The organism is Streptomyces sp. NPDC006879, from assembly GCF_042869595.1.
GTDB lineage: Bacteria > Actinomycetota > Actinomycetes > Streptomycetales > Streptomycetaceae > Streptomyces.
This window is the reverse complement of sequence record NZ_JBIAGC010000024.1, coordinates 1-50,340: the sequence shown is the minus strand read 5'-3', so window position 1 is coordinate 50,340 and position 50,340 is coordinate 1. Positions and strand designations below refer to the sequence as shown.

Annotated in this window: 45 protein-coding genes and 2 pseudogenes; 25 read left to right on the top strand and 22 right to left on the bottom strand. The window is 70.4% G+C overall.

Translation table 11 applies throughout. From position 1 onward, the window contains the following. Positions 1-304: 304 nt before the first annotated feature. Complete coding sequence (locus tag ACFYMC_RS18880) at positions 305-1,753, top strand: hypothetical protein (protein WP_388526249.1); 1,449 nt, start codon at positions 305-307, stop codon at positions 1,751-1,753. Between the two features lie 80 nt (positions 1,754-1,833). Here ACFYMC_RS18880 and ACFYMC_RS18875 read toward each other — a convergent pair whose 3' ends face one another. Beyond that, positions 1,834-2,190 (bottom strand): iron-sulfur cluster assembly accessory protein, encoded by a 357-nt coding sequence (locus tag ACFYMC_RS18875; RefSeq protein WP_125640545.1) that lies wholly within the window; start codon positions 2,188-2,190, stop codon positions 1,834-1,836. A gap of 300 nt (positions 2,191-2,490) precedes the next feature. Between ACFYMC_RS18875 and nadA the strand changes: the two genes are divergently transcribed. After that, positions 2,491-3,687 (top strand): quinolinate synthase NadA, encoded by a 1,197-nt coding sequence (nadA, locus tag ACFYMC_RS18870; RefSeq protein ID WP_388526246.1) that lies wholly within the window; start codon positions 2,491-2,493, stop codon positions 3,685-3,687. Between the two features lie 142 nt (positions 3,688-3,829). On the opposite strand, the gene ACFYMC_RS18865 is transcribed toward nadA, so the two are convergent. The 6 genes and pseudogenes from ACFYMC_RS18865 to ACFYMC_RS18840 form a co-directional block, all read right to left on the bottom strand. Further along, complete coding sequence (locus ACFYMC_RS18865; protein ID WP_388526243.1) at positions 3,830-4,534, bottom strand: response regulator; 705 nt, start codon at positions 4,532-4,534, stop codon at positions 3,830-3,832. A 71-nt stretch (positions 4,535-4,605) separates the two neighbouring features. Continuing rightward, positions 4,606-5,791, bottom strand: a pseudogene (locus ACFYMC_RS18860) (sensor histidine kinase). Between the two features lie 71 nt (positions 5,792-5,862). Further along, positions 5,863-6,609 (bottom strand): hypothetical protein, encoded by a 747-nt coding sequence (locus ACFYMC_RS18855; protein WP_388526362.1) that lies wholly within the window; start codon positions 6,607-6,609, stop codon positions 5,863-5,865. A 5-nt stretch (positions 6,610-6,614) separates the two neighbouring features. Next, positions 6,615-8,384, bottom strand: a complete 1,770-nt coding sequence (locus ACFYMC_RS18850) for a phosphatidylglycerol lysyltransferase domain-containing protein (RefSeq protein ID WP_388526240.1) — start codon at positions 8,382-8,384, stop codon at positions 6,615-6,617. Between the two features lie 87 nt (positions 8,385-8,471). Then, positions 8,472-9,572, bottom strand: a complete 1,101-nt coding sequence (gene cobT, locus ACFYMC_RS18845) for a nicotinate-nucleotide--dimethylbenzimidazole phosphoribosyltransferase (RefSeq protein WP_388526359.1) — start codon at positions 9,570-9,572, stop codon at positions 8,472-8,474. A 165-nt stretch (positions 9,573-9,737) separates the two neighbouring features. Beyond that, complete coding sequence (locus tag ACFYMC_RS18840) at positions 9,738-10,946, bottom strand: bifunctional adenosylcobinamide kinase/adenosylcobinamide-phosphate guanylyltransferase (protein WP_388526237.1); 1,209 nt, start codon at positions 10,944-10,946, stop codon at positions 9,738-9,740. Positions 10,947-11,090: 144 nt separating this feature from the next. On the opposite strand from ACFYMC_RS18840, the gene ACFYMC_RS18835 reads away from it, so the two are divergent. Further along, positions 11,091-11,300, top strand: coding sequence for a hypothetical protein (locus ACFYMC_RS18835; protein ID WP_388526234.1), 210 nt, complete (start codon positions 11,091-11,093; stop codon positions 11,298-11,300). A gap of 114 nt (positions 11,301-11,414) precedes the next feature. Here the strand turns inward: ACFYMC_RS18835 and ACFYMC_RS18830 are convergent, their stop codons facing one another. Further along, positions 11,415-12,158 carry a class I SAM-dependent methyltransferase gene (locus ACFYMC_RS18830; RefSeq protein ID WP_388526356.1) on the bottom strand — a complete coding sequence of 248 codons (744 nt, stop codon included), beginning with the start codon at positions 12,156-12,158 and terminating at the stop codon, positions 11,415-11,417. Between the two features lie 62 nt (positions 12,159-12,220). Beyond that, on the bottom strand, positions 12,221-12,817 hold the full coding sequence (locus tag ACFYMC_RS18825) for a DUF3043 domain-containing protein (RefSeq protein ID WP_388526231.1): 597 nt from the start codon (positions 12,815-12,817) through the stop codon (positions 12,221-12,223). Positions 12,818-13,070: 253 nt separating this feature from the next. Between ACFYMC_RS18825 and ACFYMC_RS18820 the strand changes: the two genes are divergently transcribed. Together ACFYMC_RS18820 and ACFYMC_RS18815 are read left to right on the top strand one after the other, a co-directional pair. After that, entirely contained in the window at positions 13,071-13,868 is a 798-nt protein-coding gene (locus ACFYMC_RS18820; protein ID WP_388526228.1) for a PspA/IM30 family protein, read from the top strand. Between the two features lie 9 nt (positions 13,869-13,877). Further along, on the top strand, positions 13,878-14,156 hold the full coding sequence (locus ACFYMC_RS18815; protein WP_388526225.1) for a hypothetical protein: 279 nt from the start codon (positions 13,878-13,880) through the stop codon (positions 14,154-14,156). A 47-nt stretch (positions 14,157-14,203) separates the two neighbouring features. On the opposite strand, the gene ACFYMC_RS18810 is transcribed toward ACFYMC_RS18815, so the two are convergent. After that, positions 14,204-14,995 (bottom strand): hypothetical protein, encoded by a 792-nt coding sequence (locus tag ACFYMC_RS18810; RefSeq protein ID WP_388526222.1) that lies wholly within the window; start codon positions 14,993-14,995, stop codon positions 14,204-14,206. An 80-nt stretch (positions 14,996-15,075) separates the two neighbouring features. Between ACFYMC_RS18810 and ACFYMC_RS18805 the strand changes: the two genes are divergently transcribed. After that, on the top strand, positions 15,076-15,900 hold the full coding sequence (locus ACFYMC_RS18805; RefSeq protein ID WP_388526219.1) for an adenosylcobinamide-GDP ribazoletransferase: 825 nt from the start codon (positions 15,076-15,078) through the stop codon (positions 15,898-15,900). Between the two features lie 33 nt (positions 15,901-15,933). Here ACFYMC_RS18805 and ACFYMC_RS18800 read toward each other — a convergent pair whose 3' ends face one another. From ACFYMC_RS18800 to ACFYMC_RS18780, 5 genes are all read right to left on the bottom strand, one after another. After that, positions 15,934-16,764, bottom strand: coding sequence for an endo alpha-1,4 polygalactosaminidase (locus tag ACFYMC_RS18800; RefSeq protein WP_388526216.1), 831 nt, complete (start codon positions 16,762-16,764; stop codon positions 15,934-15,936). Continuing rightward, positions 16,761-17,408, bottom strand: coding sequence for a spherulation-specific family 4 protein (locus ACFYMC_RS18795; RefSeq protein ID WP_388526213.1), 648 nt, complete (start codon positions 17,406-17,408; stop codon positions 16,761-16,763). Before ACFYMC_RS18795 ends, ACFYMC_RS18800 begins: the two co-directional genes overlap by 4 nt. Before the next feature lie 31 nt (positions 17,409-17,439). Continuing rightward, positions 17,440-19,002: a hypothetical protein gene (locus ACFYMC_RS18790; RefSeq protein ID WP_388526210.1), complete on the bottom strand. Its 1,563-nt coding sequence runs from the start codon at positions 19,000-19,002 to the stop codon at positions 17,440-17,442. Beyond that, entirely contained in the window at positions 18,999-20,552 is a 1,554-nt protein-coding gene (pelF, locus tag ACFYMC_RS18785) for a GT4 family glycosyltransferase PelF (protein WP_388526207.1), read from the bottom strand. Before pelF ends, ACFYMC_RS18790 begins: the two co-directional genes overlap by 4 nt. Before the next feature lie 389 nt (positions 20,553-20,941). Beyond that, positions 20,942-22,951 carry a hypothetical protein gene (locus ACFYMC_RS18780; protein WP_388526204.1) on the bottom strand — a complete coding sequence of 670 codons (2,010 nt, stop codon included), beginning with the start codon at positions 22,949-22,951 and terminating at the stop codon, positions 20,942-20,944. A gap of 385 nt (positions 22,952-23,336) precedes the next feature. Between ACFYMC_RS18780 and ACFYMC_RS18775 the strand changes: the two genes are divergently transcribed. From ACFYMC_RS18775 to aceE, 5 genes are all read left to right on the top strand, one after another. Further along, complete coding sequence (locus tag ACFYMC_RS18775; RefSeq protein ID WP_388526201.1) at positions 23,337-24,869, top strand: leucyl aminopeptidase; 1,533 nt, start codon at positions 23,337-23,339, stop codon at positions 24,867-24,869. A 301-nt stretch (positions 24,870-25,170) separates the two neighbouring features. Further along, positions 25,171-26,559 (top strand): dihydrolipoyl dehydrogenase, encoded by a 1,389-nt coding sequence (gene lpdA, locus ACFYMC_RS18770; protein WP_388526198.1) that lies wholly within the window; start codon positions 25,171-25,173, stop codon positions 26,557-26,559. A 53-nt stretch (positions 26,560-26,612) separates the two neighbouring features. Continuing rightward, positions 26,613-28,343, top strand: coding sequence for a 2-oxoglutarate dehydrogenase, E2 component, dihydrolipoamide succinyltransferase (gene sucB / locus ACFYMC_RS18765; RefSeq protein WP_388526195.1), 1,731 nt, complete (start codon positions 26,613-26,615; stop codon positions 28,341-28,343). Positions 28,344-28,552: 209 nt separating this feature from the next. Next, positions 28,553-29,197 (top strand): GntR family transcriptional regulator, encoded by a 645-nt coding sequence (locus ACFYMC_RS18760; RefSeq protein WP_388526353.1) that lies wholly within the window; start codon positions 28,553-28,555, stop codon positions 29,195-29,197. 204 nt (positions 29,198-29,401) lie between these two features. After that, positions 29,402-32,095 (top strand): pyruvate dehydrogenase (acetyl-transferring), homodimeric type, encoded by a 2,694-nt coding sequence (gene aceE / locus ACFYMC_RS18755; RefSeq protein ID WP_388526192.1) that lies wholly within the window; start codon positions 29,402-29,404, stop codon positions 32,093-32,095. Positions 32,096-32,179: 84 nt separating this feature from the next. Here the strand turns inward: aceE and ACFYMC_RS18750 are convergent, their stop codons facing one another. Next, positions 32,180-33,097, bottom strand: coding sequence for an SDR family oxidoreductase (locus ACFYMC_RS18750; protein WP_388526189.1), 918 nt, complete (start codon positions 33,095-33,097; stop codon positions 32,180-32,182). A 151-nt stretch (positions 33,098-33,248) separates the two neighbouring features. On the opposite strand from ACFYMC_RS18750, the gene ACFYMC_RS18745 reads away from it, so the two are divergent. Further along, positions 33,249-33,770 (top strand): DUF4240 domain-containing protein, encoded by a 522-nt coding sequence (locus ACFYMC_RS18745; protein ID WP_388526350.1) that lies wholly within the window; start codon positions 33,249-33,251, stop codon positions 33,768-33,770. Between the two features lie 69 nt (positions 33,771-33,839). Here the strand turns inward: ACFYMC_RS18745 and ACFYMC_RS18740 are convergent, their stop codons facing one another. Beyond that, a complete protein-coding gene (locus tag ACFYMC_RS18740; protein WP_388526186.1) occupies positions 33,840-34,610 on the bottom strand; it encodes an SDR family NAD(P)-dependent oxidoreductase in 771 nt (256 codons plus the stop codon). A 132-nt stretch (positions 34,611-34,742) separates the two neighbouring features. Here ACFYMC_RS18740 and ACFYMC_RS18735 point away from each other — a divergent pair, with 132 nt between their 5' ends. Continuing rightward, positions 34,743-35,387 carry a TetR family transcriptional regulator gene (locus ACFYMC_RS18735; RefSeq protein ID WP_388526183.1) on the top strand — a complete coding sequence of 215 codons (645 nt, stop codon included), beginning with the start codon at positions 34,743-34,745 and terminating at the stop codon, positions 35,385-35,387. Here ACFYMC_RS18735 and ACFYMC_RS18730 read toward each other — a convergent pair. Both ACFYMC_RS18730 and ACFYMC_RS18725 read right to left on the bottom strand, forming a co-directional pair. Next, positions 35,310-35,918, bottom strand: a complete 609-nt coding sequence (locus tag ACFYMC_RS18730; protein WP_388526180.1) for a VOC family protein — start codon at positions 35,916-35,918, stop codon at positions 35,310-35,312. The genes ACFYMC_RS18735 and ACFYMC_RS18730 overlap by 78 nt on opposite strands. A gap of 144 nt (positions 35,919-36,062) precedes the next feature. Further along, positions 36,063-37,202 (bottom strand): PP2C family protein-serine/threonine phosphatase, encoded by a 1,140-nt coding sequence (locus tag ACFYMC_RS18725; protein ID WP_388526177.1) that lies wholly within the window; start codon positions 37,200-37,202, stop codon positions 36,063-36,065. A gap of 111 nt (positions 37,203-37,313) precedes the next feature. Between ACFYMC_RS18725 and ACFYMC_RS18720 the strand changes: the two genes are divergently transcribed. The 3 genes from ACFYMC_RS18720 (at position 37,314) to ACFYMC_RS18710 (ending at position 40,475) form a co-directional block, all read left to right on the top strand. Then, positions 37,314-38,042, top strand: coding sequence for a VIT family protein (locus ACFYMC_RS18720; RefSeq protein ID WP_388526175.1), 729 nt, complete (start codon positions 37,314-37,316; stop codon positions 38,040-38,042). Between the two features lie 31 nt (positions 38,043-38,073). Continuing rightward, positions 38,074-38,964 carry a TIGR01777 family oxidoreductase gene (locus tag ACFYMC_RS18715; protein ID WP_388526172.1) on the top strand — a complete coding sequence of 297 codons (891 nt, stop codon included), beginning with the start codon at positions 38,074-38,076 and terminating at the stop codon, positions 38,962-38,964. A gap of 209 nt (positions 38,965-39,173) precedes the next feature. After that, positions 39,174-40,475 (top strand): NAD(P)/FAD-dependent oxidoreductase, encoded by a 1,302-nt coding sequence (locus ACFYMC_RS18710; protein WP_388526169.1) that lies wholly within the window; start codon positions 39,174-39,176, stop codon positions 40,473-40,475. Between the two features lie 41 nt (positions 40,476-40,516). On the opposite strand, the gene ACFYMC_RS18705 is transcribed toward ACFYMC_RS18710, so the two are convergent. Then, a complete protein-coding gene (locus ACFYMC_RS18705) occupies positions 40,517-41,959 on the bottom strand; it encodes a regulator (RefSeq protein ID WP_388526166.1) in 1,443 nt (480 codons plus the stop codon). A 236-nt stretch (positions 41,960-42,195) separates the two neighbouring features. Here ACFYMC_RS18705 and ACFYMC_RS18700 point away from each other — a divergent pair, with 236 nt between their 5' ends. The 5 genes from ACFYMC_RS18700 (at position 42,196) to ACFYMC_RS18680 (ending at position 45,817) form a co-directional block, all read left to right on the top strand. Beyond that, positions 42,196-42,462 (top strand): hypothetical protein, encoded by a 267-nt coding sequence (locus ACFYMC_RS18700; protein WP_388526163.1) that lies wholly within the window; start codon positions 42,196-42,198, stop codon positions 42,460-42,462. 171 nt (positions 42,463-42,633) lie between these two features. Next, a complete protein-coding gene (gene lipB / locus ACFYMC_RS18695; RefSeq protein ID WP_388526161.1) occupies positions 42,634-43,434 on the top strand; it encodes a lipoyl(octanoyl) transferase LipB in 801 nt (266 codons plus the stop codon). 119 nt (positions 43,435-43,553) lie between these two features. Continuing rightward, complete coding sequence (gene lipA, locus ACFYMC_RS18690; protein ID WP_388526158.1) at positions 43,554-44,519, top strand: lipoyl synthase; 966 nt, start codon at positions 43,554-43,556, stop codon at positions 44,517-44,519. A 379-nt stretch (positions 44,520-44,898) separates the two neighbouring features. Beyond that, the gene (locus ACFYMC_RS18685) at positions 44,899-45,099 is read left to right on the top strand and encodes a hypothetical protein (protein WP_388526155.1); all 201 of its coding nucleotides are present in this window, start codon (positions 44,899-44,901) and stop codon (positions 45,097-45,099) included. Between the two features lie 19 nt (positions 45,100-45,118). After that, positions 45,119-45,817, top strand: coding sequence for a DUF4191 domain-containing protein (locus ACFYMC_RS18680; RefSeq protein WP_388526152.1), 699 nt, complete (start codon positions 45,119-45,121; stop codon positions 45,815-45,817). A gap of 172 nt (positions 45,818-45,989) precedes the next feature. Here ACFYMC_RS18680 and ACFYMC_RS18675 read toward each other — a convergent pair whose 3' ends face one another. After that, on the bottom strand, positions 45,990-46,457 hold the full coding sequence (locus tag ACFYMC_RS18675; RefSeq protein WP_388526150.1) for an RDD family protein: 468 nt from the start codon (positions 46,455-46,457) through the stop codon (positions 45,990-45,992). A 186-nt stretch (positions 46,458-46,643) separates the two neighbouring features. Between ACFYMC_RS18675 and glnA the strand changes: the two genes are divergently transcribed. From glnA to ACFYMC_RS18660, 3 genes are all read left to right on the top strand, one after another. Continuing rightward, on the top strand, positions 46,644-48,053 hold the full coding sequence (gene glnA / locus ACFYMC_RS18670; RefSeq protein ID WP_388526148.1) for a type I glutamate--ammonia ligase: 1,410 nt from the start codon (positions 46,644-46,646) through the stop codon (positions 48,051-48,053). A 232-nt stretch (positions 48,054-48,285) separates the two neighbouring features. Beyond that, positions 48,286-49,206 carry a restriction endonuclease gene (locus tag ACFYMC_RS18665; RefSeq protein ID WP_388526145.1) on the top strand — a complete coding sequence of 307 codons (921 nt, stop codon included), beginning with the start codon at positions 48,286-48,288 and terminating at the stop codon, positions 49,204-49,206. Between the two features lie 275 nt (positions 49,207-49,481). Continuing rightward, a complete protein-coding gene (locus ACFYMC_RS18660; RefSeq protein WP_388526143.1) occupies positions 49,482-49,730 on the top strand; it encodes a hypothetical protein in 249 nt (82 codons plus the stop codon). A gap of 170 nt (positions 49,731-49,900) precedes the next feature. On the opposite strand, the pseudogene ACFYMC_RS18655 reads toward ACFYMC_RS18660, so the two are convergent. Then, positions 49,901-49,990 (bottom strand): annotated as a pseudogene (locus ACFYMC_RS18655) (IS5/IS1182 family transposase); the annotation flags it as partial. 129 nt (positions 49,991-50,119) lie between these two features. On the opposite strand from ACFYMC_RS18655, the gene ACFYMC_RS18650 reads away from it, so the two are divergent. Next, positions 50,120-50,340 (top strand): hypothetical protein (locus tag ACFYMC_RS18650; RefSeq protein WP_388526141.1); only part of this gene is annotated, 221 nt, incomplete at its 3' end.

The window sequence follows — 50,340 nt, the reverse complement described above, 5'->3', positions numbered from 1 at the left end:
GGGGGGGTGTGGCCCCCCCCCGGGGGGGCCCCGGGGGGGGGGGGGGGGGGGCGCGCGGGGCCCCCCCCCCCCCCCCCACCCCCGGAGATTCACCCGATCGCGGTGCCCCCCGCCTCGGCGCGGATGATCGCGTCTACCGACTCATACGGGGACCGCTCGTACGGGGACTGACGCCCCGCACCCGTCCCCACCTCACGCGCCCGACCCTCCTCGGTGAACCACTCAGCTCCGGGGAGGGAACCGCTTGCGCCGGCGCTACGTCCCATGGGCACCACGGAGACGACGCAGGCGAAGGAGCGATGCCGTGAGCAGCGAGCGCACTGTCCCGGATCCGGAGGGACCCGAGCCGCCCCGCGGGGAACACCGGCAAGAACGGCGCCGGGCCGGCCTGGCGGCGGTCGCCGCCGGAGTCCTGCTGAGCGGGGTCGCCGTCGCCTACTGGTCGGCGAGCGCGTCCGGCAAGGGCGATCCGCAGACCGTCAAGACCACCAACCGCAGTGCCGCGGCGCTGCGGGACTCCGCCGCTGGCGGGTCGAGCGAAGCCACCCTGCCCACTCCCCCGGCGGAGCTTCCGCAGATCGCCCCCGGTGAGCCGGACCCGCACGGGCCGGCGGTGTACCGCGCCAAGGGCCCCCTTCCGACGGGGCCGGCAAAGGCGAGCGGCTACCGACCCACCGGCGAGGTGACCCGCCAGGATGTGGAGCGGTTGGCAGGGGCGCTCGGCGTGGACGGGCTGCCGCGGCTCTCGGGCGGGGTCTGGACGGCCGGCCAGATCCGCGACGGCCATGGGCCCAGGCTCCAGGTGGAACAAGCCGCTCCGGGCAACTGGACGTACCTCGCGTACGCGCTTGGAGGCACGGACGACTGCGCGCCCGGCAAGGACGTCTGCCAGCCGGTGAAGAAGCCCACCGACCGGTCCTCGGAGGCGGTGGACGCAGCCACGGCGAAGGCGGTGGCAGCCCCGGTGTTCAAGGCGTTGGGCCAGGACGACGCGAAGATCGACGCCAGCCAGACCATGGGTGCCAACCGGACGGTGAACGCCGACCCCGTGGTGGACGGCTTGCGGACGTACGGATGGACGACTTCGCTCCAGGTCGGGCCGGACGCCCAGCTGGTCAACGGATCGGGCCGCCTGACCTCGTTGGCCCAGAGCGCGGCCAAGCCCGTGATCAGCGCGGAGGAGGCGCTCCAACGGCTGAACGCGGGGCCGGTCGGTGAGGGCAGCGGCATCGGCGGTTGCGCCACCCCGGTGCCGTACGGCGAGGACAGCGGACCGGCCGACTCGAAGCTGCGCCCCTGCGAGCCGGGCAAGGGCGGCGAGCCGCGCACCCTGACCGTGGAACGGGCGGTACTCGGCCTGTCGGCCGAGCTGGTGGAGGGCACGGACACGTTGGCTCCGGCTTGGCTGTTCGACATCGCTCCTCAGGGCGCGACGCCCGCCCACACCGTGGCCCAGAACGCTTCGGCGGAGCAGGCGCCCAAGGCCACGGCGGTGGGTGCCGAGTCGTACTCCGTCGCGGATCGGGAGTTGACGGTGCACTTCTGGGGCGGTGTGTGCAGCGCCTATGCGCTCCAGGTGACCGAGCACCCGAAGACGGTGTCCGTGAAGATCGTCGAAACACCGCTGGACCCGGACCGCGCCTGCATCATGATCGCCAAGGAGATGTCCCTCTCGGCGACGCTGGATGAGCCGCTGGGCTCGCGCCAGGTGATCGACATGACCAACGGGAAGACGGTGCCGCGCGTCGGCTGACCCTCTGCCAGCAACGCCGGAGGGCGGTGGCTCCCCCTGGGGGAGCCGCCGCCCTCCGGCGTTGCTGGCAGAGGGCCCGACTAGCTGAAGGAGTCACCGCAGGCGCAGGAACCCGTCGCGTTCGGGTTGTCGATCGTGAAGCCCTGCTTCTCGATGGTGTCCACGAAGTCGATGGACGCGCCACCCAGGTAGGGGGCGCTCATGCGGTCGGTGACGACCTTGACGCCGTCGAAGTCCTTCACGACGTCACCGTCGAGCGAACGCTCGTCGAAGAAGAGCTGGTAGCGCAGGCCGGAGCAACCGCCGGGCTGGACGGCGACGCGCAGTGCCAGGTCATCGCGGCCTTCCTGCTCCAGCAGGGCCTTGACCTTGGCGGCGGCGGCGTCGGACAGGAGGATGCCGTCGCTCACAGTGGTCTTGTCGTCCTGAACGGACATCTGCATTCACTCCCGGGGTGGGGTCTCCCCGGCCGGTGGCAGGGGATCGTCGGACTGCTTGCCGTCGGCTGCAACCGACGGGGCCGCGGATTCATTCCGGGCCTCACGCTGGTTTTCCGTTTTCATGCTCGCATACCCGCACCGACCGGCGCACCGACCTGCGCGGCCCGGCGAATTCGTCACATCGACAATATGGACATCGTCAAACTGACGTGAAGCGGCTATCATAGATAGCGTCAAATCGACGAGAAGTGAGACCAGGCCCCGCTGCCGAGCTCACCGTTCCGCAGAACAGAAAGGGTGCGTGACGTGACCACCGCCCCGACCCGGCAGGACCTGGACGTCCAGCCGACCCCCCTCGCCCTGCTGCTGCTCGGCCGCGAGGCCGACCCCAAGAGCGAGCGCGGTGTGGAGTGCCCCGGTGACCTCCCCTCGCCCTCGGACCCCGACCTCGTGGAACGTGCGCGCGCAGCCAAGGAGCGCCTCGGGAACAAGGTGTTCCTCCTGGGACACCACTACCAGCGCGACGAGGTCATCCAGTTCGCGGACGTGACTGGCGACTCCTTCAAGCTCGCCCGGGACGCCGCCGCACGACCGGAGGCCGAGTACATCGTCTTCTGCGGTGTGCACTTCATGGCCGAATCGGCGGACATCTTGACCTCGGATGACCAGAAGGTCGTGCTGCCCGACCTGGCGGCCGGCTGCTCGATGGCCGACATGGCCACCGCCGAGCAGGTCGCGGAGTGCTGGGACGTGCTGACCGAGGCCGGCGTCGCCGAACAGGTGGTCCCCGTCTCGTACATGAACTCCTCCGCCGACATCAAGGCGTTCACCGGCAAGCACGGCGGCCTGATCTGCACCTCCTCCAATGCCAAGCGGGCGCTGGACTGGGCGTTCGAACAGGGTGAGAAGGTCCTGTTCCTCCCCGACCAGCACCTGGGCCGCAACACCGCGGTGCGCGACATGGGGATGTCCCTGGAGGACTGCGTCGTCTACAACCCGCACAAGCCGAACGGCGGCCTCAGCGTCGAGCAGCTGCGCGCGGCCAAGATGATCCTGTGGCGCGGCCACTGCTCCGTGCACGGCCGTTTCTCCCTCGAATCCGTCGAGGACGTCCGCGCGCGGATCCCCGGAGTCAACGTCCTGGTGCACCCCGAGTGCAAGCACGAGGTGGTCGCGGCAGCGGACTACGTCGGCTCGACGGAGTACATCATCAAAGCCCTGGAGGCGGCTCCGGCCGGCTCCAAGTGGGCGATCGGCACCGAACTCAACCTCGTCCGCCGCCTGGCGAACCGTTTCGCCTCGGAGGACAAGGAGATCGTCTTCCTCGACAAGACGGTCTGCTTCTGCTCGACCATGAACCGCATCGACCTCCCCCACCTGGTGTGGACCCTGGAATCGCTGGCGGACGGCAAGCTCGTCAACCAGATCCAGGTGGACAAGGAGACCGAGAGCTTCGCGAAGTTGGCCCTGGAGCGGATGCTGGCCCTGCCCTAGCCTGATCTTTAACCACTGGGCCCGACCACGAACCGCAAGGGGGTGCCCGCCAACCGCGCGGGCACCCCCTACGCCATCGGCGCCAGCAACCGGAAACAGGTCCCCGATGCGGCGGCCGGGGACGACGCCCCACCGTGCGCCGCTACTCGGCACGCGGGCGCACCAGACCCGATTCGTAGGCGATGACGACCAACTGGGCCCGGTCACGGGCACCGAGTTTGGCCATCGCACGGTTGACATGCGTCTTGATCGTCAGCGGGCTGACGACCAGCCGTTCGGCGATCGCGTCGTTGGAATGCCCCCCGGCGACCTGTACCAACACCTCGCGCTCCCGCACCGTCAACGCGGCAAGCCGTTCCCGGTGCACGTCGAGGGCCCCACCGCGAGCCGCACCGCCACTCTGCGCCAAGAACATGGCGATCAGCCCCTTGGTGGCCGCCGGGGAGAGCAGTGCGTCGCCGGCCGCGGCGATGCGGATGGCGCTGAGCAGTTCCTCCGGCTCCGCCCCCTTGCCCAGGAAACCGGCGGCGCCCGCCCGGATCGACTCCACCACGTACTCATCGACCTCGAAGGTCGTCAACATCACCACGCGCACCCCGACCAGATCGGGGTCCGCACTGATCAGACGGGTGGCGGCAAGACCGTCCGTCCCCGGCATGCGAATGTCCATCAACACCACGTCCGCCTGCCTCGACCGAGCCAACTCCACGGCCTCCGCACCGTCGGAGGCCTCCCCGACGACCTCCATATCCGCTTCGGAATCGACCAGCACCTTGAACGCGCTGCGCAGCAGCGCCTGGTCGTCGGCGAGTACCACCTTGATGCGCTCCTGCGGGCTCTGCTCCACCCTCGAAGGGTACGCACCACCCCTGACGCCGGGGGCGGACCCACGACAAGCTCTGCCCACACGGGACTTCCTCAGGGGAAGGCGGGCAGCGGAACCGAAGAGCGCGCCTGGCCGGGGGTCAGCGGGAGGATGGCGTGCACGCGGAAACCGCCCCCGTACCGGGGGGCGGCGGAACAACTGCCGCCGAGCGCCGCCGCCCGCTCCCGCATGCCCAGCAAGCCGTGACCACCACCGCCACTGAGTGGAGCCGCGGTGCCAGCGGACTCGGCCCCGCCGTCGTCGAGGACGGTGATCTCCAGCGAGGTACCGACGCGGACCAGGCTGACCTCGGCCCGAGCACCACCGCCCGCGTGTTTGCGGACATTGGTCAACGCCTCCTGGACCACCCGGTACGCAGCGAGGTCCACGGCAGCCGGCAGCGGCGCCTGGACCTCCCGGGCCACCTCCACCGGCAGGCCCGCGTTCCGGAAGGTCTCCAGCAGGTCGTCCAGGGCGGCCAGGCCAGGAGCGGGCTCGGTCGGCGCCTCGGGGTCACCGGACTGCCTGAGCAGGCCCACCGTCGCACGCAGTTCGTTCAGTGCGGACCGGCTGGCCTCCCGCACGTGGGCGAGGGCCTCCTTGGCCTGGTCCGGGCGCCGTTCCATGACGTGCGCGGCGACGCCCGCCTGCACGTTGACCAAGGCGATGTGATGGGCCACCACATCGTGCAGATCCCGGGCGATCCGCAGCCGCTCCTCCGCGACCCTGCGTCGGGCCTCCTCCTCCCGGGGTGCGCTCGGCCCGTTCGGCGCGTTCCCGGATGGCACCCACGAAGTCCCGCCGGCTGCGCACCGCATCGCCCGCGGCGGCAGCCATGCCCGTCCAAGCGAAGAGCGCGATGTTCTCCTGGGCGTACCAGGGCAACTCGCCAGAAAGCATGGCGATCCCGGTCAGCCCGGTCATGGTGAGCAGTCCCACCCGCCAGGTGGTGGGCCGGTCCGTGGACGCTGCCAGGGTGTACAGCGCGACCACCGCACACATCGACACGGGTGTCCGCGGGTCCCCGGTGAGCAGTTCCGCCACGGAGACGGCTCCGGTGGCAGCCAGCACCGCACGGGGTCGGCGGCGGCGCAGGACCAGGGCGCCGGCGCCCAGCACCATCAGCAGCAGACTGGTGAACTCGGGGGCTCGGGTGCCGAACACGGGGCGCCCGGCGGGGCCGTGGGCGTCGGCGAAGGAGCCGACGATCATCGCCACGAGCACGGCGAGCGCCAGCATCGCGTCACAGGCGAGCGGATGCTCACGCAGCCAGTGACGGGTGGGCGTGAGCCCCGGGGTGAAGGGCGTGGTCACGTTCCCACGTTACGGCCTGCCCCACCGGGGTGGACCCCGGTTGCGCCCTCGCCTTCATGGTTGACCGGGTACCGGCCACGCCGGCGGTCCAGCCACGCCCTGCCGGCGCACAGCAGCGCTATCGCTCCGATCGCCGCAAGGTGTTCCTTGCCGGCCAGGTTGTTCTTCACCAGGACCTCTACGACCATCGCGGCGATCACCAGGGCCGCGGTCAGACGGGCCCGGTACTGCCAGCAGACGAAGACCGCCAGGGCGACCACGGCCGCCGAGGGCCCGGTGTCGACGACGAAGCGGTCCGTGGCCGGCAAGCCGAGGGGGTGGTCGGGGCCGAGGAGGAGACCCACCCGCGCGTACATCGTTCCGGCCAGGGTGGCGAAGTAGGCGATGGCGAGGGTGCGCCGGCGGCCGATGGCGGCCTCGGCTATGCCGAAGACGAGCAGGATCTGCGCGAGCGCACCCCAGACGGGAAGGTCGAGGGCGGGCACGAACAGGGAGAGCGGGGTCCTCAGCAGGGCGGTCCAGAGGGGGTCCTCGGCCCGGACCGCGCCGAGGTCGTGGACGATCTGGTAGCCCCAGGGCTGGTTCTGGACGAACTGGAGGAGGGCGGTGAGGATGACGGCGGCCAAGGTGAGGGGCGCGGCCCGCCAGCGACGCCGGCGCAGCGCCTGACGCACCGCACGAAAGAGCGGTCCCCATTCGTCCGCGATGCGGTGCCGCGACTCGCTGGGCGTCCGCTCGGTCAGGTCCGTCACCGCTTGCCCGCCAGGTGTCGCCGGTGCAGCCACTTGGGCAGGCCCGGAGCTTCCAGGAAGCCTTCGGCGCGGCCGGCCGCGAGCCCGATCCGCAGTAGGTCGGAGCTCTTCTCGAACAGCATGAAGCGCGGTTCCCAGATGGGTCGGTACTTGGCGTTGGCCCGGTACAGGGACTCGATCTGCCACCAGCGGGAGAAGAAGCTCAACAGGGAACGCCAGAGCCGCAGGACGGGGCCGGCACCCAGTCGGGACCCACGCTCGAAGACGGACCGGAACATGGCGAAGTTCAAGGACACCTGGGTGACCCCGATCTCCTTCGAGCGCTCCAGGAGTTCGATGACCATGAACTCCATCAGGCCGTTCTCGCAGTCGCGGTCGCGACGCATCAGGTCGAGGGAGAGGCCCTTGGGGCCCCAGGGTACGAAGGACAGCAGCGCCCGCAGCTCACCTTCGCCATCGGTGCACTCCAACATGACGCACTGCCCGTCAGCGGGGTCACCGAGCCGGCCAAGCGCCATGGAGAACCCTCGCTCGGTGGCCCCGTCGCGCCAGTCGTCGGCGCGGCCGAGCAGACGCGCCATCTCCTCGGCCGGGATGTCCTCGTGGCGTCGGATGCGGACCTGGTAGCCGGCTCGTCTGACGCGGTTGTAGGCCTGCCGGACGGTTCGCATGGCGCGGCCCTCCAGGGTGAACTCCGCGGTCTCCACGATCGCTTCGTCGCCGAGCTCCAGCGCATCCAGGCCGTGCCGGGCGTAGACGGTACCGGCCTCCTCGCTGGCGCCCATCACGGCGGGCACCCAGCCGTGCTCGCGGGCCTCGACCAGCCAGGGGTCGATGGCGCCGGGCCAGGCCTCGGGGTCACCGATGGGGTCACCGGAGGCGAGTGAGACACCGCCGACCACCCGGTAGGTCACGGCCGCCTTGCCGGTGGGTGACCACATCACGCTCTTCTCCCGGCGGAGCGCGAAGTAGCCGAGTGAGTCGCGTTCGCCCTGGCGCCCGAGGAGTTGACGCAGTCGTTCCTCGTCCTCTTCCGTCAGCGGGTCGACGGCGCGCCGGGAGCGGAAGGCGGCGTAGAGCACGGCGAGGAGCAGCAGGGTGGACATCACGTTGATGGTGACGTTGACCCAGGAGGGCGTGGAGATGCCGTGGAAGGTCGCGTCGTCGCCGGCGAGGGTGCCCAGGCGCAGGGCTCCGTAAGCCCACCGGCTGGTGAAGGAGGCTTCGGACCCGGAAGGCGCGGTGTTGGTCCAGCCGACGAGGACGGCGGCGAGCAGCGAGGTCAGCAGGAGGCCGAGGACGGCGACGGTCGCGGCGAGCTTCGGGTTGGAGCGGTCACCCTTGGCGTAGAACTCCCGGCGCCCCAGGATCAGCGAGAGGACGAAGGCGACGGTCAGGAGCAGGGAGACCCAGTTCTGTGGGTGCTCCCGGATCTCCGCGAAGGAGAAGGCGAAGGCGAGCAGGGCCAGCAGCAGCCCGCTCAGCACCAGGTTGAGGATCCAGGCGGCCCGTTTGCGTCGACGCATGGTGATCGCCAGGAACATGGCGATCAGGCCGGAGGCGAAGCCGGCCGTCAGCAGGTAGGGGGTGAAGAGGTCCGCCGTGTTGTGTCGGCGGAGGTCCTGGCCCAGGGATACCCACACGGCGCTGAGGAAGTTGATGGCGGCGACCACTCGCAGGTACCAGACGGCGAAGGCCGCGCTGCGGCGCGTGAGGGCGGTGCCACTCCGGTGGATCTCTTCGGCAGGCAAGCGAACTTCTCCCATGAAATGCGATCATATGGGGCATTCCCTGCCATGTAGCTTCGCAGGCACGGCCATGATGGCCGCGCCCTCGAAGTACAACCGCGTTGGCTACCGACTGGATGCCGCGGCTTCGCTCGCGGCGTCTGGGTCGGTCTTCACGCCCAGCTCCTCCACCCCCCGCTCGGGCAGTTCCGCCGCCAGCGCGGCGGCGGCCCGGACGAGGGGGAGGGCCAGCAGCGCCCCAGTTCCTTCGCCGACAGTGACGCCGTGGTCGAGCAAAGGGTTGAGCGCCATCCGATCCAACGCCTTGACCTGGCCCGGCTCCCCGCTCAGCTGGCCAGCCAGCCACCAGTCCGGGGCCCGGAAGGCGGCTCGCTGGGCGACCAGCGCACAGGCCGCCGAGACCACTCCGTCCAAGATCACCGGGGTTCGGCGGACGGCGCACTGGAGCAGGAAGCCGGTCATCGCGGCGAAGTCCGCCCCACCCACCGCGGCCAACAGCTCCACCTGGTCGCCGAGGACCGGGCGGGCCCGACGCAACGCATCCCGGATCGCCGCACACTTGCGCATCCAGGTCAGATCGTCGATGACCTCACCACCACGTCCGGTGACCACCGAGGCGTCCGTGCCGCAGAGCGCGGCGACCAAGGTGGCGGCGACCGTGGTACCCCCGACGCTGAGGTCACCCAGCACCGCGAGGTCGGTACCGGAGTCCGCCTCCTGGTCCGCGATGGCCATCCCCAGGCGCAACGCCGCCTCGGCCTCCTCCACCGTCAGCGCGTCCTCGATGTCGATACGACCGCTGCCGCGGCGGATGCGGTGTCGCACGACGTCCTCGGGCAAGAGCTGCGGGTCGCAGTCCACTCCCGCATCCACGATCCGCACCGGCACCCGGAGGCTTCGGGCCAGGATCGACACCGGGCTGCGCCCCTGTAGGACCTCGCGCACCAAGGCGTGCGCCGCACCGGCCGGCCGGGCCGACACCCCGAGCTCCGCCACGCCGTGGTCTCCGGCGAAGAGGATCACGCGTGGCTTCTCCACGGCCTTGGCGGGTACCGACGCCTGGGCCGCCCCGAGCCACTCGGCGAGCTCGTCAAGCCGCCCCAGGGACCCGGTCGGTACGGCCAGCCGTTCCCGGCGTTCCTCGGCGTCACGCCGCACACCCGAGTCGGGGCGTTCGATCAGATCGGAGAAGTCGTCGAGATTCAGCCTGGTCATTCTCCGAACAGTACAGGCGGACACCCCGTCGGGGCCGCTCTGGTGCGTTGCCCGAAGTGCCCCCGCCCGCCCGGCTCCTCACGTTGCCGCGATACCGATCCGGCCCGCCAGGCAAACCCGTCCGCACCCCCTGCCCACGAGCCCCGGCCCACCGCCTCAACCCCTCAGGGGCAAGGCCTGGCCGGCCACCACCAGGAGCACCTGTTCGCACTCCCCCGCCACCGCCGCGTTGAGTCGGCCGAGCTCATCGCGAAAGCGTCGGCCCGACGCCGTGGCGGGGACGATCCCGGAACCGACCTCGTTGCTCACCAGGACCACCCTGCGCCGGGTCGCCCGGATCGCGGCGACCAACTCCGAGGTACGCTCGCGCAGTTCCTTCTCACCACCCTCGGACCAGTTCCCCTCGTCCCAGGCGCCGACGCGGTCCATGGCGTCCGTCAGCCAGAGCGCCAGGCAGTCGATGAGCAGGGCCGGCCCTTCCTCCTCCAACAACGGCGCGAGCTCGCAGGTCTCCACGGTCCGCCATGAACCGGGGCGCCGCTCACGGTGCAGGGCCACCCGCGCCGACCACTCCCGGTCACCGTCGCGGTTACCGCCGGTGGCCACGTACAGGACGGCCGGGAAGGCTCCCAGCCGCCGCTCCGCCTCATGGGACTTGCCCGAGCGGGCTCCGCCGAGCACCAGGGTGCGTCGGGGCAGATCGGGAACGGCGTGGTACTCGCCGACGCCCAGCGTGGTGCCGTCGGGCACGGCCCGGGCGCCGGCGGCGGCCAGGCGGCGGTCGAGTTCGGCCCCCGGGGGCACGTCGTGGTCGAGGTGGACGGCGATGAGGTCGGTGGTGGGGCCGATCGCGCCGGCGGCACGCAGCCGGGCCACGGCGTCGGGCCGCCCCACCACATCGCACACCACCATGTCGTACGTGAGCTGATGGTGTTCCTGGTCGACCAACCCCGCGGGTGCCCCGCCCGGCGGAAGGTACAGCAGCCGCTCGCCGCCCGGGCCGGTCACCTCGTACCCCGTGCCCGGCGCGTCCATCGGTACGGCCCGGACCCGGTGTCCGCTGATGACCGCCAGTCCGCGACCGTCCGGCACCCGGCCGGCGGCGGGCAAGCCGGGTGGTAGTTCCATCGCCGGTCCCTGGTGCGGATGGGTGAGCAGCACCTGTCGCACGCCGGCGAGGGAGTGGCCGGACCGGGCTGCCGCGAGCGCTGCCCCCGGGGTGAGGTCGAGCAGCAGCGCCCCGTCGACGAGCAGGGAGCTGGCCGCGCGGGTCCGTACTCCGACGGACAGCGCGCAGGCGGCGCACGGGCAGCCGGGTCGGGGGAGCCCGTTCGGGGCGCCGGTGCCGAGCAGTGTCAGTTCCACAATGATGATCCTCCCGCGTGGCCGCGGCTGGTGCGCGCCCGGCTACTCTGCGGGCAGGCTGTCTCGGGTACACAGGAAGTATCCCGAGCGGCTCCGGCCCGCTCGCGACCGACAGGTTGGAGCGCTCACACCTTGGAGGCGTACATGGCGTGGACATGGCGGTTCGAGAAGGCCGACGGCACCCAGACGGAGCCGGCGGTACAGCCCGAGGAGTTCACCACCCAGGGGGACGCGGAGACCTGGATCGGCGAGGTCTGGAAAGACCTCCTCGACGAAGGCGTGGAGAACGTGCGCCTCTTCGAGGACTCCGCCGAGATCTACACGATGAGCCTGCGCGCCGCAGCCGAAGCCTGACCGCGGCCCCGGGCTCTCGTCGCCGCGTCCGCTCGCCCGAGGGCGGGCGGACGCGGCGCCGGCGACCAGCGGCAGTACCGCTGCGACGGTACCCAACGGACACGGCTGCGACCTTCAGCCGCGGACCCCGCACAGATGCAACAGGGCAGCAACCCGGCGGTAGGGTTCGGTCCGTCCGGCACGGTCCTCGGCGGCCAGCAGCGCTTGAAGCTCCTCGCCCTCCGGCGCCCGCGCCTCGTCCGGCGCGGTGTCCGTGAAGACCCGCACCCCGTACCAGGTATGCAAGGGGGCGCCGATCCCGGACAAGGTGGCGGTCAGCGCCTCCAGCCGGTCCGCCCGGACGGGCAACCCCAGACGGTTGGTGTATGCAAGGCCGTCGAAAGCAGCCAACGCCGCGGACCAGTCGCCCGCCAGCCCCGGCCGCAGCGCCAACGCATCACCGTTGCGCACCAGCAGCGACAGCAGCCCCCCGGGGGCGAGCATCCTGGCGAGGCCGGCGAGCAGCGCATCAGGCTCCGCCACGTACATCAACACACCGTGGCAGAGCACCACGTCGAAGCTACCGGGCAAGAAGTGCACACCGGTCTCACGGCCGTCCCCGGCCAACAGGCGCACTCGGCTCCGGATGCCCACCGGCTCCCGCTGGAGGGCATCGTGCGCGGCCTTGAGCATCTGCGGGTCGGACTCCAGGCCGGTCACCCGGTGCCCGATGCGGGCCAGTCGTAGCGCCTGGGTACCCTGCCCCATCCCCACGTCGAGCACGCGCAGCCGCCGCCCCACCGCGAAGTGGGCCGCGAGCTGCTCGTCGACCTGACGGGCGACCAGCTCCTGGCGGACCGTATTGCGCAACCCGCCCAGTAAGTTCAGCCAGGGCCCGGAACCGCCCTCGAAGCCCCCGGCAGCGGGGGCCACGACCTCGCTCAGGGCCGCTCTCCCCGCTTGACCTGCGGCTTGGGCAGACGCAGTCGACGCATCTGGAGGGCGCGCAGCAGGCCGTACACCACGGCGCTGCGCTTGGGCTCATTCGGGAAGCGCACCGCGATCTGCTTGCGCAGGCGGATGAAGAGGCCGGCGGAGTCGACCAGGATCAGGGCGATCACACCGAGCCACAACAAGAACGCGACGTTCTGGATCTGCGGAGTGCGCACCAGGCTCAGCGCGAGGATGACCACGGCCATCGGGATGAACATCTCCGCGACGTGGAAACGCGAGTCGACGAAATCGCGGACGAACTTGCGGACCGGCCCCCGGTCACGGACCGGCAGGTAGCGCTCTTCGCCCCTGGCCATCCCCTCCCGCTGGCGGGCCATCTCCGCGCGGCGCCGCTCACGGGCGCGCTTGGCGTCCTCCTTGCGGTTGCCCGTCGAGGCCACCACAGCACGACGCTGCGTCTGGGCCTCGCTGCGCTTGGGCGTCGGGCGGCCCTTGGGGGCCTGCGGGTCACGGGGCTGATTGGAGAGGTCGGCCATCACCTGGTCGGTGGGCGCCTTCTCTTCCTTGGAACGGCTACGGAACACAAAACCCAAGGGTACGGGCTAGCGGGCCACGACCACAGCCCCCGGGGGAACGATCCGGCAACGACAGTCGTCCTTCCCTAGGAGTCCACGCGGCTCACCTACTCCTTCCGCCGGAGTGCTGAGGTGCCCGACTCCTCCTGGGGGAGGAGCCCATCGCGGTCCGAACAGTGCGGTAATGGAGACAGGGCCCGTACTGTGGGTCCTGTTGGAGTGCTGGAGCGACCAATCCGTCAGAAGGGGGCGCGCGCAGCCCATGAGCGGTGTCATGAAGCGTATGGGGATGATCTTCCGCGCGAAGGCGAACAAGGCCCTGGACCGGGCCGAGGACCCGCGCGAGACCCTTGACTACTCGTATCAGAAACAGCTGGAACTGCTGCAGAAGGTCCGCCGGGGCGTCGCCGACGTGGCGACCTCCCGCAAGCGCCTGGAGCTCCAGCTCAACCAGCTGCAGAGCCAGTCCGGCAAGCTGGAGGACCAGGGCCGCAAGGCGCTGGCACTCGGTCGGGAAGACCTGGCCAGGGAGGCGCTCTCCCGCCGCGCCTCCCTCCAGCAGCAGGTCAGCGACCTGGAAGTGCAGCACCAGACCCTGCAGGGCGAGGAGGAGAAGCTGACCCTCGCTGCGCAGCGGCTCCAGGCGAAGGTCGATGCCTTCCGCACCAAGAAGGAGACCATCAAGGCCACCTACACCGCTGCTCAGGCCCAGACCCGGATCGCGGAGTCCTTCTCCGGCATCTCCGAGGAGATGAGCGATGTCGGCCTGGCGATCCAGCGGGCCGAGGACAAGACCGCACAGCTCCAGGCGCGGGCCGGCGCGATCGACGAGCTGCTTGCCTCAGGAGCACTCGACGACCAGTCGGGGCTGGCCCGGGACGATATCCAGGCGGAGCTCGACCGGCTCTCGGGCGGCAGCGACGTGGAGCTCGAACTCCAGCGGATGAAGGCCGAACTGGCCGGGGGCTCCGGCTCCTCGCAGCAGGCCATCGAGGGCGGCGACGGGGCGGGGCAGAACACGGCCCCGCAGCAGACCCCGCACCGGTTCGACAAGCCGTAAGGACGGGTCATGATCGTTCGGATTCTGGGTGAGGGACAGGTGGAGCTGGCCGAGAGCCACCTCGGCCAGCTCAACAAGCTGGACGACGAGCTGCTGGCCGAACTGGACAACGGCGACGGCCCCGGCTTTCGCAGCACCCTGCAAGCCCTACTCGACCGCGTACGGACGCTGGGCACCCCGCTGCCGGACGACTCGCTGGAGCCGTCCGAGCTGATCCTGCCGGCGCCCGACTCCACCTTGGAAGAGGTCCGGGCGATGCTCAGTGACGACGGGCTCATCCCGGGCTGAGCGGCCCGGCCCGCACCACCTCCAACACGACGAGGCCCCACCCCCGGTCACCCCGGGGGTGGGGCCTCGTCGTGTTCCGAGGCGGCCTCCCTGGCGGGCGTCGGCTCGTCGGGAGCCCCACCGATCCAGTCATGCAGCTTGCGCCGCGGCCCCGACCAACGACGGTCGTGGTGAAAGGCACGCAGCTGCGCCTTGGCCCGGGCGCGCGGGCGGTTGGCGTAGAACTTCTTGGCGTACGGGGAGTCCGGTCGGGCCAGCCGCACCGCGCCGATCAGAGCGACGAACGGGACGAGGATGCCCACGACCGCGGTGCGCGCCTTGCCCTTCCACAGGGCGATGAGGGCCAGGAAGAAGTTGGTGGCCGCGTTCATCACCAGGTAGACGCGGTTCTCCCGCTCCTCGGGGGAGATCTCGTTGACCCCGAACGGCAGGAAGCCGCCCAGCACCAGGGCGACCAGCGCCGCCGTGAGGACGACGACCTCCACGCTCTTGCGCCCCTGCTCGCTCCAGTAGACGTCGTCGAGGTGGAGGATGAGCGCGAACTCGTCCAGGACCAGCCCCGCCCCGAGTCCGAAGATGACCGCGGAGACCAGCGCACCTGCTCCGTAGCGATCGCTGGCGACCGAACCGAAGCCGCCGATGACGCTGAGGATCACACCCGGCACCACGTGGTGGACATGGACGCCCCCTGGGGTGATGTTCCTGAACGGCCCCTTGCCCGCTCGGATCATCCGGGTGATGACACGGGTGACCAGGAAGGAACCCAGAAAGGAGAGCAACGCGAGGAGGAGGGGGAGCTTGCCCGGCTCGACGATGTTCCGATACCACCAGTGACCCATGCCACCCGCTCCCGGTCTGTTGCGTTTCGTCACGGTATCGACAAATTCGCCGAGCGGCAGCAGCAGGTAGCCTGCGCGCGATGACCGATTCAGCCCCCGCCTCGGCCGCCCCGCCCCCGCCCGAAGCCGGGGCCCAGCTCGCCGACGGCATCCGCTTCGCCTTCGGCACGCTGACCGTGCTGCCCGCGCGCATCGTGCGCTGGGATCGGCCGGCTGCCCGCACCGGCATGCTGTGCGCCCCGCTCGCCGGATTCGTGGTGGGCTCGCTGGCCGCCGCCCTCGGCACCGCGCTGCTGCTGTCGGGCACGGGCCCGGCGCTGGCGGCGGTGGCGACGGTGGCCGTGCCCGCCGCCCTCACCCGCGGCCTACACCTGGACGGTCTCGCGGACACCGCGGACGGTCTGGGCAGCGCCAAACCGGCAGCTGTCGCACTACGGATCATGAAGCAGTCCGACATCGGACCGTTCGGGGTCATCGTCTTGCTTCTGACCCTCGGCGCCCAGACCGCCGCCCTCTTCGAGCTCTACGGCCGAGGGTGGCAGGACGGCGCCGTCGCCGCCCTCACCGCAGCGACCACGGCCCGGGCGGCGATGACCCTGGCCTCCAGGGCAGGAATCCCCTCGGCCCGCCCCGACGGGCTGGGCGCCGCCGTGGCGAGCTCGGTACCGGTGCGCCGAGCCCTGACCGTGGCGGCCTCCGCCGCCCTCGGATGCGCCTCGCTCGCCCTCACCCTCGGGTGGCCGGCCGCGCTGCACACGGCCGGAGCGGCGCTCCTCGCCCTGCTGGTCGCACAGCTCCTCCTCCATCACTGCGTGCGACGCTTCGGCGGCGTCACCGGCGACGTGTACGGCGCGCTGGCGGAGACCACCGCGACCGCCGTGCTGGTGGCGCTGACCTTCGGCTGACCCCTCCCGCCGAGGGACCCCACCACGAACCGATCAGCAGGTCCTCCGCCAGGCTCCCAGCTCGTACTTCTTCAACAGCGAGCTCAGCCGTAGCCGGCGTGACTGTGCGCAGAACTGCTCGGTGGGCAGCTCGTACTCGGCGTGGAAGACGGCCTTGCCCGCCCGAAGGAAGGGCAGCAGTTCCTCACACTCCTGGTACTGCGCACACTGCTCGTTGACGGCGAAGTCGAAGTCGCCCACCAGCTCGGGAATCTGATCGAGGTCGTTCTTCAGACCGACGGCCAGGCCGCGCTCCCGGGCGAGGCGGGCCACCATCCGGTTGAAGCGGAGCTGGTGTTCGGCGGTCAGCGGGAAACCGCTGTCATTGCGATAGCCATCCACGTTGTCCGGCTCTACCGCGTCGAAACCCTTGTCCCGGCACATGTCCAGGCGCCGGGCCAGGAGCGGTTCGAGGACCTCGGTGCGGCGGATGTCCAACCAGCGTTCGCCCTTCCAGCCGTTGCTGCGACCCAACAGCTCCCGCGGGAACTTCCCGGCGTCGGGACGGAACTCCTCCCAGGCGCCCACCGACAGGTAGCAGATGACGCGCCGCCCCTGACCGTGCAACCCGGCCACCGTGGACTTCGAGGTGGTGAACCCGTCCACGTCGAATACGGGGGCGTCCACGGAGGTGTCGATCCGGCCGCTCAACTGCCACTGCCAGGGTGTACCCGCGGCCGGCTGCCAGCGGCTGCCCGAGGACGCACCGTCCCCGGAACGAACCGGCCGCGCCTTGTCGTCACCGGCACCACTGGCGCAGCCAGCCGCGAGCACCCCGGCCAGCAGCCACGGCAGCGCGCGCCGGGAGAGAACCGGCTGCTTCACGTGGCCGCCTCCGCGAGGTCCGGGAGGGTGCCCCAGGGGTGCGCACCGGCTCCCGGCACCGCACAGTGAACGGCGGCGCGCCTCCATCGGGCGAGTTCGGCGGCCGGAGCGCCCGGCGGTACCGCGTAGACCAGGTGGCAGAACCGTTCGGCCGGATGCTCGGCCGTCCACGCGGGCACTTGGAGTTGCTGGTAGGCGTCCCAAGGGCCCTCGAAGGTGACCAGGAGGTCCGCCAGTGCGGCGTAGCCGGGAGCCGGATGGGTGCCGTGGTTCAGCACCAGGGTGCGGGCCCCGGCGGCCCGGGCCGCCACCGAGAGCCTGCGGTAGTGGGCGAGCAGCTCCGGTCCGGCCGCCACCTGGTCCAAGAAGGCCCCGTCCGCCCCGTACCAGTCACGATGGCGCACCAGTTCGCGGACGACCTCGGCATGTGGGCGGCGGCCGTAGTCGGTGTCGGCATAGCCGAGGACCGGCACGCCCGCGTCCCGCAGTCGGCCGGCGACCTCGGCGAAGCCCTCGTCGGGGGCGGAACCAGGACCGCTGTCGGGATTGAGGACCACCGAGTGGAGTCGGTCGGCGGAACGCAACACCCTCGCCCAGGCCTCCGGCCGATGGGCGGGGTGCTCGTACAGGGGCACCAGGAGCATGGGATTCCTTCCTCCCGTGGTGGGAGCGTCGTCAACGGTGGGCGGAGACACGGCCGAGCAGGAGGCACGCCAGCAGCGCCAGCAGGCCCGCGGCCCCGGCTGAAATGGTGACCTGGAGCGCGTGCGGGTGCTCGACGCCGGTGAACAACACCGCGCTCTGCGCGAGTCCGGCGCAGGCGCAGACCGCAGCCGCGACCCTCACCTGCCCGAAGGACTGCAGGAGCAGCCCGGTCCACATCACCGCGCCGACCAGCAGCAGTGCGGCCAGCCGCAGCCCACCAAGGGCCGGCGCGTCCGGCCACACGAGGGTGGCGGCCGTACCGAACGTCAGAAGGACGGTGAGGTAACCGAGGAGGCATCGGGCGAGGGTCAACACCAGGGTGCGGCGGAAGGCGGCAGCGGTGCGGGCCGCCCGCAGACCGGCCAGGGACCCGCTGCGGAAGCGGTTGAGCAGCCATTCGGCGGGCCCCATGCTGAGGGTGAGGGCCACCGCACTGGGTGCGGCGAGGGCCGCCGACGGCCCGCCCGCCAGTACCTCCCCGAGCGCCACGTGCAGGACGAGCACACCGCTGCTCAGCCCGAACAACCCGTACGGCAGGGACTCACGCAGCCGCGGACCACGCACTGCCGGGCTCTCCGAGGCAGCGCGCAGCACCTGCCAGTGCACGGATTCGGCCGCCGGCCGCACCGACCGGCAGGACCTCCGCAGATGCCCCGCCCCGCGCCGCAGTACCTCACGGACCGGGAGCTCGCGGACGGCGAGGACGCAGGCCGCCGACAGCGAGCCAAGCAGAAGTACGACGCGGGCCCACAGCGGCATGCCGAAGGTGAGGGCGAGGACCGCGCCGCCGGCCATCGGGAGCAGCGCGACCACCAGGACCCGCTCCCGGCCCAGCACGAGGAGCACGGTGGCGGCCCCGACGTAGAGCGCCTGTCCGGAAGCGTGGAACACCGGGAAAGGGGGGCCGGGTACGCACAGGGCCGCGACGGTGCCCAGCAGGGCTCCCACCGGGGCGCCGACCAGTAGAGTGCGGCCCGCTCCCCACCGGTCCCCCACCCCCAGCCAGGAGTAGGCCCGGTGCGAGAGGGTCTGGTCCCAGATCCAGCCCACCAGTGCGGCAGCGACCAGGGCGAGGGTGCCCGACGGCAGCCCGAAGCGATCCGGTGGCCCTTCGAGGAGCGGGCCGGCCAACACATAGGCCAGGCCCGGGAGGACGAAGACCAAACCGCGCAGGAGGCAGGCGATCAGGGATACCCGCCAGGGGTCCGGTACGGTCCTGGAGGGGTCGGGGTAGCTCCGCGGCACCTTGGCGTAGATCTCCTCGGCGAGCCCGAAGGAGTCCTCGCGGCCGTAGGTGAGCCGGATGTGTTCGTCCGTCATGCCGTCGGATTCGAGGAGAGCGGCGATCTCATCGGGGTGGACGGCAGCGGCGGCCGGGTGTGCCAGTCGCTCGGTGAGCTCCTCCAGCGGATCCTCCGCCGGCCCCCCGGTACGGCGCTGGCGCGGGATGAGCGCCAGCGTGTCGCAGCCGTGCACCGGCCCGTGCGGCCCGCCGGGGTCATCGGGCGGGGTCAGCCACAGCGGCCCGCTCATCGGACGCCTCCGGGGTGTTCGGCCCCAAGTCGGCCCCAGGAGGCGAGCTCCCGTGACCAGGGATCGCAGACCTGCTGGGCCCACTCCTCGGTGGCCCGGACGGGCAGGGCCGGTCCACCGGAGAGTTCGCGGTAGATGTGACGGAACCCCTCCACCGACTGGTGGAGGGTGAACTTCTCCACCACCCGCTGCCGGGAGCGGCGCCCTAGTTCGGCCCGCCGGACGTCGTCACGCAGCAGCGCCAGGGTCGCCTTGGCCATCAGTTCGGGCTCGCGGGGAGGGACGACGAGACCGGTGTCGCCGACCGCCTCGCGCACCCCGCCGACGTCGGTGGAGACGGTGGTGCGCCCGCAGGACATCGCTTCGATGATGCTGAAGGGGAATCCCTCGCTGATGCTGGAGAGCATCACCACGCTGCCTGCGGCGTACGCCTTGGCGACCTCGCTGATGCGTCCTTCGTAGCTGATGCCGTCGCAAACGCCGAGTTCGGCGGCGAGTTTCTCCAACTTCACCCGGTAGTCCTCACCGCCGGAGGGGACCGGCCCGAACAGGCGCAGCCGCAGTACGGGGAGTTCCGCTCGCATCAGGGCGTAGGCGCGGATGAGGGTTTCGAGGTCCTTGATGGGGTCGATGCGACCGCACCAGCTGAGCGTCGGGACCTCGGGTTCGGGCCCGGCATCCGGAAAGCGGTGCGGGTCGACGCCGTTGTAGACGGTGCGGATGCGTTCGGGCTGGGCGCCGCCGCGCTCTTCCCAGCGGCGGTTGTACTGATTGCAGGGGGTGATGAGGTCGGCCTGTCGGTAGCCCTCGGTATTCAGGCGGCGGTAGAAGCCGAGCATCAGGGCCTTCACCGGCCAACGGGTGGCGGCGGTGCGGTAGCCGAGGTAGCGCTCGCGCAAGTAGATGCCGTGCTCGGTGAGCAGGAAGGGAACCCCGTCGAAATGGTGGGCGGCGAGGGCCGGCAAGGTGGCGAGGCCGCTGCTGACGGCGTGCGCGACGCTGTCGGGCGGGATCCGCACGGACAGCGGGCGAAGGGCGTGTTCGAGCAGGTCGGTGGCGACCAGTGCGTCGTGGAGGGTGGGGGCGGAGGGGGCGGTGGGCAGGTGCGGGCGGGTCCACACGGCCCGCAGGATCTTCAGGACCGTCTCGGATCGAAGTGCGGCGGAAAGCCTTCCGGCGCGCGCGAGTTCGGCGAGTTCGTACAGGGCCGTGGAGAAGCCCTCGTGGTCCTCGGGCGACGTGTGCGCGCTGAGCAGGCCCAGGAGGAAGCGCTCGTAGGCGGCTGCGAAGCGGCGTTGGGCGCGGCCGGTGAGTGGGCGTCGTCCCGGAGCTGCTGGGGCGGGTCCCCACAGCGGCACGCTGGTGTGCCGGTAGACGTTGCGCGGCAGTTCCCAGGTGACGGGTTCACGGCCGCTGCCGGTCAGGGCGAGGATGTTGAAGTCGACCTCGGGCATGCCGCGCACGAGTTGGTCGCACCAGGTGCTGACTCCGCCGTGGACGTGCGGGTAGGTGCCTTCGGTGAGCATGGTGACATGGCACCCATGGCTCATCTGAAGTCCTTTCGTGGATTCCCCCACCTGTGGGTGGGGGGGGGAAGCGAAATCCCTGGGGAACAGGGCAGGACACGGGGATTCGCCGCCGGGACAGGCGGCCGGGCTCCGACCGCGGGTCGATCTTCACCGCCAGGGCCCGCCGCAAGGCGGCCGAGATCCGCGCCCGGATCGCCGACCCGCGGGCGTGACCACTCGTACGGGCCGACCACTGCGCCCGAGCCTGAGGACCGAGTGCTCGTGCTCCGGGGGCTGACCGTGCGCGGCGTGGTCGAGGACCAGAGCCCGGCCCGGGCCGTCGGCGACGCGGCATGGACACAGTCCCGCATCAGGACGTGGGAAGGGGCCGGCGCCCGTGGCTCGGACGCCGACGGTGGGTCGGCCGCGGGTCAGCTGGGCAGGCGGAGGGTGATGGCGGACTGGAGCAGTTCCGGCCCGGTCCAGTCGGAGCGCTGACCGGCGTATGCGGCGCCGAAGACACTGGTGCCGAGCAGCAGTTGCTTGCGGGTGCCTTCGGGGGCGCTGATGGGGGCGTCGACCCCGCCCGGCGCCCGCACGGTCACCGTGGAGCCGATGCGGTACGCGGTGACCCGTCCGTCCTCCAACGCCTGGTTCCAGGCCGCCCGGCGCTGGAGTTCAGTGCCGACCTCGCGGTGGCGCGGGGTGACGAGCGGGGTGTTGTCGGCGTACAGGGAGCGGTAGTCGGCGAGGATGCCGTCGAGCACCGGGTACAGGATGCGGTCCTCGGCGAGGTTGGACTGGTGCACGTAGTGCGGTCGCGGGTCGTTGGCCAGGACGTGCCGCAGGGCGATCCGCACCTCCTGGGGAACGATGTACTCGTCGTAGCCGGTGGCCGGATCCAAGGGGGCGGCCAGGCAGGTGGAGGCGGGATTGGTCTCGCAGACGCCGCTGCCGCCGTCCGCGCTGCTGGCGTAGATCCAGTTGTACTCATCGGCCATCTCGGCCTTGGTGCCCGTGTTGTAGTACACGTTCATCGGGTGCCGCGGGACGGTACGGGCGGCACCGACGGGACGCTGCTCGGGCTCACGGGAGTTGTCGCTGGCGATCCACTTCACGCCGGTGTCGGCGAGGGCTCCGGCGAGGTTGGGGTTGTCCTGCGGCTGCTGCGGCAGGGTTGCGAGGCCGGAGTGTTCGCCGGTGACCAGTTCGCCGCGGTCGACGGGCAGACCCTTGGACAGCGCCCATTCGTGGTTGTCGCGGATCTGTGCGGAGATCTCGGAGCGGCTCGTCCAGCGCGTGGCACCGCCGGCGTCCTTCTCGCAGGTCCAGGGGACCGTGGAGGTGTCCTGGAGACAGCCGAGGAAGGGGTGGGTGTAGGTGTGGTTGATCCAGCGGTACTTGGCGCGGTCGGCGAGGAGTCGGGCGGTCAGTTGGTCGGCCCCACCGTTCTCGGCCTTCCATTCCTCGCCGGCTCCGGCGTTGAAGACCATGTCCATGGTGAAGCCGGTGGCCGCCTGCCAGGCGGCGGCGTACTGGGCATCCGCCGCCGTCATCCGGATGGTGTCACCGGTTGATTCGCCTCCCGGGCAGTCGAAGTCTCCCGGGGTGCAGTTGAGCTCCTTGTTCCAGCGGGCGTCGGGGGCGAACACGTCGTCCACGTGCACCGAGAAGTAGTTGCGGCTCTGCCCGAGGTGGACGCCCTCGGTGAGCCATTCCACGATGCCCCTGGCCACCAGCCGGAACTGCCGCTGGTGCTCGTTGGCGGCGAAGGTCACGACGAGTTCGCGGCGACCGTCGTGGGCGTACTCGCCGATCAGGCTGGCGCGGCCACCGCCGGGTACCGGTGCGTCCAGGTAACTGGTGTAGCCCTCGCGAGGCTTACCGATGAACCCGTAGCTCTCGGGGATGAGCGTCGAGTTGTCTTCGAAGACCACGGGACCGTCGAGGTAGCCGAAGGGGCCGCTCTGCCCGGCAGAGGTGACGGCGGCTTCCGTGCCGTCCAGGACCCCCGCGTAGCCGCCGTTGTCGGTGTACTCCAGGCCCACTCCGGGGTGCGCCCAGGTGTATGCGTCGACCTGTGGGATGCCGAAGGCCTTCTCGTAGGCGACGAGCGCGTCGAGTTCGGCGCTACCGCCGCCGAAGGGGTTCTCGTTGGGCAGCACGACGCCCTGGTACCGGGCGCGGGGGCGACCGCCCACGGTGTCGCTGAGGAACGCGGCGTCGATGGTCGGCCGACCGCCCTCGCCGAGGGTCACCGTGGTGTACGGCACTCCGGTGTCACGCAGTTCCGCGGTGACCGCGTTGACGGCGCCGCTACCGTCGTCGACGACGAGGACTTTGAGGTCGATCCTCGGGGTGACGGCCGCCGCGGCTCCGGTGGCCGGCAGGGCCACCGCGGCCAGTACGACGGCCGCGCAGGCGGCTGCCGCCCCGCTCATCCGCTTCCGTTGAACCCTTTTGAGCCTGTGAACCATGCTCGTCCTTCCCCCCTCGGCACGCTTTCGGGCATGGCGGTGCCCGGGTGCATGCGGTGCTTGGATGCGCGCAGCGGGGCCCCGATGGCTCCCTGCGAGTGGTGGAACCACTGTGGCGAACGGGTTTATGACCGGACGGCAAACCTGGTACAGAAGCCACAGATGGGTGAAGGACATCCCGTCTGGATCGAACAACTTGCTAAACCTTCGAATGACGTGCGGGAGTGCACCTACGCGTAGGCTCTTTTCGGGCGACTGTCGGGCCGGAATACGATCGCGGGGCACGGCCGGCCGATCCCGACGTGACCACAGCCCCTCCACACCCAAACGGAAGCGAGACTTCACCACCGTGACTGCTCTGACTCTCAGCACTGCCGGCGCCGCGACGCTGCGCGCCGACGCCCTCGTCGTCGGAGTGGCGAAGGGTGCCAAGGGCCCCGTCGTCGCCCCCGGCGCGGAGGCCGTGGACAAGGCGTTCGAAGGCAAGCTCGCCACCGTCCTCGAAGCCCTGGGCGCCAGCGGCGCGGACGGCGAGCTGACCAAGCTGCCGGCCCCGTCCGGCCTCAAGGTCCCGGTGGTCGTCGCGGTCGGCCTCGGCCAGGTTCCGGACAAGGACGAGTCCTACGACGAGGACGCGCTGCGCCGCGCCGCCGGTGTCGCGGCCCGCGCGCTGAGCGGTACCAGGAAGGCCGGCTTCGCCCTGCCCGTCGAGGACGCCTCCGCCCTGACGGCCGTCGCCGAAGGCGCCCTGCTGGGCGCCTACGCCTTCACCGCCTACCAGGGCGGCGAGAAGAAGGCTTCCGGCAAGAACGGCAACGGCAAGCAGCCCGTGGGCGAGGTCGCTCTCCTCGGGGCCAAGCCGCGGGACAAGGAGCACAAGGCAGCCGCTGAGCGCGCCCGGATCGTGGCCGCCGAGATCAACGTCTGCCGCGACCTGATCAACACCCCGCCCAACGACCTCACTCCGGAGGCCTTCGCCGCTGTCGCCACGGCCGCGGCCAAGGAGAACGGCGTCAAGGTCCAGGTGCTTGATGAGAAGGCCCTGACCAAGGGCGGCTTCGGCGGCATCCTGGGTGTCGGCAAGGGCTCGGAGGCCCCGCCGCGGCTGGTCCGCCTGGCCTACACCCACCCGAAGGCGAGCAAGACGCTGGCCTTCGTGGGCAAGGGCATCACCTACGACTCGGGCGGCATCTCCCTGAAGCCCGCCGGCCACAACGAGACGATGAAGTGCGACATGAGCGGCGCCGCCGCCGTCTTCTCGGCTGTCATCGCCGCCGCCCGTCTGGGCCTGGAGGTCAACGTCACGGGCTGGCTCGCGCTCGCCGAGAACATGCCCTCCGGCTCCGCCACCCGCCCCGGCGACGTGCTGCGGATGTACAGCGGCAAGACCGTCGAGGTCCTCAACACCGACGCCGAGGGCCGCCTCGTCCTGGCGGACGCGCTCACCAAGGCCTCCGAGGAGTCCCCGGACGCGATCGTCGACGTAGCGACCCTGACCGGCGCCATGGTGCTGGCCCTGGGTAACCGCACCTTCGGGATCATGGCCAACGACGACGCCTTCCGTACCTCCTTGCACGAGATCGCCGAGGAGGTCGGCGAGCCCTCGTGGCCGATGCCGCTGCCCGCCGACCTGCGCAAGGGCATGGAGTCGCCCACCGCCGACATCGCCAACATGGGTGAGCGGATGGGCGGCGGCCTGGTGGCCGGCCTCTTCCTGCAGGAGTTCGTCGGGGAGGGCATCACGTGGGCCCACCTCGACATCGCGGGCCCGGCCTTCAACGAGGGCGCCCCCTTCGGCCACACCCCCAAGGGCGGCACCGGCTCCGCCGTACGCACCCTGGTGCGGCTCGCGGAGCGCACCGCCATCGGCGACCTCGGTTAGTCGCGCCACTCCGGGTCATTGCCCGGTCACCGCGGTTCCGGGCGGGAATGCCCGGGACCGCGGTATTTGTTCGTTCACTGTCGACGAAATCCACACGTTCTTACGCACTGGTAACCGTCGGATGCGGCGGATCGGACGTCTCACACACCGGCCCGGCGTCCCCTGTCCGACCGACAAGTGCGAAGATGGGTTCTCGGCAGGACAGGGCCCCCACCACAGGGCCGAAGAAAAGCGGCCGAATACCAGCCGCCGCCCGGTCACTGAGGACCGGCGCCCGGCGCACATGCATGGAGGACGTGACGTGGCGAACGACGCCAGCACCGTTTTCGACCTAGTGATCCTCGGCGGTGGCAGTGGCGGTTACGCCGCGGCGCTGCGCGCCTCTCAGCTGGGTCTGGACGTCGCCCTGATCGAGAAGAACAAGCTCGGCGGCACCTGCCTGCACAACGGCTGCATCCCCACGAAGGCTCTGCTGCACGCCGGTGAGATCGCCGACCAGGCCCGCGAGGCCGGGCAGTTCGGCGTGAAGGCCGCCTTCGAGGGCATCGACATCGCGGGCGTCCACAAGTACAAGGACGACGTGATCGCGGGACTGTACAAGGGCCTGCAGGGCCTGGTCGCCTCCCGCAAGGTGACCTACATCGAGGGCGAGGGCCGCCTGTCCTCCCCCACCTCGGTCGACGTGAACGGCCAGCGCGTCCAGGGCCGCCACGTCCTGCTCGCGACCGGTTCCGTGCCGAAGTCGCTGCCGGGCCTGGAGATCGACGGCAACCGCATCATCTCCTCGGACCACGCGCTGGTCCTCGACCGCGTCCCGGAGTCCGCGATCATCCTGGGCGGCGGCGTCATCGGCGTCGAGTTCGCCTCCGCGTGGAAGTCCTTCGGCACCGACGTCACGGTCGTCGAGGGACTCAAGCACCTCGTCCCGGTCGAGGACGAGAACAGCTCCAAGCTGCTGGAGCGCGCCTTCCGCAAGCGCGGGATCAAGTTCAACCTGGGCACCTTCTTCGAGAAGGCCGAGTACACCGAGAACGGTGTGCGGGTCACCCTCGCCGACGGCAAGACCTTCGAGGCCGAGGTGCTGCTGGTCGCCATCGGCCGAGGCCCGGTCTCCCAGGGCCTTGGCTACGAGGAGCAGGGCGTCGCGATGGACCGCGGCTACGTGTTGGTCGATGAGTACATGCAGACCAACGTGCCCACCATCTCGGCCGTCGGCGACCTCGTCCCGACCCTCCAGCTGGCGCACGTCGGATTCGCCGAGGGCATCTTGGTGGCGGAGCGTCTGGCCGGCCTCAAGACCGTCCCGATCGACTACGACGGCGTGCCGCGGGTGACGTACTGCCACCCCGAGGTCGCCTCCGTGGGCATCACCGAGGCCAAGGCCAAGGAGATCTACGGTGCGGACAAGGTCGTGGCCCTGAAGTACAACCTCGCCGGCAACGGCAAGAGCAAGATCCTCAAGACCGCCGGCGAAATCAAGCTGGTCCAGGTCAAGGACGGTGCCGTCGTCGGCGTCCACATGGTCGGTGACCGGATGGGCGAGCAGGTCGGCGAGGCCCAGCTGATCTACAACTGGGAGGCTCTGCCGGCCGAGGTCGCGCAGCTCATCCACGCGCACCCGACCCAGAGCGAGGCGCTCGGCGAGGCCCACCTGGCCCTGGCCGGCAAGCCGCTGCACTCCCACGACTAGCAGTCACGGGCGCGACGACCACTTCCGCACATTCGTTAGGAGCAACTGAAACCATGGCGGTTTCCGTAACCCTTCCGGCGCTCGGAGAGAGCGTGACCGAGGGCACTGTCACCCGCTGGCTGAAGGCCGAGGGAGAGCGCGTCGAGGCTGACGAGCCGCTGCTCGAGGTCTCCACCGACAAGGTAGACACCGAGATCCCGGCCCCGGCTTCGGGCATCCTCGCCTCCATCAAGGTCGCCGAGGACGAGACCGTCGAGGTCGGCGCCGAGCTGGCCATCATCGACGACGGCAGCGGCGCCCCTGTCGCGGCCCCGGCGGCCGAGCCTGCCGCCGCCGAGGCGCCCGCCGCCCCGGCTCCGGCTGCCGAGGCCCCCGCCCCGGCCCCCGCCCCCGAGCAGCCGGCAGCGGCTCCGGCCGGCGGAGCCGTGGGCACCGACGTCGTCCTTCCCGCGCTCGGTGAGTCCGTCACCGAGGGCACCGTCACCCGATGGCTGAAGCAGGTCGGCGAAAGCGTCGAAGCCGACGAACCGCTCCTGGAGGTGTCCACCGACAAGGTGGACACCGAGATCCCGGCCCCGGTAGCCGGCACCCTGCTGGAGATCGTGGTCGGCGAAGACGAGACCGCCGAGGTCGGCGCCCGTCTGGCCGTCATCGGGGCGGCGGGCGCGGCTCCCGCAGCGGCTCCGGCTCCCGCCGCCCCGGCCCCCGTAGCCACCCCGGCTCCGGCTCCCGCAGCTCCGGCCCCGGCGCCCGCCCCCGTGGCCGCCCCGGCGCCCGCAGCTCCGGCCGCACCGGCCCCCGCCCCCGTGGCCGCGCCGGCACCTGTTGCCGCTCCGGCTCCCGTGGCCGGCGCTGACGAGGGCGCGTACGTGACCCCGCTGGTCCGCAAGCTGGCCTCGGAGTCCGGCGTGAACCTGGCGCAGGTCCAGGGCACCGGCGTCGGCGGTCGCATCCGCAAGCAGGACGTGCTGGCCGCCGCGGAGGCGGCGAAGGCAGCCGCTGCCGCCGCCCCCGCCGTCGCCGCCCCGGTGGCTGCCAAGGCTCCGGCCCTGGAGCCCTCCCCGCTGCGTGGTCAGACGGTAAAGATGACCCGCATGCGCAAGGTCATCGGCGACAACATGATGAAGGCCCTGCACTCGCAGGCGCAGCTGACCACGGTGGTCGAGGTGGACATCACCAAGATCATGAAGCTGCGCGGGCAGGCCAAGGACTCGTTCCTGGCCCGCGAGGGCGTCAAGCTCTCCCCGATGCCGTTCTTCGTCAAGGCCGCTGCCCAGGCGCTGAAGGCCCACCCGGTCGTCAACGCCCGGATCAACGAGGACGAGGGCACCATCACCTACTTCGACTCGGAGAACATCGGCATCGCCGTGGACTCCGAGAAGGGCCTGATGACCCCGGTCATCAAGGGCGCGGGTGACCTGAACCTGGCGGGCATCTCCAAGGCCACCGCCGACCTGGCGAGCAAGGTCCGGGGCAACAAGATCACCCCGGACGAGCTGTCCGGTGCGACCTTCACGATCAGCAACACCGGTTCGCGCGGTGCGCTGTTCGACACGGTCATCGTGCCGCCGAACCAGGTCGCGATCATGGGCATCGGCGCCACGGTCAAGCGTCCGGCGGTCATCGAGACCGCCGAGGGCACCGTCATCGGCGTCCGCGACATGACCTACCTCTCGCTCTCCTACGACCACCGCCTGGTGGACGGCGCGGACGCCGCCCGCTACCTGTCGGCGGTCAAGGCGATCTTGGAGGCGGGCGAGTTCGAGGTCGAGCTCGGTCTCTGAGCCCCGTTCGGGTGCTCCCCACCTGATCGGCGGGAAGCGCCCGAACCGGTAACAAGCTGCCCTGCGGGGCCGCTTGTTACCAGCCTCACCGGCGGCGCCCCCGCCCGGAGCACTTCCGGGCGGGGGCGCCGCCGTATTGTCTAAGGGTTGTCAGCTCCACTCGATGAACCACCGGCCAGGCGTGACCCACAGGAGATGAATCGCCGATGATCACCCCACCCGTCGTGCATTCGCTGCGCGAGCAGATCCGCGAGCACATCGTGGAGGGGATCGTCAGCGGGCGTTGGAAGCCGGGCGAGCGGATCGTCGAGCGCCGGATCGCCGTGGAGCTTGAGGTCAGCCAGACCCCGGTGCGCGAGGCGCTGCGCGAGCTGGAGACCCTGCGGCTGATCGAGTCCGCCCCGAACAAGGGGGTGCGGGTGCGCAATCTCTCGGCGGCCGACCTGGAGGAGATCTACCCGGTGCGGGCCGGCCTGGAGCAGATCGCGGCCGAGTTGGCGGCGCCGGTCCTGGCGGCCGACCCGTCCCGGCTGGATGCCCTGTTTGAACCGCACGTGGCCGCGTTGCGGGAGGCTGACCGCGCCTCGGACGGCACCGCGCAGGTGCGGCACACAGTGGCCTTCCACCGGGAATTGGTGCGGGCGGCAGGCAACAGCGTGCTGCTGCATACCTGGGAGAGCCTCGGCATCGAGGTGTTCACCGCTTTGTCGATCCGATGGCTGGGGACGGTGCAGAAGCAGTACGCGCAGGAGCACGAGGCTTTGGTCGAGGCGTTCCGGCGGCGGGATCCGGATATCGCCCTGATGGTGAAGCAGCATGTCCTCGGCTGCGCCCCGGCGCCCGACTTGCCCTGATTTACCCTGGCACTCCGTGCCCGATCGCGCGGCACGGAATGCCAATTTCGATGGATAGGGCATTTTTTCGAGGGTTTTCTTTGATCGATCATCGATCAGACGCTTACAGTTTCCGACGGGCCACAACCAGGCCCGCACGCCCTGTCCTGCCCGTCAGGGATTCTTCTTCACCCCCCTCCCAAGTCCGGAAGGCGGCGCACACCGATGTCCGACCCCGTAGCAAAGCTTCCGAGCGAGCTCGACCAGCTCCCGGACCGTGACACCGAGGAGACCGCCGAATGGGCGGCCTCCCTCGATGCCGTCACCCAGGCCGCCGGCCCGCATCGCGCCCAGTACCTGATGCGCCGTACGCTCCAACACGCGGAGGCGGCCGGCCTGGCCCTGCCCAAGCTGCTGGAGACGGACTACGTCAACACCATCCCCACCGCCGCGGAACCGGAGTTCCCCGGTGACCTGGAGTTGGAATCGAAGATCACCGCCTGGAACCGCTGGAACGCGGCGGCCATGGTGACCCGCGGCTCCCGCTTCGGCGTCGGCGGCCACATCGCCACCTTCGCCTCCGCAGCCTGGCTCTACGAGACCGGATTCCAGCACTTCTTCCGCGGCAAGGAGGGGGACGGCTCGGGCGACCAGCTCTACATCCAGGGCCACGCCTCCCCCGGCATCTACGCCCGCGCCTTCCTCGACGGCCGGATCAGCGAGCAGCAGCTCGACCACTTCCGGCAGGAGTCGGGGGGCAACGGCCTGCCGTCCTACCCGCACCCGCGCCGCCTGCCCTGGCTGTGGGAGTTCCCCACCGTGTCCATGGGCCTGGGCCCGCTGTCCGCGATCTACCAGGCGCGGTTCAACCGCTACCTCAACGGCCGCGGCATCAAGGACACCTCCGCCTCGCACGTGTGGGCCTTCCTCGGCGACGGCGAGATGGACGAGCCCGAGTCGACCGCCGCCCTCGCTCTGGCCGCCCGTGAGCAGCTCGACAACCTCACTTTCGTGGTGAACTGCAACCTGCAGCGCCTCGACGGTCCGGTCCGCGCCAACTTCAAGATCGTGCAGGAGCTGGAGGCCCAGTTCCGTGGCGCCGGCTGGAACGTGATCAAGTCCCTGTGGGGGTCGGCCTGGGACGAGCTGTTCCCACTCGACACCACCGGCGCGTTGGTCCGGCGACTGCGTGAGGTTCCCGACGCCCAGTTCCAGACCTACGCGACGCGCGACGTGGCGTACATCCGCCAGCACTTCTTCGGCGCCAGCGCCGAGCTGGTGCAGCTGGCCGGTGTCCTGTCGGACGCGAAGATCTCCGAGTGCTTCCACACCTCGCGCGGTGGCCACGAGGCCCGCAAGGTCTACGCGGCCTATCAGGCTGCCCTCTCGCACAAGGGCGCGCCGACCGTGATCCTGGCGCAGACCGTCAAGGGCTACACCCTGGGTGCTGGGTTCGAGTCCAAGAACGCCAACCACCAGATGAAGAAGCTGACCACGGACGAGTTCAAGGGCATGCGGGACCTGCTCGGACTGCCGATCCCGGACAGCGCCTTCGCCGACGGCCTCGTGCCCTACGGCCACCCCGGCGCGGACTCCCCCGAGGTCCGCTACCTCCAGGAGCGGCGCGCCGCCCTCGGCGGCCCGGCGCCGGCCCGCAGGGTGCACCAGGTGGCGCTGCCGGCTCCGGCGGACCGCTCCTTCGCTCCCCTGCTGAAGGGCAGCGGCAAGCAGGAGATGGCCACCACCATGGCCTTCGTCCGCCTGGTGAAGGATCTGATGCGGGACAAGGAGACCGGCAAGCGCTGGGTTCCGATCGTCCCTGACGAGGCTCGCACCTTCGGCATGGAGTCGCTCTTCCCCTCGGCCGGAATCTACTCCCCGCTGGGCCAGACGTACGAGCCGGTCGACCGCGACCAGCTGATGTACTACAAGGAAGCCAAGGACGGCCAGATCCTCAACGAGGGGATCACCGAAGCCGGTGCCATGGCGGACTTCATCGCCGCGGCCACGTCGTACGCGACGCACGGCGAGACGATGATCCCCTTCTACATCTTCTACTCGATGTTCGGCTGGCAGCGGACCGGCGACCAGATGTGGCAGCTGGCCGACCAGCTCGGCAAGGGCTTCATCGTGGGCGCCACCGCTGGCCGCACCACCCTGACCGGGGAGGGCCTGCAGCACGCGGACGGCCACTCGCACCTGATCGCGTCCACCAACCCGGCCTCGCTGAACTACGACCCCGCCTTCGCCTATGAGATCGCGGTGATCGTCAAGGAGGGTCTGCGCCGGATGTACGGCGAGAGCGCCCCGGGCGAGGACTCGGACGTCTTCTACTACCTGACGGTCTACAACGAGCCGAAGGTGCAACCGGCGATGCCCGAGGGCGTCGAAGAGGGCATCATCAAGGGCTTGTACCGCTTCAACCAGGCAACCGACCTGGAGGTTGCTCCGGCCGCCGAAGCTCCGAAGGCCCAACTCGTGGCGTCCGGCACGGCCATCCACTGGGCGCTGGAGGCACAGCGTCTGTTGGCCGCCGACTGGGGTGTGGCAGCTGACGTGTGGTCCGCCACCTCCTGGGGCGAGCTCCGCCGGGAGGCGTTGGAGTGTGACGAGGCCCTGTTGCGCGGTGAGGAGCGGGTCCCGTACGTGACCCGCGTACTGGAAGGCGCCCCCGGCCCGGTTCTGGCCGTGTCCGACTGGATGCGTCAGGTCCCCGACCAGATCAGCCAGTGGGTACCGCAGGACTACAGCTCGCTCGGCACTGACGGTTTCGGCCTGTCGGACACCCGTCAGGGCGCCCGCCGCCACTTCGGGGTCGATGCCGAGTCGATCGCCGTTGCGACCCTGGCGCAGCTCGCGCGCCGCGGTGAAGTACCGGCCTCGGCCGTGAAGGAGGCGCGGGAGCGCTACGGCCTGTAGGCAGGCCGAGGGTCATATTGGGCGGGCGGCACCCCAACCGGGGCGCCGCCCGCCCGTGGCACTGCCCGCGGCGGGGCGCCCGCTTCAGCGGTAGTCCTCGGCGCTGCGGGCGGCGCCCCCGTGCACGACCTCCTCGATGTAGGCCCACGCGTCCGGACGGCTGCCGTCCACATCGGTGAAGCCGTACGTCCGCGCGAGCTGGGCACTGGACAGTGAGCGCCCGTTCCACCGGGCCACCCGGGAGTCGGCGGCCAGCGCGGCGATCCCCCGCCCCAGATAGGTGGGGGACTCCGAGACCGCGAACCCCGGAACGCGGTCGACGGCCTCGCGCCAGTTCTCCTCCGTGACCGCGAGCGCGGCGAGCATCTGTTCCGAGCGGAGCCAGCCGGGAGTGACCGCGACGGCGGTGCAGCCGGTGCCCTCCAAGTCATGGGCGAGGTTGTGGGCCATGCGGATCGGAGCGTTCTTGGCGAGGTCGTAGTAGAAGTTCTCGCGGAAGCGGCGGTTGGTCTCGGCGGTACCGTCGGTGACCTCGACGATGAGTCCGCCGGGGTGACGGACCAGCAGCGGCAGGGCGTGGTGGCTGGTGATGATGTGGCTGCGCACTCCGAGGTCGAGCATCCGCAAGCCCTGCTCCAGGCCGGTCTCCCACATCCGCTTGCCGAACACCACCAGGTGCTCGCCGCCCCAGAGGTCGTTGACCAGAAGGTCGAGCCGCCCGTGATCGGCATCGATACGGGCGATGACGGCGCCCACCTGGGCGGGGTCGAGGTGGTCGGCGGGGAGAGGCACGCCTTCTCCGCCTGCTGCGGTGACCAGTTCCGCTGTCTGCTCGATGGTTTCGGTCTTCCGTCCCACCTCGCTGGCCCGCTCCCGGGTGGTGCGGCCGGTGACGTACACGGTGGCCCCGGCTGAGCCGAGCTGCACGGCGATCGCGCGGCCGGCGCCCCTGGTGGCCCCCGCCACCAGAGCGATCCTCCCGTTCAACGGTTTCGGAGTCATGTCGGTCGTTCCCTCCGTGCATGCGGCTGGTTCACCGCGGATTGCGGTGACCCTCGCACGCGGACTGCCGCTCGCACCGACTTTCGGCCATCCGCTCGTGCTGGTTTCCGCGGTGGCGTAGGCCCGGTCCAGCGCCGATGCTTGACGCGTGATGGACGAAACGGAGTTCTGGGAGATCGTCGACGGCACCCGAGAGGCCGCTGCGGGCGACCCCGAGGAGCAGGCCGACCTGCTGGTGGAGCGGCTGCTGGGACTCGATCCGGACTCCGTGCTGGATTTCGCCCGGCACTTCGAGGCCCGCTACAACCGCGCGTACACCTGGGAGCTGTGGGGCGCGGCCTGGGTACTGCTCGACGGGGCCAGTGACGACGCCTTCGATTACTTCCGGTGCTGGCTGATCGGCCAGGGCCGGGAGGTCTTCGAGGGCGGGGTCCACGAACCAGACAACCTGGCCGATCTGCTGGGGGAGTTCGACGAGGAGGTCGACGGTGACGGCGAGGAACTCGGATACGCCGCCGACGAGGCCTACGAGCAGTTGACCGGCACGGTGGCACCGGACCTGGGCATCGCGGTGCAACCGGCGGAGCCGGGGGGAGCCCCGCTGGACTTCGAAGACGAAGCCGTGCTGGCGGTACGCTTCCCCCGGCTGTGGGAACGCTTCCGGGACGCCTGAGGCCTGTCCCGCACCCAGCGGGCTTCGAGCAGCGCCCCGCCGCGTGCGGCCCCGGCGAGGCGTGCGACCTCAGTAGTGGGTGCCGCCGTCGATGCGGATCTCGGTGCCGGTGATGAACGCACCGTCCTGCGAACCCAGCATGGCGACGACTCCGGCCACGGTCTCGGGGCCGGCGAAGCCCTGGCCGATCGCCGGGGCGAGCTTGGCGAACAGGCTCCAGTCGGTGTCCTCCGGCAGCCCCGGCCCCTTGCCGCTGGTCATATCGCTGGCGATGGAGCCGGGCGCCACGCAGACGGCTCGCAGGCCCTGCTTGCTGTACTCGGCGGCGATGGCATGGGTCATCGACTGGATGCCGCCCTTGCTGGCGGCGTAGGCGGACATGTAGGGGTGCGCGAAGCTCGCCGAGGTCGAGCTGAAGTTGACGATGACCGGGCCCGCCCCTTCGAGGAGGGCGGGCAATGCCTCACGGATCATCAGAAACGTGCCGGTGAGGTTCACCGATATGATCTTGTTCCAGAAGTCCAGGGTGGTCTTGTGCGTGTGCTCGGAGTCGAGGATCCCGGCGGCGTTGACCAGCACGTCCAACCCACCGAGACCTCCCAGGGCGGCTGCCATTCCGTCCCGCACCGCCACCTCGTCCGAGATGTCCAGTACGAGGGTGGTCAGCCGCTCGGCCATCCCCTCCTCGGCGGCCCGCGCGGCCGTCACCTTCAGCCCTTCCTCGTTCACATCGGCGCCCACGACACGGCCGCCCTCGGCGAGGATGCGGTGGACAGTGGCCTGGCCGATGCCGGAACCGGCGCCCGTGATCAGTACGCGGCGGCCTTCATAGCGGTTCATCTGGGGAGCTCCCGTGCGGGTAGGTGGGTGTGTCAGCCAGAGGAGGCTACGCCCACCTGGCACGTTTTGCCAGAGAGACATTTCAAGCCAGCTATCCGGCCGGCGTCGGATCCGGGGCGTACCCTCACCAGAGTGAGATCCCCACGCCCGTACTCCCTCCCGGACTCCGCCGGTCCCCTGACCCTGACCGAACGGCGCAAGGCGGCGACCCAACTGGAGATCGCCCGTGCCGCCGGAACCCTCTTCGCCGAGCGCGGCCCGGACGCCACCACCGCGGAGGACATCGCACAGCGCGCCGGCGTGGCCCTGCGCACCTTCTACCGCTACTTCCGCAGCAAGCAGGACGCGGTGGCACCGCTCCTCGCCGGAGGCGGCGAGACCTGGCGGGCCCTGCTCGCCAGGGAAGAGCCGGGCACACCGCTCTCCGCCGCCCTGGAGCGGGCCGTGCAGGACGCACTGTCGGAGCCGGTCGTGGACAGGGAGGAACTCCGATGGACCCGAGGGCTGTTGCTGGCGGCCCAGCAGGACCCGGCGCTACGAGCCGTCTGGTACCGGGTGAATCGGGAATCCGAGGAACACCTCGTCCCCGTCCTGACCCGGCTGGTCGGCAGCGACTACGAGCCGCTGGAGATCCGCCTGCTCGCCGCCGCGGCCACCGACTCGATCCGCGTCGCCTTGGAGGTGTGGGCCGCCACGCCCTCAGCCCCCGAACCGGCCCCGATCGCCCTGCGATGCCTGCGGGAGCTCACCTCCGGCATGCGGCTGCTCGGCAGCTGAAGCCTCCGGCGGCCGGTCCGACACCGGTGGGGTTCGATCCGGGACCAGGCGCTCGGGCGTACTCAGCCGCGCATGCTCGTACGTCCCGGTGATAGTGCCGGCAGCGTCATAGGTGACCCCACGGAAAGCCGTCGAGGCGGGCGCGGTCACGTAACGGAACCGCAGGAGGATCCCGTCCGGGTCGGCCACGTCGACCAGGACCCCGTCAGGGTCCGTCAGCGGCCCCTTGGGTCTGAGCCCCAGTCTCCGAAGCCGTCCGGCGATGTCCTCCACGCAGCCGCGCGAGTCAACGGCCAGCACCACCGGGCGACTCCCCCGCAAGTTCGCCGCCGAGGCACCCGGAGGAAGCGGCTGGAGGACGAGGGCGTACTCCGCGTCGGTGTCGAGGAGAACCACCCCCCACAGCTCCTCCGTCACCACGAACTCGCGGACCAGCCGTAGGTCGAGGACATCGCAGTACCAGCGGACGCTCCGATCCAGATCGCTCACCTGGAGGGACACAGCGGCGACCTTGGAGACTCCGATGCCCATGGCGAACTCCTCACGGCACGTCTCCGAAAGCTCCCTGCTCCCAGTGGAACGTCCGCGCCCGCCGCCCGCAACCGGCGCCAGCGACGGCCACCTTGCCCGGTGGCGATGCCAGCACCGGAAACGAGCCCGGACGGCCCTCGGCGGCTACGGAGCCACCGGGTCCGGGGAGAGCACCAGGAGGGCCACGTCGTCCTTCGGGCCGTCGCTGAAGTGGTCGAGGTCATGCCACAGGGCGAGGGCCAGGCCCCCGGGTGCCAAACCGTCGCCCTGCGCGCCGGCCAGACGAGCCGAGCGGGGACGGCCGGCCGCGGAGGTGGCGAGCAGCGGGAGCCGCTCCAACAGCGGGTAGAAGACGCCGGCCGCGTCCCGGGACTCGGTCACGCCGTCGGTGTAGGCCAAGATGCGATCGCCCGCCCGCAGCGGCACCTCGATGACCGGCGGCGGCTTCAGGGAGACCATCCCCAGGCCCAGCGGGGGCGCCGGATCCACCCCGACCTCGACCGCCGTCGCCTCGCGCAGCAGCAGGGCGGGAGGATGCCCACAGGAGGCGATGCGCACCACACCGGCCCCGGGCGGGAACTCCAGCAGCACCGCGGTCGCGAAGAGCTCCGGGTGCTCGACCCCCTCGGAGTCCTCGATCAGCCTGCGGTCCAGCCGGGTGGCCAGAGCACCGAGCCCCGCATCATCGAGCACTCCTTCCCGAAATGCCCCAAGCAGGGCTGCCACCGTCCCGACGGCGGCCAGCCCGTGCCCCTGCACGTCAGCGACCAGGGCCCGAACACCGTACGGCCCGGCCTTGACGTCGTACAGGTCCCCGCCGACCAGGGTGCCGCGCTGGGCGGCGCGGTAGAGGCCCGAGCAACGCACCGGGCCCACCCGGTCCGGGAGCGGCGCGAGCACGGCCATCTGGGCGGCCTCCGCGATCGTCCGCACGCTCACCAGTTGGGCGTCCCGGCGCCGCCGCACCCAGGCGATGACCACGCTCAGCAGCCCCACCGTGGCCACCGTGAACAGGTCGGTGCCCTGCGCGTTGCCCACCCCGATCGCCGGGAGGAGGAGCACGAGCACCAGGAGCGCCAGCAGCGCGGTGCCGGCCGCCCCGTAGGAGAAGGCCGCGACCGGAGGGATCGCGGCGAGGAAGAAGCCGAGCTCGACGTAGCTCGGCGTCAGTGCCTGAGCCAGGGACAGCACGACGACCGCGGCCGGTGGCGCGATCCGCGCCCAGCGCGGCGGGGGCGCGCCGCGCATCCAGCCGGGTTCGTCGCGCTCCTTTCGCGGCCTCACGCCTCAACCCTGGTACGAGGGGCCGTCCACCGCACGCCGAGTGGTCCTCGCGGGCGGTCACCCAGCAGGCGTCCGGTGGCCTGGTGCCTCTGGGGGCCGGACAGTGGTGGAGTGAGTGACGCCCCCCGGCCGCCGGCGCCGGACACACCGACCGTTCCTCCCTCACACCTGGGCACCCGGCTGAACTGGCTGCGGGCCGCCGTGCTGGGCGCCAACGACGGGATCACCTCCACCGCCGGGCTGGTCGTCGGTGTCGCCGGCGCCACCACTTCGCGCCTTGCGATCCTTTCGGCCGGGATCGCGGGGTTGCTGGCCGGTTCGCTGTCGATGGCCGCGGGCGAGTACGTGTCGGTGAGCTCCCAACGGGATTCCGAGCGGGCCGCACTGGCCAAGGAACAGCGCGAGCTGGCCGACGACCCGGAGGCAGAGCTGATCGAGCTGACCGGGTTGCTCTCGGACCGTGGCCTGAGCGCAGCGGTCGCACGGGAGGCGGCGGAGCAGCTGACCCAGCGGGACGCGCTACGGGCACACGCCCGGGTGGAGCTGGGGATCGAGCCGGACGCGCTCGCCAACCCCTGGCACGCGGCGCTGGCGAGCTTCGCTTCCTTCACCGTGGGCGCGATCCTTCCGCTTCTGGCGATCGTGCTGCCGCAGGCTTCCCTGCGGGTGCCGGTCACCTTCGTCTCCGTGTTGTGCGCGCTGGCGGTATGCGGATGGCTCAGTGCCCGGCTCGGGGCCGCTCCGCCGTTGCGGGCGGTGCTGCGCAACGCCACCGGCGGCGCACTCGCCATGGGCGTCACGTACGCGGCAGGTTCCCTCTTGGGGGCGGTAGCCGCGTGAGCGGTGGGCGCAGTTGGGTCAGGATGGGGAAATGCGAATCGCTGTTACCGGCTCGACCGGACTCATCGGCACGGCTCTGGTGCAATCGGTGCGGCAGGAGGGTCATTCGGTGCTGCGGCTGGTGCGGCAGCTTCCCGAGGGGGCGGACGAGGTTCGCTGGGATCCGATGGGCGGCGAGGTGGACCGTGCGGGGCTGGAGGGCCTGGACGCCGTGGTGCACCTCGCGGGCGCCGGGGTCGGAGACCACCGCTGGACCGAGGCGTACAAGCAGCGGATTCGTGACAGTCGGGTACGGGGCACGGCGACCCTCGCACGAGCGCTGTCCTCGCTCCGGACGCCGCCGCGGGTACTCGTGAGCGGATCGGCGATCGGCTACTACGGGGACACCGGTGACCAGCCGGTGGACGAGGACTCGCCACCAGGTGCCGGTTTCCTGCCCTCGGTGTGCGTGGAGTGGGAGGCCGCTGCTGCTCCCGCACAGGAGGCGGGAATCCGTACCGTCTTCGCCCGTACGGGTCTGGTGGTGGCGCGGGAGGGCGGCGCCTGGGGACGGTTGTTCCCCCTCTTCCGTGCGGGGTTGGGTGGCCGACTGGGCGACGGCAGGCAGTACTGGAGCTTCATCTCCCTGTACGACGAATTGGCCGCGCTGCGGCATCTGATCAATACCGAGGAGCTGAGCGGGCCGGTGAACCTGACGGCCCCCCAGCCGTTGACGAATCGCGAGGTCACGGCGGCCATGGCCAGGGTGCTGCGGCGTCCGGCAGTGTTCACGGTGCCCGCGCCGGCGATGCGTTTGGCGCTGGGGGAGTTCGCCGAGGACGTGTTGGGAAGTCAGCGGGTGCTGCCCAAACGACTGTTGGCCTCGGGCTTCGGCTTCACCCACGCCGGCATCGACGACGCACTGCGGGCCGCACTGCGCTGAGGGGCTCGCCGTGGTGGGCCAGGTCCATCCGACTACCCAACAGCGACCGCAAGGTGACCGGTTATGAACGCGCACGGAACGCCGTGCGACCGCTGTGCGCCCAAACGCGACCGTCGCTGCGCTGCCAATTCGACTGGCACAGGGGTATTCCTGGGTCCGGCTGGGGAAAGACGATCCCACACAGCCGCGCCGACCTCGGGGAGGGGCACGTGCTCAGGAGCGCACATTTCACGGACGTCGTCATCGTGGGAGCGGGAGTCTCAGGACTCTCAGCGGCTCACCACCTCATCAACGCGGGCCTGTCCGTGGCCGTGGTGGAGGCCGCAGCCGGTCCGGGCGGGCGCATGTCCACCGAGCGGATCGACGGCTTCCGTCTCGACCGGATCGGCCAGTTGCTCAGCACCGCCTATCCGGAGCTCACCCGCTCCCCCGGACTGGGGGAGTTGGTATTGCGGCCCTTCGCACCAGGGGTCCTGCTACACGGAGAGGGACGCACCCAGCGGGCGGGCGCCAGCATCAACGGCAGCACGCGCAGCGCACTCACAGCAGCGCGCGCCCTGGCAAGCGCCCCCCGCGCGCGCGGGGGCGCACTGGACCAGGCACGACTGAGCGCGGCCCTCGGTCGGCTGGCGGCCATGCCCGCCGAGCGCCTCCTGAGCCGACCGGAGCGCACCGCGCTGGAAGCCCTGCGCACCCGTGGACTGTCCACCCGGGCCGTCAACGGCTTCTTGCGGCCCCTCCTTGCGACCCTGCTCGGCGAAGGGGCGCTCACGAGTTCCAGCCGAGTGGCCGACCTCGCGCTGCGCTCCTTCGCCCGGGGCCGGCTCGCCGTGCCCCAGGGTGGGGCGTCGGCCCTGCCCGAGCTCCTGGCCGACAGCCTGCCCACCGGGGTGCTGTGGACCGGGGTACGCGTGCGATCGGTCTCCACCCGGGCGGTGTCCACCGAGGAGCACGGGGAGTTCGGCTGCCGGTCGGTGCTCCTCGCCACCGGTGCCCGTGCCGCGGCCGACCTACTGCCCGGCCTGCGCGTGCCCGCCTTCCACCCGATCACGGTCCTGCACCACACCGCGCCGGTCTCGCCGCTGGCCGAGCCATCCCTGATCCTCGACGCCGACCTGCGCGGCCCCGTCCAGCACACCGCTGTCATGAGCGAGGTCGACCCCTCGCGAGCCCCGCACGGCCGGGTGCTGGTCTCCTCCACCGTTCTCGGCCCCCCGCCGGAGGAACGGAGCGTGCGGTCCCACCTGGCAGCCATGTACGGCACCTCGGTGGCCGACTGGGAGCTGCTCGCGGTCCACCACACCCCGGAGGCCGTACCGGCGATGGCGCCGCCCCACGACCTGCGGCGGCCCGTACGAGTCCTGTCCGGCCTGTACGTCTGCGGTGACCACCGGGACACCGGAACAGTGCAGGGGGCGCTCCACTCGGCACGGCGCGCGTCCGCCGCGATCCTGCGCGACTTCGGCCTGCAACCGGGTCTGATGACGCCGGTACTTCCGGTCGCCGCCTGAACAACCCGCCCGGTGCCGGTCGAGTCGGACGGGTGGTGGCCCTACAGCAGCGCCGCCACCCGTTCTCGGTAGGCCCGTGCCGGGGCGGCGTCGCGGTAGGGCTCCAGCCGGCGCTCGAAGTCGCGCACGTACTCCACCGCCCTGGCGGAACGCATCTCCATGGCCTGCTGGGCCGCTTCGGCGCCCAGCGCGCACGCCTGGTCGAGTTCCCCCAGGCCCAGTCGGGCGCAGGCGAGCACCACCCGGCAGAAGAGCCTGCTCCGGGCGTACCCGGGAGCGCGTAGTTGCAGGGAACGTTCTGCGTGTTGCGCCGCCGGCCGGTACTGGTGCAGATCCCGGTAGCAGTGCGCGAGTTCGTCCGCGAGCTGCGCCTCGTCGAAGGACCGGGCCCAGTAGGGCACGTCCTCCCCTGGACGGGCGCTGCCGAGCGCTCGCTCGGCGCGCACCAGGGAGGCGGTGCAAGCCCGCACCTCGCCGAGCACCCCGTGCCCGCGCGCCTCCACCGAGTGCAGCAGCGACTGCACCACGGCGGGAGCGCCGACGCCGACGCCCTGCTGGGCGACACGGGCCAGTTGGACCGCCTCCCGACCGTGCCCCAGGTAGATCGCCTGCCTGCTCATGGTGATCAGCACGTACGACCCGTAGGAACGGTCCCCGGCCGCCTGGGCCAGTCGTAACGCCTGTACGAAGTACCGCTGGGCGAGCCCGTGGGCGGCGATGTCGTACGAGGTCCAGCCGGCCAGCCGGGTGAGATCAGCGGCGGCGGCGAACAACCTCCGCCCGGTGGACTCCCCGTACGTGCCGCGCAGCATGGGTTCCGCCTCGTGCTCCAGGTAGCGCACGAGGGCCTGGCGGGCGTGTCCACCGCCGTAGGCGTGGTCCAGTGCCCGGAACAGCTCACCCACCGAGCGCAGGGCGGCGATGTCCCCGCTTGTCACTCGCTGCCCCGGGCCGCGGTCGCCCTGACGTTGCCGGGGCACCGAGGTACGGCCCTGGAGGGGGACCCGCCCGGCGGGCGGGGACGCCTCCCCCCGCCCCACCCGCTCGTCGGGCCGGCCGATCAGCCAGTCGCGGCTGGGGACGACCAGTCCGGCGGGGGTGAAAGCGATCTTGCGGAGCTCCGCGTGGCTTCCGGAGTCCTTGCGCCACAGGCCGCTGGCGATGTCCACGGCCTCCTCCGGGGTGGCGGCGAACTCCAGTCCGGCGTAGACCGGAGCGCAGGCATCCAGACCGAGGTCCTGGGCCGACAGGCGGCGGCCTAACCGCCGGGTGAAGACCTCGGCGATCAGCGCGGGAGTGGTGCCCCGTGGCTGCTGGCCACGCAGCCATCGAGTTACGGACGTCTTGTCGTACCGCAGATCCAAACCGTGCTCCAGCCCGAGCTGATCCACGCGCCGGGCGAGCCCGGCGTTGGAGAAGCCGGCTTCCGCGATCAGCGCCGCGAGCTGGCGGTTGGGGACGCGCTGCGGAGGTCGTTCCGTCATCAGGTGTGCGGTCTCCTGCCTTCCGGGCCGGTGGACAGCCCTGTGAACGGCGTGAATGTAGCGGCCAACTCCCTCATTGCTGCCCCCTCTGCCCCACATTCATCCGATCGTGCGAAGAATGAGGTGGCTGCTTTACGACGAGGCCACTCCTTGCGCTAAGCAACTGCCGCCCCGATCACCACACCAACCCCTCCCGCCCCTTCAACCCGTCCCCACCCGTCTCGTACGCTGCCGATATGACCCCGAGGCAGCCGAAGCCGGCATCCCCGCAGGCATCGGACCCCGAGCCGACCGCGCCGCTGCCCGCCCCCGAACTGACCGAGTCCGAATGCCGGCGCTGCGGCACGCTCATCGCCGGGCTCGACGGCCGCTATGCCTGCGGAGTGTGCGGGTGGGTCAACGACCACACCGAGGGCCACCGTCGGCTGCCGCGGGCCGACGAGGACCCCGATCTGCCACGCCCGCGCCGCACCCACCGACGCCGCCGCGGTCCCGCCCACTAGCCCCCGCGCGGTGAGCTGAGGGGTGGGCCCTGCCCGATAGGCCTGGCGGCGGGGTCCGGCCGCCCCTCGGTCCGCGACGGCTGGACCCGCCCCGACACGGACCGGATCCGTCGCCGTACAGTGGCGGGGTGCGGTAGATGCACACTGAAGGTTCTCAAGGGAGGCACTACGGTGGCTGAGCTGCGGTTTGTCCGGATGGGGTTCGGTCCGGACGCGGTCGAGTACACGCAGGCGTGGGAGGAACAGCGCCGAGTGCACTCCGCCAGGTTCGCCGACGAGATCGAGGACACCTGCCTGCTGCTGGAGCACCCTCCGGTGTACACCGCCGGCCGGCGCACGGCCGAGAACGAACGACCGCTGGACGGCACTCCGGTCGTGGACGTGGATCGCGGCGGCAAGATCACCTGGCACGGGCCGGGCCAACTGGTCGGCTACCCGATCATGAAACTGCCGCGACCGGTCGACGTGGTCGCCCATGTCCGACGCCTTGAGGACGCTCTCATCCGCACGGCCACGGAATTCGGCTTGGAAACCACCCGGATCGAGGGCCGCAGCGGAGTCTGGGTGCTCGGCGACCCCGTCGACCAGCGCCCCGCGATCGGCGGGCTCTCCCTGGACTTCGACCCGCGCCTGCACGACGAGGAGTTCGACCCCCGGCTGAACGGCCCCGAGTACGCCCCCTCCAACGCGGGCCAGCGCCGAGAGGACCGGAAGCTGGCCGCCATCGGCATCCGGGTGGCCAAGGGCGTCACCATGCACGGATTCGCGATCAACGTGAATCCGGACAACACGTGGTTCGACCGGATCGTGCCCTGCGGAATCCGGGACGCCGGTGTGACCTCGCTCTCCGCCGAACTCGGACGGGAGATCACCATCACGCAGGTACTGCCGGTACTCGAACGCCATCTGCGGGAGGTGCTGGAGGGCGCGGATCTGCGCCCGCGCGAGGTCGAGGCGGCCACCGCCCTCTAGCGGGCCGCAGTGTCTCGGGAATGCGTCCTTACAGCCACAGGTTGGTCGGACGTAAGAGCGTACGAATAACGGGCGTACCCTGGTGGACGCCGAGGAATCAAAGTCGTAGGGAGCCGGACGTGTCCGCTGTCGCACCCGACGGACGCAAGATGCTGCGCCTGGAGGTCCGGAACAGCCAGACCCCCATCGAGCGCAAGCCCGAGTGGATCAAGACCCGGGCGAAGATGGGCCCCGAGTACACCAAGATGCAGAACCTCGTCAAGGGCGAGGGACTGCACACCGTGTGCCAGGAGGCCGGCTGTCCGAACATCTACGAATGCTGGGAGGACCGCGAGGCCACCTTCCTCATTGGCGGAGACCAGTGCACCCGGCGCTGCGATTTCTGCCAGATCGACACGGGCAAGCCGGAAGCGCTGGACCGGGACGAACCACGCCGTGTGGGCGAGTCCGTCGTCACCATGGACCTGAACTACGCCACCATCACGGGCGTGGCACGCGACGACCTCGCGGACGGCGGCGCCTGGCTGTACGCGGAGACCGTACGGCAGATCCACCAGCAGACCGCCGAGCGCGCCGACGGCCGCACCAAGGTGGAGCTCCTCGCCCCGGACTTCAACGCGGTTCCGGAACAGCTGGAGGAGGTCTTCGCCTCCCGCCCCGAGGTCTTCGCGCACAACGTGGAGACCGTGCCGCGCATCTTCCGCCGCATCCGCCCCGGCTTCCGGTACGAGCGCTCGCTGGATGTGATCACCCAGGCACGCGCCTACGGGCTGGTCACCAAGTCCAACCTGATCCTGGGCATGGGCGAGGAGCGCGAGGAAGTCAGCCAGGCGCTGCACGATCTGCACGCGGCGGGTTGCGAGCTCATCACCATCACGCAGTACCTGCGCCCCTCGCCGCGGCACCACCCCGTCGAGCGCTGGGTCAAGCCGGCGGAGTTCGTGGAGTTGAAGGAGGAGGCCGAGCAGATCGGCTTCTCCGGGGTGATGTCCGGCCCGTTGGTCCGCTCCTCGTACCGGGCGGGTCGGCTGTACCAGCAGGCGATCGAGAAGCGTGGCGAGATCATCGCGTCGCAAGCGGTCTGATTCGGTCACAAGTCCCGGCGTGTGAATTCGCGCACAAGAGATTACTGACCGGTAGATCGTCAGAAGAGGCACTCGACCGGCCCCGTGACACGGTCCGCCCCAGTCCCCGCAGGTCGGGAACGGGGCGGGCCGTGTCACGTTTGCGTCCAGCAAGTGTCAGGACTTCCACCCGTCGCGCGACATGGCTTCATCAGCGTTTGACCGCCGGGTCACGCCCTGGTAACACCAGTCAGTGACACTTGCTCCACACACCGCAACAGCTCAGCACTCTGGTGCGGCGCTCTGCGGACCATGTGAGGCGCAACGTTTCTGCAACGGAAGCAAGTCGCGATCACACCACCGCACCCTGCACCAGGCCGACCACGAGAGGACCGACATCATGCAGGCCGCGCCCGTTCGCGCCCACGCACTCCCCTCCTTCGGCGACGCCCTGCGCGCCGTCGAGTCCGTCCTGTTGCGCGGCGGCCAGAGCACCGCCCGTCGCAACGCCTGGACAGCCGTCCTCGAAGACCGCCGCCGGGCCAAGGACCGGGTCGAGACGGAGCACGCACTGAAGGCCGTGGCTACCCGCTCTTCGTAGGACACGTAAACTTCAGTACATGGCGAGGAAGGCAAACGCAGACACTGCTGCGAACCCCGGGCGACTGAAGCAGATCGCCCTGACGTACAAAATGACGCGACGGGCCGATTCCAAGATCGGTCTTGTGCTCGCGGGCGTGGGAATCGTCACCTTCGGTGTCTTCCTTGCGATCGGTTTCCTGATCGGCCATCCGGTGTACCTGGGCATCCTGGGCTTCCTGATGGCACTGCTCGCGGCGGCGATCACCTTCGGCCGGCGTGCCGAGCGGGCCGCGTTCGGACAGATGGAGGGCCAGCCCGGTGCGGCGGCGGCGGTACTGGAGAACGTGGGTCGCGGCTGGACCACCACTCCCGCCATCGCGATGAACCGCAACCAGGACGTCGTCCACCGCGCGGTCGGCAAGGCCGGCGTCGTCCTGGTGGCCGAGGGCAACCAGAACCGGCTCAAGACGCTGCTCGCGGCCGAGAAGAAGAGGATGGCGCGCATCATGCCGGACATCCCGGTGCACGACATCATCGTCGGCACCGGCGAGGGCGAAGTGCCGCTGAAGAAGGTGCGCACCACCCTCCTCAAGCTCCCGCGCACGCTGTCCGGCCCCCAGGTCACCACGGTCAACGACCGACTGCGCGCCATGGGGGACCTCATGAGCAATATGCCAATCCCCAAGGGGCCGATGCCCAAGGGCATGCGCATGCCGCGCGGCGGAAAGGCGCGCTGACCGCCCTACGCACTGTCACACCCTCCAGCTCCGGCCTGCACAAGGCCGGAGCTGGACTGTTTCGCACCGGCCCGCACAGCGCCGGGTGAGCCCACTCCTCCCGCGCCACACAGCGGGCAGGGCTCACAGCACCTCCGGCGTGCACAGGAAGCGGCGACGGCGTCAGCGAAATTCAGAGCCGGACCTGCACCGCACGGCTGAGGCGGTCGTGCAGCCCACGGCCGTCCCGGTCCCAGACCAGCGCCGGCACCAGCAGACACAACAGCACCGTGCGCAGGAGCACCCGGGGCAGGCTCAGCCGCCCTCCGTCCTCAGCGGCCACGCGCAGGCCGAGCAGCCGCTTACCAGGGGTGAAACCCACGGTGCCGACGGTCAACAGCGACAGGACGAAGAAGACCGCCATGGCGATGTTGGTGGCCGCCCGCTGCTCACCGGCCGAGAACAGGCCGTAGGCGATCAGCATGCAGAGGAACCAGTCGAGTACGAGGGCAGCCATCCGGCGGCCGAACCGGGCGATCGAGCCCGGACCCTCCTGCGGCAGCCCGAGGCGCTCGCCCCGGTAACCGAAGTCCACACCCATGTCCTCGGCGGCCGAGCGAGGTCCCGAGAGCCACGATCCGATTGCTTGCCTGTTGTCCACCCGACCACGGTACCCGCGTCCGTTTGGTCCCCTCTGACGGGTCCCCGGTTAACTTGTGCGAAACAAATGGGTCATGCTTGAGAAATCCCGCCTGCCTATGGTCAGGGCAGCGTGCGCCACCGCACTGGCCGCACCACGAGCTACGCAACCCGCCTCCGCCCCGGGGTCGGGAGTAGGAGGAGTTGGATGTTCCAGAACGCCGACGATGCGAAGAAGTACATCGCGGACAACGACATCAAGTTCGTAGATGTCCGTTTCTGTGACCTGCCCGGTGTGATGCAGCACTTCAGCATCCCGGCGGCGGCGTTCGACCCGAACGAGGAGTTGGCCTTCGACGGCTCCTCGATCCGCGGCTTCCAGGCGATCCACGAGTCGGACATGGCCCTGCGCGCCGACCTGTCCACCGCCCGGCTGGACCCGTTCCGTCGTGACAAGACGCTGAACGTCAACTTCTTCATCCACGACCCGATCACGGGTGAGGCCTACAGCCGCGACCCGCGCAACATCGCGAAGAAGGCTGAGGCCTACCTCGCCTCCACCGGGATCGCCGACACCGCGTACTTCGGCCCCGAGGCCGAGTTCTACGTGTTCGACAGCGTGCGCTTCGCGACCTCCGCGAACGAGGGCTTCTACCACATCGACTCCGAAGCCGCTGCTTGGAACACGGGCAAGGAAGAGGACAACCGGGGCTACAAGGTCCGCTACAAGGGCGGCTACTTCCCGGTCGCCCCGGTGGACCACTTCGCCGACCTGCGCGCAGAGATCTCCCTGGAACTCGACGCCCAGGGCCTGCAGGTCGAGCGCCAGCACCACGAGGTCGGCACCGGTGGCCAGGCCGAGATCAACTACAAGTTCAACACGCTGCTCGCCGCGGCCGACGACCTGATGCTCTTCAAGTACATCGTGAAGAACGTCGCCTGGCGCAACGGCAAGACCGCGACCTTCATGCCGAAGCCGATCTTCGGCGACAACGGCTCGGGCATGCACGTGCACCAGTCGCTGTGGCAAGGCGGCTCGCCGCTCTTCTACGACGAGCAGGGCTACGCCGGCCTCTCGGACACCGCCCGCTACTACATCGGCGGCATCCTCAAGCACGCGCCTTCGCTGCTGGCCTTCACCAACCCGACGGTGAACTCCTACCACCGCCTGGTCCCCGGCTTCGAGGCCCCGGTCAACCTGGTCTACTCGCAGCGCAACCGCTCGGCCGCCATGCGCATCCCGATCACGGGCTCCAACCCGAAGGCCAAGCGCGTCGAGTTCCGTGCGCCGGACCCGTCCTCGAACCCGTACCTGGCCTTCTCGGCGCTGCTGCTCGCCGGCCTCGACGGCGTCAAGAACAAGATCGAGCCCGCCGAGCCGATCGACAAGGACCTCTACGAGCTCGCTCCCGAGGAGCACGCGGGTGTCCCGCAGGTCCCGACCAACCTGGAGTCCGTGCTCCAGGCCCTGGAGGCGGACAACGAGTACCTTCAGGCGGGCGGGGTCTTTACCTCCGACCTGATCGAGACCTGGATCGACTACAAGCGTCAGCACGAGATCGCCCCGATCCAGCTGCGTCCGCACCCGCACGAGTTCGAGCTGTACTTCGACATCTAAGGTCACCACGGGTCAGAGCGGGTCACGCTCCGACCTGGTCAGCCTTTGGGTCGCCGGCCGCCCTCTCCGGACATGGAGAGGGCGGCCGGCGGCCTTTTTTCATGTGCAGTCGAGCGGTACTCTTGACGAAAGCTCGCTGATGGCATTTATGCGGCCACGTCAGCGCTTCGATGTAGAGTATGTTTTTAGGTGCGAGAAGCGACCTAAAAGTGGAGGGTAGGGGTACGGCTTGATGGCTACGGGCACGTCGGTCGACTGGGACATCGCCGTCGGCGATGTCCTCAAGCGCGTCGAACTCCACGAGAAGTACGGGGGGCGCCGCCAGGGGGGCATCGGCCCCTCGCGGGTGTCGAACAACGTCTTTTGCTTCACGGACCCCGCGAAGGGCCACAAGCACGGGTACTTCGACGGTTGGGGTGAGGACGGTTGCTACCACTACGCCGGTGAGGGCCAGCTCGGCGACCAGAAGATGACTCAGGGCAACCTGGCAATCTTGAACCACGCACGGGAAGGCCGCGCCCTCCGTCTCTTCAGGGGCGCCGGTTCCGGCATGTGTCAGTACGTCGGGGAGTTCACCCTGCCCGCCGACCGGCCTTGGTACCGCACGGAAGCCCCGGAGACCAATGGCGGCCCGATCCGCAGTGTCATCATGTTCCGCTTCCAGCCCGTAACTGCGGCCCGGCCCGCGGGTTCCCAGCTGCCCCACACCCCGCAGGACCAGCCCAAGGTGGAGACGCTGGAGGTGGAAGCCCAGTACACCGAGCGGATGTTGGTCGAGCCTTCCCGCGAACCCTACGAGGCCGAGCGGGCGGAAGCGAAGCTCGTACTCGGGTACGCCGACCACCTGCGCCTGCTGGGCCACGAAACGACACGCCACCGGATCGCGCCGGCCGGCGTGGCCAAGGTGCTCCTGACCGACCTCTACGACGTCACCGCCAACCGGCTGTACGAGGCCAAAGGGTCGGTCGCCCGGAGTGCCATCCGCATGGCCATCGGCCAACTCCTGGACTACTCCCGCTTCCTACCTGAGCCGGAACTCGGCCTGCTGGTCCCGTCCCGTCCCGAGGACGACCTAGTGGATCTGTGCGCTCAGCTGCAGATCACCATCGTTTGGCCGGAAGGAGACGGATACGCGTCCACCAACGCGGCCTAAGCGCTCTCCTCTCCTCCCCGACGGATCAGCCCTCGACGTCCGACGCAGTGCATCGCGAGGCGGAGGGTCGCCCTCACGCCCCACGCATTCGGGCGGTCGGGCCGCGCAGTGGGGCGTCGCAGCCGGCGCCCCACACCCGCCGGAGACGAGGGGAGCGCCCTTGAGCCGCAGGGCACATCCGGTGCCCGAACACTGAACAGGCCACCCGCGGCGCCTGGTAACGAAGCGGGTGGCCCGTGCCCACAGTCCTTCGAAGAGACAGGAGCAATTCCAGTATGTCCGAAAACACAGAAGGGCGTGCAGCCCTGTTCGCGCGGGCCGCGATGTTCGGCAGCGCCCTCTCGGCCGGCGTCGTCCTCGTTCTCTACGGCAAGACGACGCCCATGGAAGCATCGGCCTACGTCTCCCCGTTCCTGCTGTTCCTCCAGAAGGCGAACCTCACGCCGGCTGCGCAGGGCGCAACCCGCAAGAGGACCCCGCGGGAGCCCACGGCAGTCGCCAGCAGCAAGGCGGTATCCGAGTAGGGGCGAAGCGAGGGGTCGTCCTATTCGCTGGGTGGCCCCTCGGCGCTCGTGGGGTAGGCCGGATTGCACTCCATGCGTCGCTGACCCACGAACGGCTCTTCGCCTCGGCCGGATAACCGAAACTTTGAGGCCCCGAAGGGGACGGCCCCCGAGGGAAGTGACTACGTCCCTCCCGGGTGCACCACGTCGACACCTTCGCGCCGCAACATCGTGATCAGCTTGCCGAACGCACACAGGCCCAGCCCGGTAAATGAGGCTATCCAGGACGGATCCGAGGTGGGTCACACCTGCCACATCAAGATCATCACCTTACTGCCCCAGCGCCCTGGCTCCTGGTGCTACACCTTGATCTTCACCAGTCAGCCGCCATTGGGCGTGAGGCTTAGCTCTTGGAGGCTCAGTTCTCAGCAGGCTTGGCGGCCGACGGCGAGGGGGTGCTCGTCGCGGCTCTCCGGGGTAAAGGCGTCACGGCGGGCGAGGGTCACCGGCAGAGGCTACTGAACTTGAATTCGTGTTGTCGGTCAGCCGTCCATGATCAGGTCTGTGCCGGCGAGGCAGCCGTCGATCAGGTGTGGGCGGTACTGGATCTGCTTGAGCTTGCGTTTGACGG

Bases quoted from the DNA above. Each gene is read 5' to 3' on its own strand.
- ACFYMC_RS18715 (WP_388526172.1), top strand. From the start codon at position 38,074: ATGCGAATCGCTGTTACCGGCTCGACCGGACTCATCGGCACGGCTCTG.
- glnA (WP_388526148.1), top strand. From the start codon at position 46,644: ATGTTCCAGAACGCCGACGATGCGAAGAAGTACATCGCGGACAACGAC.
- ACFYMC_RS18705 (WP_388526166.1), bottom strand. From the start codon at position 41,959: ATGACGGAACGACCTCCGCAGCGCGTCCCCAACCGCCAGCTCGCGGCG.
- ACFYMC_RS18700 (WP_388526163.1), top strand. From the start codon at position 42,196: ATGACCCCGAGGCAGCCGAAGCCGGCATCCCCGCAGGCATCGGACCCC.
- ACFYMC_RS18815 (WP_388526225.1), top strand. From the start codon at position 13,878: ATGATCGTTCGGATTCTGGGTGAGGGACAGGTGGAGCTGGCCGAGAGC.
- pelF (WP_388526207.1), bottom strand. From the start codon at position 20,552: ATGAGCCATGGGTGCCATGTCACCATGCTCACCGAAGGCACCTACCCG.
- ACFYMC_RS18780 (WP_388526204.1), bottom strand. From the start codon at position 22,951: ATGAGCGGGGCGGCAGCCGCCTGCGCGGCCGTCGTACTGGCCGCGGTG.
- ACFYMC_RS18805 (WP_388526219.1), top strand. From the start codon at position 15,076: ATGACCGATTCAGCCCCCGCCTCGGCCGCCCCGCCCCCGCCCGAAGCC.
- ACFYMC_RS18875 (WP_125640545.1), bottom strand. From the start codon at position 2,190: ATGTCCGTTCAGGACGACAAGACCACTGTGAGCGACGGCATCCTCCTG.
- ACFYMC_RS18795 (WP_388526213.1), bottom strand. From the start codon at position 17,408: ATGCTCCTGGTGCCCCTGTACGAGCACCCCGCCCATCGGCCGGAGGCC.
- ACFYMC_RS18745 (WP_388526350.1), top strand. From the start codon at position 33,249: ATGGACGAAACGGAGTTCTGGGAGATCGTCGACGGCACCCGAGAGGCC.
- sucB (WP_388526195.1), top strand. From the start codon at position 26,613: ATGGCGGTTTCCGTAACCCTTCCGGCGCTCGGAGAGAGCGTGACCGAG.
- aceE (WP_388526192.1), top strand. From the start codon at position 29,402: ATGTCCGACCCCGTAGCAAAGCTTCCGAGCGAGCTCGACCAGCTCCCG.
- ACFYMC_RS18790 (WP_388526210.1), bottom strand. From the start codon at position 19,002: ATGAGCGGGCCGCTGTGGCTGACCCCGCCCGATGACCCCGGCGGGCCG.
- ACFYMC_RS18660 (WP_388526143.1), top strand. From the start codon at position 49,482: ATGTCCGAAAACACAGAAGGGCGTGCAGCCCTGTTCGCGCGGGCCGCG.
- ACFYMC_RS18750 (WP_388526189.1), bottom strand. From the start codon at position 33,097: ATGACTCCGAAACCGTTGAACGGGAGGATCGCTCTGGTGGCGGGGGCC.
- ACFYMC_RS18835 (WP_388526234.1), top strand. From the start codon at position 11,091: ATGGCGTGGACATGGCGGTTCGAGAAGGCCGACGGCACCCAGACGGAG.
- ACFYMC_RS18810 (WP_388526222.1), bottom strand. From the start codon at position 14,995: ATGGGTCACTGGTGGTATCGGAACATCGTCGAGCCGGGCAAGCTCCCC.
- ACFYMC_RS18730 (WP_388526180.1), bottom strand. From the start codon at position 35,918: ATGGGCATCGGAGTCTCCAAGGTCGCCGCTGTGTCCCTCCAGGTGAGC.
- ACFYMC_RS18850 (WP_388526240.1), bottom strand. From the start codon at position 8,384: ATGGGAGAAGTTCGCTTGCCTGCCGAAGAGATCCACCGGAGTGGCACC.
- ACFYMC_RS18685 (WP_388526155.1), top strand. From the start codon at position 44,899: ATGCAGGCCGCGCCCGTTCGCGCCCACGCACTCCCCTCCTTCGGCGAC.
- ACFYMC_RS18665 (WP_388526145.1), top strand. From the start codon at position 48,286: ATGGCTACGGGCACGTCGGTCGACTGGGACATCGCCGTCGGCGATGTC.
- ACFYMC_RS18680 (WP_388526152.1), top strand. From the start codon at position 45,119: ATGGCGAGGAAGGCAAACGCAGACACTGCTGCGAACCCCGGGCGACTG.
- ACFYMC_RS18740 (WP_388526186.1), bottom strand. From the start codon at position 34,610: ATGAACCGCTATGAAGGCCGCCGCGTACTGATCACGGGCGCCGGTTCC.
- ACFYMC_RS18820 (WP_388526228.1), top strand. From the start codon at position 13,071: ATGAGCGGTGTCATGAAGCGTATGGGGATGATCTTCCGCGCGAAGGCG.